Below are 57,671 nucleotides of genomic sequence, written 5' to 3' on the forward strand. Positions count from 1 at the left end.
CTAATACTTGTGATGCTAAATAACATGAAGTTCTTATTTTTTTTATTTCATCAAAATTTTTAATTATCATTTTTTATATATTTAAATATTTTATTTTAATTAAATTTATTTAAAATATTATTTTAATTTATAAAAATATTTTTTAAAATTATAAATTAATTATTATTTATTAATTAATTTATAAATATTAAATATTAACATAACATGGAATATATTAATGTTTAAAATATCTATTTATGATATGGTTAAATCAGGAGTGCATTTTGGGCATCAAACTCGATATTGGAATCCTAAAATGAAAAAATTTATATTTGGTATTAAAAATAAAATACATATTATTAACTTAGAAAAAACTTTATTAATGATTAATAAAGCTATGAATGAATTAATTAAAATTACATCATATAATGGAAAAATTTTATTTATTGGTACTAAATTTATTGCATATAAAGCAATTAAAGTATATGCTGAAAATTGTAATCAATTTTACGTTAATCATCGTTGGTTAGGAGGTATGTTAACTAATTGGAAAACTGTTAAAAATTCTATTTTAAAATTAAATAATTTAGAAATTCAATTACAAAATGGTATTTTAGATAAATTAACTAAAAAAGAATCATTATTATATAAAAATAAACTTATAAAATTAAAAAAATCTTTAGATGGAATTAAAAATATGGAAAATTTACCTGATGCTATTTTTGTTATAGATTCAAATTATGAAAAAATTGCAATTAAAGAAGCAAATCAATTAGGAATAAAAGTTTTTTCTATTGTAGATACTAATTCTGATCCTAGAGGTATTGATTATATTATTCCTGGTAATGATGATTCTATTTATGCTATTAAATTTTATTTAAATAATATTACTTTAGCTATTAATGAAGGTATTGCAATATATAGAAGTTTTCATTTAAATATGTAAAAAATTAAAAGGATTTATATGAATAAAATTGATATTAATCTTATTAAAAAAATTAGAAATATTACGGGAGCTAGTTTATTAGATTGTAAAAATATTTTAATTTTAACTAATGGAAATATTAAAAAAGCAATTATTGAAATGAGAAAATTAGGAATATTAAAAATTTTAAAAAAAAAAAAAAAAAAAATTATTAATGGTGTTATAATAGTTAAAAATTTAAATAATTTTGGTATTATTTTAGAAATAAATTGTCAAACTGATTTTGCTGCTAAAAGTTCTGAATTTTTAACTTTTTCAAATAATATTATTAATAATTTACTTAAAAATAATTTTAAATATATTAAAAATATTGAGAAAATAAATTTTTTATATAAAAAAAAAATTGTTGATTTATTTAATAAAATAAACGAAAATGTTAATATCAGACGTATTAATATATTAAAAAAAAATATTATAGAAATTTATAATCATAATAATCGTATTGGTGTTTTAATAAATGCTAAATTTATACAAAAAAAAATACTTAAAAAAATTGCTATGCATATTGCTTCTGAAAAACCTAAATTTATAAATATAGAGAATATTTTTTATAATTTTATTATAAATGAATATAAAATACAAAATATTATAATTAGAAAAAAAAAAGATTTTTTAAAAAAAATATTATTAGGAAAAATTAAAAAATATATTTATAATATAACTTTAATGAATCAAAATTTTATTTTTGATATTTCTAAAAAAATTAAAAATATAATAAATAAAAAAAATTCTATTATTTATAATTTTATATGTTATGAACTTGGTGAGATATTATAAATATTTTAAAATTTATTATAATAAAATAATAAGTATTTTAAATTAATATTAATAATATTAATAATATTAATAATATTAATAATATTATTAATATTATTTAAAATATATTTAAAAGGAATAAAAAAATGTTAGAAAATGTTGTGACTGAAAATAAAAAATTAATGTTAAATGTTTATAATTCATTTAAAAAAAAAATAAATAAAATATTTGTAGGTAGAACTTCAACTAAAATATTAGATGATATTTTAATTAATTGTTATGGTACTAATATTAGTTTAAATAAAGTTTCTCATATAATTTTAATTGATTTTAATACAATTAAAATTAATTTGTTTGATATTTCATTGATTAATATTGTGAAAAATTCAATTATAAAATCAAATTTAAATTTAACAGTTTATATTTTAAATAATGATATAATTATTAATTTACCTCAAATAAATGAAAAACGTCGAAAGGAATTAATTAAAAATGTTCGTTGTGAATCTGAAAATGGTCGAATTTTAATTAGAAAAATACGAAGAGAGTCAAATTTAAAGATAAAAACTATGCATAAAAATAAAATAATAAGTATAGATATTAAAAATAAAATGGAAGAAGATGTTCAAGATGAAACTGATATTTATATTAGAAAAATTAATATAAAATTAATTAAAAAAGAAAAAGAATTACTTTTAATATAATAAACATTTTGATATTTATATAATTAAATTTTAAATATAATAAACATTTTGATATTTATATAATTAAATTTTAAATATAATAAACATTTTGATATTTATATAATTAAATTTTAAATATAATAAGTTTTAATAAATTTATTAATAAATACTATATAATTATTTATATTTATTAAAATAATTTAAGTTTTAATAAATTTATTAATAAATACTATATAATTATTTATATTTATTAAAATAATTTAAGTTTTAATAAATTTATGATTAAAATGATAAAAAATAAATTTGTTCATTTACATATACATAGTGATTATTCTTTTATTGATGGATTGATTAAAATTAATGATTTATTAAAAAAAGCTAAAAAGCTAAATATTTTATGTTTAGCTTTAACAGATTTTAATTGTTTTTTTGGGATTTTAAAATTTTATAAATTTGCATACAAATTAAATATAAAACCTATTATTGGAATTGATTTTAATATTAAAAATATTAATGGAAAAATATCACAATTAACAATTTTAGCTTCTAATAATGAAGGTTATAAAAATTTAAAATTATTAATTACTAAAATTTATGAAAATGGTTATACAAATTTATTAGGACCTTATATTACTTATAATTTACTTAAAAAATATAGAAATGGTTTAATAATATTATCTGGAGGTTATTTTGGTGATATTGGAGAATTTATAATTAATGAAGATTATGATCAAATTAATTATACATTAGATTTTTATCAAAAATATTTTTTAAATAATTATTATTTAGAAATTATTAGAACTAATCGTAAAAATGAAGAAAATTATATAAATAAAATTATTCCAATTGCAGAAATTAGAAATTTACCATTAGTAGCTACAAATGATGTTTGTTTTTTAAATAAAGAAGATTATGATATACATAAAATTCGTTTAAATATGAATAATTTAAGTATTAAAAATTATAGTAATAAACAATTTTTACGTAGTGAAGATGAAATGTGTAAATTATTTAAAGATATTCCTGAAGCTTTAATAAATAGTGTTGAGATATCTAAACGTTGTAATGTTATTATTAATTTGGGTAAGTTTTTTTTACCTATTTTTACTTATAAAAAAATATCATCTTATAAATATTTAAATATTATAACTAAAAAAAATTTAGAAAAAAAAATTAAATATATGTTATATAATAATAAACTTAATATTTTAATAAGATGTAAATATTATAAACGTTTAAATAAAGAACTTAAAGTTATTAATAAAATTAAATTTTCAAATTATTTTTTAATAGTTATGGAATTTATAGAATGGGCTAAAAATAATAAAATAATGGTTGGTCCTGGAAGAGGATCAGGTAGTAGTTCATTGGTTGCTTTTGTATTAAATATTATAGATATAGATCCTGTTAAATATAATTTAATTTTTGAACGTTTTTTAAATTCAGAACGTATATTAATGCCTGATTTTGATATTGATTTTTGTATTGAAAAACGTGACAAAGTTATTAATCATATTAAAGATAAATATGGTCATAAATCAGTAGCGCAAATTATTACATTTGGTACTTTAGCAGCTAGAGCAGCTATTAGAGATGTAGGTAAAGTTTTAGGGTATTCTTATAATTTTATTGATCGTATTGCTAAATTAGTACCAATAGATTTAGGAATAACTTTAAACAAATCTTTTAATTTAGAACCATTATTTTTAAAAATATATCAAGAAAATGTCGAAGCTAAAGTATTAATTGATATTTCTTGTAAATTAGAAGGAATTATTAAAAATATTAGTAAACATGCTGGAGGTATAGTTATATCACCAGGTAAAATTACTAATTTTACTCCTTTATTTTTTGATTCAAAAGGTAAAAACCCATTATCTCAATTTGATAAAATTGATATTGAAAATATTGGTTTAGTGAAATTTGATCTCTTAGGTTTAAAAACATTAACTGTTATAAATTATTCATTAAATATGATAAATTCAAACTTTAGTATTAAAAAAAAAATAAATATTTTAAATTTACCTTTAAATGATAAAAAAAGTTATAATTTATTAAAAGAAGCAAATACTACTGCAGTTTTTCAACTTGAATCAAATGGTATGAAAGATTTAATTAGAAAAATTAAACCTAATTCTTTTAATGATATTGTAGACTTAATAGCGTTATTTAGACCTGGTCCATTAAAATCTGGAATGGTTCAAAATTATATTAATCGTAAACACGGTATCGAAAAAATTTCATATCCAGATATTAAATGGGAACATAAATGTTTAAAACCTATTTTAAAATCTACATATGGTATTATTTTATATCAAGAACAAGTTATTGAAATAGCAAAAATATTATCTAATTATACTTTAGGATCAGCTGATATTTTATTAAGAGCTATGAGTAAAAAAAAAATCAAAAATATGAATAAAGAAAAAAATAATTTTGTAATTGGTGCTATTAAAAAACATTTTAATAAAAAACTTTCAATTAAAATTTTTGAATTATTAAATAAATTTGCTAGTTATGGTTTTAATAAATCACATTCTGTAGCATATTCTATTATTTCTTATCAAACGTTATGGTTAAAAACATATTATCCTTTAGAATTTATGGCTTCAATAATGACTTCGGAAATGCAAAATACTGAAAAATTAGTTAATTTAGTTAATGAATGTAAACGTATGAAATTAAATATTTTACCGCCAAATATTAATAAAAGTTTATATAATTTTAATGTTAATAAAAATAAAAATATTATTTGGGGATTAGGTGCAATTAAAGGATTAGGTGAATCAACAGTAAAATATATTATTAAAATACGTAATAAAAATTTAAAAATTAAAGATTTATTTAATTTTTGTATTTTTATTGATAAAAAAATAATTAATAAAAGAATACTTGAAAAATTAATTTTTTCAGGTTCATTTGATTACACAAAACAAAATCGTTCTTTTTTAAATTATATATTACAGGATATAATTAAAATTACTGAATATTATAAAAAATTTATTAAAATTGGTCAAAAAAGTATGTTTAATATTTTAAAAGATATTCCTAAAGAGATTATAAATAAATATAAAAATTTTATATCTTTACCTCAATCATTAATATTAGAAAAAGAACATGATACACTTGGTTTATATTTAACTGGTCATCCTATAACTCAGTATATTGAAGAAATTAAATATTATACAGGAGGAATACTTTTAAAAGATTTAAATTTAACAAGGAAAAATAATATAAAAATTGTTTCTGGATTAGTAATATATTATAAAATTATATGTACTAAAAATAATAAATATATTTGTATATGTATTTTAGATGATAATACATATAGATTAGAAATTATTTTATTTAATAATGTATTAAAAAAATATAAAAATATTATTAAAAAAAACATTATTTTAATTGTTAGTGGTGAAGTTTTTTTTGATAATTTCAAAAATTTATATAAAATGTATGTATATGAATTATTTAATATTAATACAATTAGAGAACAATATGTTACTAAGTTAATAATATATATAGATATTGATAAAATTAATAGTAAATTATTAAATTATTTATATAAATTATTAGAAAAAAATAAAAATGGTAAAATTCCCTTATGGTTTTATTATAAGGAAAGCAATATAACTTTAAAATTATCTTGTAGTAAACAATGGAATATTAAAATAAATAATTTGTTATTAACTCAATTAAGAGAATATTTTGGATATTCTAATATTAAATTATCTTTTATTAATTAAAAATATATTTTATATTAAAATATATATTTAAAATTTTAATTTATTAAATATTTTAAAATGATCAAATATTAATAATTTTATATGTTTAAATAATAAAATTTTAATTTTATAAAATGTTTAATTATTATTATATTTTAAATATTTATTAAATATTTAATTTATAAATTTTTTATAATATCAAAAAAAAAAAATTTTATAAAAGGAAATTTATTTTAATGAAAAAACATATTAGAATTAAATTAAAATCATTTGATTTTAGAATAATGGAAAAATTAATACTTAAATTTATTAATATTGCTTATAGTACTAAAGCTAAAATTTATGGTCCAATACCTTTACCAATAATTAAAGAAAAATTTACTATTCTTATATCACCTCATGTTGACAAAGATGCTCGTGATCAATATGAAATTTGCACTTATAAAAGATTATTAGGTATTATAACTTCTAATTTTAAAACTATTGAAAAATTAATGAAAATAAAATTAATTTCTGGAATTTTTATTAAAATTAATATTATTTAAAATTTGAATGAATTTAAGGTTAAAATATGATTGGATTAGTAGGTAAAAAAATTGGTATGTCTAGAGTTTTTAAAAAAAATGGTTTTTCAATTCCAATTAGTATTGTTGAAATTAAAAATAATTATATTACTCAAATTAAAAATATTAAAAAAAATAATTATTTTACTATTCAAATTACTACAGGTTATAAAAAAAAATATAATAAATCTGAAAAAGGACATTTCAAAAAATCTGGTTTAATTCCTGGAGAAGGTTTGTGGGAATTTCGTGTTTTTAAAAAAAAAAAATTTAATTTAGGTGAAAAAATTGATTTAAATATTTTTTCAGAAAATCAATTTATTGATATTACTGGAATTTCTAAAGGTAAAGGTTTTTCTGGGACTGTTAAAAGATGGAATTTTAATACTCAAGATAGTACACATGGTAATTCTTTATCACATAGAGTACCAGGTTCAATTGGTCAAAATCAAACTCCTGGTAAAGTATTTAAAGGTAAAAAAATGGCTGGTCATTTAGGAAATCAACGTGTTACAGTGCAAAATTTAAAAATTATTAAAATTGATATTATTAAAAAATTATTATTAATTAAAGGATCTATACCTGGTTCAATTGGTAAAAATATTATAATAAAACCAGCTATTAAAAAGAATGGAGTATAGTTATGGAAATTTTATTAAATGATACTAATAATAGTATAAATATTTCTAAATCTATTTTTAACTGTAAATTTAATAAATTATTAGTTCATCAAGTAATTATATCATTTTTAGTTAATAATCGTAGTGGAAATAAATCTCAAAAAAATAAATCAGAGGTTTCTGGTTCAAATAAAAAACCATGGCGTCAAAAAGGTACTGGGCGTGCTCGTTCTGGTTCTTTAAAAAGTCCTATTTGGCGTTCTGGCGGTGTTACTTTTACTTCTAAATTTAAAAAATATCATCAAAAAATTAATAAAAAAATGTATAGAGGTGCTATAAAATGTATTTTTTCAGAATTAATAAGACAAAAAAGATTAATAGTTTTTAATAATTTTTCAATAAATTCTCCTAAAACTAATGTATTATTAAATAAAATAAAAAATATACCTAAAAAAAAAACTTTAATAATTACTAAAAAAATTGAAAAAAATTTATTTTTATCTTCACGTAATGTTTATAATATTAAAATAAATGATATTAAAAATATTAATATTTTAAATTTAATTAATTCTAATAATATAATAACTACTTTAGAAGTTTTAAAATATTTTGAGAATATTTTATGATTATAAAAAATGAAAAATTAATAAATATTATATATAAAATACATGTATCTGAAAAAGTAAATTTTATAATTAAAAATGGTAACTCAACTGTTTTAAGGGTTATTAAAAAATTTAATAAAAATGAAATTAAAAATGCTGTTCAAAAAATTTTTGGAATTAAAATAAAATCAATTAATACATTATTAGTAAAAGGTAAAAAATTTAGAATTAATAAAAATAATTATGGTTACCATAAAGACTGGAAAAAAGTATATATTACTTTTAAAAATTTAAAATAATATAAAATTATTTAAATATATAAAAAGTTGTTATTTAATAAATAAAATAAAAGGAATTAAAATGATTGTTGTTAATTATAAACCTACATCTCCTGGTATTAGACATGCTAATAAATTAATTAATAAAAGTTTATATAAAGGTAAACCATATAAGTTGTTACTTAAGAAATTAACTAAATCAGGTGGAAGAAATAATTTAGGTCGAATAACTACTAGACATATAGGTGGAGGTCACAAAAAACATTATAGATTGATTGATTATAAACGTAATATTGATTATATTATTGGAAAAGTTAAACGTTTAGAATATGATCCAAATAGATCAGCAAATATTGCATTAATTTTATATAAAAATGGAATAAGTAGATATATTTTAGCTGCAAAAGGAATAAAAATAGGTGATAAAATTGAATCAGGTGAAAAAATAAATATTAAATTAGGTAATTGTCTACCTATTAAAAATATTCCAGTTGGTTCTATTATACATAATGTAGAATTAAAACCTGGTAAAGGTGGTCAATTAATTAGATCTGCAGGTTCATATGCTCAAATTATTGCAATTGATGGTAAATATGTAACAATAAGATTACGTTCTGGTGAAATACGTAAAATTTTTTCTAAATGTCGTGCTACTTTAGGTGCAGTTGGTTTTTCAGAACATATGCTTTCTTTATTAGGAAAAGCTGGTAAATCACGTTGGAGAGGTATAAGACCTACAGTGCGCGGAACAGCTATGAATCCTATTGATCATCCTCATGGTGGTGGAGAAGGTCGTAATTTTGGAAAACATCCTGTTACTCCTTGGGGTATTTCTACTAAAGGTAAAAAAACTCGTATTAATAAACGCACTAATAAATTAATTATACGTTTTAGAAATAAAAATAAATAAGGTAATAATTATGCCAAGATCAATTAAAAAAGGTCCTTATATTGACAAACATTTATTTTTTAAAGTAAAAAAAATATTAAATACCAAAAAGATTAAATCATTTAAAACTTGGTCACGTAGATCTACAATATTTCCTAATATGATAGGATTAACTATTGCTGTTCATAATGGTAGAAAGCATGTTCCAATATTTATAACAGATGAAATGATTGGACATAAATTAGGTGAATTTGTTGTTACACGTATATTTAAAGGTCATACTGCAGATAAAAAAATTAAAAATACTAAAAATACTAAAAATACTAAAAATACTAAAAATATTAAAAATACTAAAAATGGAAAAAAAAATGAATAAAGAAATAATTACTAAACATTGTTATGCTAATTCTTCTGCTCAAAAATTGCGTTTAATTTCTAATTTAATTAAAGGTAAAAATGCAATTAAAGCTTTAGAAATTTTAAAATATAATTCTAAAAAAGCATCTAATCTAATTAAAAAAGTATTAAAATCTGCTATTTCTAATTTTAAAATTTATAATATTAATACAAATGTTAAATTATTATATATTAAAAAAATTTTTATAGATGAAGGATCTCGATCTAAACGTATTTTCCCTCGTGCTAAAGGTAAAACAGATTATATTTTAAAACGTACTAGTCATATTAATATAATATTGTCTGATAATTAATTTTGGAGATTTTATATGGGTCAAAAAGTAAATCCGCATGGTGTCAGATTAGGTATTATTAAGTTTTGGAATTCTATATGGTATGCAAATAAAAAAGAATACAATAAAAATTTAAATGATGATTTTAAAATTCGAAGTTTTCTTAAAAAAAAATTAATGAAATTATTTTTATCTAAAATTGTAATTTATAGAAATATTAAATTAATTAAAATTATAATTTATACCTCTAGATCTGATAGTATTATTAAAAATAAAAATGATAATATAGAAATATTGTGTAAAGAAATTAGTAAATTTGTTAATATACCTTCTATAATTAATATATTTGAAATAAAAAAACCAGAAATAGATGCTAAATTAATATCAAATAATATAAAATTTCAATTAGAACATCGTATTATATTCAGACGTATTATTAAAAAATCAGTACAAAATGCTATTAATAATGGTGCTATTGGTATTAAAATTGAATTAAATGGACGAATTGGGGGAGTTGAAATTGCTAGAACTGAATGGCATCGTGAAGGACGTGTGCCTTTGCATACTTTAAGAGCTGATATTGATTATAATACATCTATTGCAAATACAACATATGGAGTAATAGGTATTAAAGTTTGGGTTTTTAAAGGAGAAATATTAGATAATAAATGGTTTTTTAAAAAAAAAATATATGAAATTATTAATAGTAATAATGATGATAATGATGATAATAATGATTAGGAATATAAATGTTACAACCTAAAAGAACTAAATTTAAAAAAACTCAAAAAGGACGTAATAAAGGTTTATCAATAAATAATAATATTAATTTTGGAATGTTTGGTTTAAGATCTATCGAACATGGAAGAATAACTTCTAAACAAATTGAATCAGCACGTAGGTCAATAAATCGTACAATTAAAAAACAAGGTAAAATTTGGATTTGCATATTTCCAGATAAACCTATTACAAAAAAACCTTTAGAAGTAAGAATGGGAAAAGGAAAAGGCAATGTCGAATTTTGGGTTTCATTAATTAAACCAGGTAAAATTCTTTATGAATTAGATGGAGTATCAGAAGAATTAGCACGTAAAGCTTTTGTTCAAGCTTCAAGTAAATTACCCGTGAAAACTATTTTTTCAATAAAAAAGGTTATTTTATGAAATTTAAAAATATTAAAAATAAAACATTAAATGAATTAAATGGTATATTATATATGTTATTATATGAGAAATTTAGTTTGCGTATTAAATTAGGAAATAATCAACTTAAAAAAACACATTTATTAAAAGAAAATCGTAGAGATATTGCACGTATTAAAACTTTAATTATTAATAAAAGAGTATGTAAATGAAAAAAGATAATACATTAAAAGGTATAGTAACTAGTAATAAAATGATAAAATCTATTGTTGTTGTTATTAAACGTAAAATAAAACATACTATTTATAAAAAATTTATTAAAAAAACAACTAAATTTTATGTACATGATGAAAATAATAATTGTAATATTGGTGATTTAGTAGAATTTAAATCAACTACTCCATTATCGAAAAAAAAATTTTGGATATTAGTGAAAATTTTAAAAAAAAATTATTTGAAATAATTTATTTAATTAAAATGTTTTTAAATTACTGGAGTTTAAATGATTCAAGAACAAACTGTTTTAAATGTTGCTGATAATTCAGGAGCTCGTAAAGTAATGTGTATTAAAGTTTTAGGTGGTTCTCGTAGACGTTATGCAAATATTGGTGATATAATAAAAATTTCAATTAAAGAAGCTATTTCTAATAGTAAAGTTAAAAAAGGTGAGGTTTTAAAAGCAGTTATAGTTCGTACAAAAAAAGGAGTTCGACGTTCTGATGGTTCATTGATACGTTTTGATAATAATTCTTGTGTTATTTTAAATAATACAACATTACAACCAATAGGTACGCGTATTTTTGGTCCTGTAACTAGAGAATTACGTAACGAAAAATTTACTAAAATTATTTCTTTAGCACCTGAAGTAATTTAAAAAGAGGTTAAATGGTGAATAAAATTAAAAAAAATGATACTGTTGTTATAATTACCGGAAAAAATAAAGGTAAAAGTGGTAAAATTATAAAAATTATATCTAAAAAAAAAGTAATTATTAAAAATATGAATATATTTAAAAAACATCAAAAATCTGTTCCATCTTTAAATAAAACAGGCGGTATTATTAAAAAAGAATTTCCTATTCATATTTCTAATATTTCTATATTTAATAAATATACTAATAAATCTGATAAAGTTAAAATTACTTTTATTAAAAATAAAAAAGTACGTTTATATAAGTCAAATAATAAAATTATAAAATAATTAATAGGATAAAATGGAAAAATTACAAAATTATTATAAAAAAAAAATTATAAATTTTATGATCAAAAAATTTAATTATACTTCTTTAATGCAAGTTCCTAAAATTATTAAAATTGTTTTAAATATTGGTTTAGGAGAATCAGGTTTTAATAAAAAAAAATTAAATATTGCATTTAATAATTTAACTGTTATATCAGGTCAAAAACCTATAATTACTAAATCTAGAAAATCAATTGCGAGTTTTAAAATAAGACAAAATAATCCAATTGGTTGTATGGTAACTTTAAGAGGTAATAAAATGTGGAATTTTTTAGAAAGATTAATTTTTATTGCTATACCTAGAATTAGAGATTTTAGAGGTTTATCTTTAAATTCTTTTGATGGTTTTGGTAATTATAATATTGGTATAAAAGAACATATTATTTTTCCTGAAATTGATTTTGATCAAATTGATAATATTAATGGTTTAAATATAACAATTGTTTCTAATTCTAAAATTGATAATCAAATTTATAAAATGTTATTGTATTTTAATTTTCCTTTTAAGAAATATAGGTAAATTATGTCAAAAAAATCTCTTAAAATTAGAGAAATTAAAAAAATAAAATTAATAAATAAGTTTTATAATAAAAGAATTAAAATTAAAAAAAAAATTAAAGAAACATTATATTCATTTAAAAAAAAATTAAATTATATTTTTAAATTACAATCTTTACCACGTAATTCAAGTTTATCGAGATATAGTAATCGTTGTGTTAAAACTGGTAGAGTACGTGGATATATTGGTAAATTTGGTTTAAGTAGAATAAAATTAAGAGAATCTGCTATGAGTGGTGATATTCCTGGTTTGAAAAAATCAAGTTGGTAAAAATTTTTTAAATTTGGAGAATATATGAGTATGCACGATCCAATTTCAGATATGTTAACATATATTAGAAATGGACAAAATATTAGAAAAAAAAAAATTATAATGCCGTTCTCTAATATAAAAAACGAAATTTCTAGAGTATTGAAAGACGAAGGTTATATAAAAGATTATAAAAAAGTTATTAGCAATAAAATATATTTAGAAATAATTTTAAAATATTATAATAATAAACCAGTTATAGAAAATATAAAAAGAATTAGTAAATCTAGTTTGCGTGTATATAAAAAAAATAAAGAATTACCTAAAGTTATGAATTGTTTGGGAATTGCAATTATATCTACATCAAAAGGTATAATGTCTGATAGTTTAGCTAGAAAAAATGGTATAGGTGGTGAAATTATATGTTATGTTTATTAATGGAGTAAATATGTCTCGTATCGCTAAAAAATCAATTTTAATACCTAAAAATGTTAAAATAAATATAATTAATAAAATTATTAAGATTAGTGGAAAAAATGGTAAATTAAAACATATTGTTAATAAGAATGTAATTATTAATAAAGAAAAAAATATAATTTTTTTTTCTACTGTCAAAAATAATAAATATTCATGGTCACAAGCAGGTACTGCTAGATCTATAATTAATTCAATGATAATTGGTGTAACTATTGGGTTTTTTAAAAAATTAAAATTATTTGGTGTAGGATATAAAGTTAATATTAAAAATAATAATTTAGTTTTATCTTTAGGTTTTTCACATTTAATAAATTATATTATACCTAATGGTGTTTTTGTGAATTGTTCGAGTAAAAATGAAATTTTATTAAATAGTCCAAATAAACAATTAATTGGTCAAGTTGCTGCAGACATAAGATTATTTCATGTTCCAGATCCTTATAAAGGTAAAGGAATACGTTATGATAATGAAATTATTAAATTAAAAGAAACTAAAAAAAAATAGGATTCAAAAATGTGTAAAAATAAAAAACGTTTAAAACGTGCTAAAAGTATTCGTACTAAAATTAAAAAAAATGTTATTAAATTAGTTGTTTTTCGTACTTCTCATAATATATATGCTCAAATAGTTTGTAATAATAAAACTTTACTATCTGCGTCTACTTTAGAAAAAAATATTAATAAAATTACAAATAATTCTAGCAATAAATATTCTGCTTCTATAATTGGAAATATTATAGCTAAACGTTGTATTGATAAAGGTATTAAAAAAGTTGTTTTTGATAGATCTGGGTATAAATATCATGGAAGAATTAAAGCATTAGCTGAATCTGCTCGTGAATCTGGTTTAATTTTTTAAGGAATTAAATATTGTTTATTGAAGAAAAAAATATTGAATTTAAAGAAAAATTAATTAATATTAATAGAGTTTCTAAAACTGTAAAAGGTGGAAGAGTTTTTAGTTTTACTGCTTTAACAGTTATAGGAAATAAAAAAGGAAAAATAGGTTTTGGTTATGGTAAATCAAAAGAAGTACCTTTAGCAATTAAAAAATCTACTGAAAAAGCTAGACGTAATATAATTAATATTGTTTTAAAAAAAAATACTTTACATCACACTATTACAGGTAAATATACAGGAACATTTGTATTTATGAAACCAGCATCTGAAGGAACTGGTATTATTGCAGGTGGTGCTATGCGTGCTGTTTTAGAGGTTGTTGGTGTTCAAAATGTTTTAGCTAAAGTATATGGTTCAACTAATCCAATTAATGTTGTTAAGGCTACTATTAAAGCTTTAATAAATATGAAAACAATAAGATATATTTCTTTGAAGCGTGATAAATTATCTTTAGATTTTTTGAGGTAGTTATAATATGTATAAAATTATTACAATTAAACAAATACGAAGTTCTATAGGTATAAAACCAACTCATAAAGCTACATTGGTTTCATTAGGATTGGGACGTATTAATAAAGTTGTTAAAATTAGAAATACTAAATCTATAAATGGAATGATTAAACTTATTTATTATATGATTAATATTCAGGATTAAAATATGTATTTAAATAAGTTAAATTCATTTAATAATTTTAAAAATAATAAAAAACGCGTAGGTAGAGGAATAGGTTCAGGATTGGGCAAAACTTGTGGTAGAGGGCATAAAGGACAAAAAAGTAGATCTGGAAATACTGTTAAAAGAGGTTTTGAAGGTGGTCAAATGCCTTTGTATAGACGTTTACCTAAATATGGTTTTTTTTCTAAAAAAAAAAGATATATAAAAGAAATACGTTTATATGAATTAAATATAATTAAAGAAAATTATATAAATTTAAATATTTTAAAAAAATATAAATTAGTGAATAATAAAATTAAATTTATTAAAATTATTTTTTCTGGTTCAATTAATAAGTATTTTAAAATTTTTAATTTATTTGTAACAAAAAATGTAAAAATTGATTTTTTTAAAAATATAAAAGGATAAAAATATGGAAAATATATTTAAAGTTTATAAAAATGGAATTTGTCTTTTAAAATCTAAATTTATTTTTCTTATTTGTATTTTAATTATTTTTAGAATTGGTTCATTTATTCCAGTACCAGGAATTAATATTATAAATGATTTTTTTTTAAAAAATAATAATAATAATATATTTGAAATGTTAAATATATTTTCTGGTGGTAGTTTAAGTCATATTTCAATATTTTCTTTAGGTTTAATTCCTTATGTATCAGCATCAATTATCATTCAAATTATTAATTTTATTTATCCTAATTTAATTAAAATTGATAAATATTCATTAAATTATGAAAATAAAATTAATCAGGTTATTCGATATGTTGCTTTTTTTTTTTCAATAATTCAATCTATAATTATATTTATAAACTTTAATAAAATTTATGGGTTTAATAATTTAATTTTTGATAAAAATGTTTTTTTTTATTTAATTATATTAATAAGTTTAATTACTGGTTCTATGATATTAATGTGGTTAGGTGAAGAAATTTCTGAAAAAGGTATTTGTAATGGTATTTCAATAATTATTTGTTTTGGAATATTAGTAGGTTTACCTTCTTCTATAAATTTTGTTTTATTGAATAAATATTTTTATAATTTTGTTTTTTTTAAAATTTTTTTATTTTTAATATTATTATTTTTAATAATTTATTTTATTATTTTTATAGAATGTTCTCAAAGACGTATATTTATAAATTATAAAAATAATTTAAGTAAATGTAAATTTTATATAAATCAAAATATTTATTTACCTATTAAAATAAATATATCTGGTATAACACCTGCAATTTTTTCTTCAAGTATTGTGCTTTTTATAACAAATTTATTATTGTTTTTAATAGAAAAATTTAATAAATTTTTTATAATTAAAAAAATTATTTTTAATTTACAACCTGGTAAAATTCTTTATTTGATTTTATATATTAATTTTATTATGTTTTTTAGTTTTGTAAGTATTCCTGTATTTTTTGATTCTAATAAAACTGCAAATAATTTAAAAAAATCAGGTGGTTTTATATATGGTATACGTCCAGGTATAAAAACTTCTAATTACATCAGTAATATAGTTTTACGTTTAAATAATTTAGGAACATTATATATAATTTTTATATGTTTAATACCTGAAATATTTAATAAAATAATTAAAATTCCATTTTATTTAAGTAGCACTTCAATATTGATTGTAACTTTAGTTATTATGGATTTTATTTCCCAGATACAAATATTATTAATGTCATCTCAATATAATTCTGTTTTTAAAAAAAATAAATTATAAATATTTAATTGTAATAATTTATAAAATGTGAGAATATAATGAAAGTTCGTGCTTCTATTAAAAAAATTTGTAGAAATTGTAAGATAATAAGAAGAAATAGAATAATTCGTGTAGTTTGTAGTTTTTCATTAAAACATAAACAAAGACAGGGTTAATTTTAAATATTTAAGGAGATAAATTGATAAGAATATCAGGAGTTAATATTCCAGAAAATAAACATATATTAATTGCATTGACATCAATTTTTGGTATAGGTAAATCTAGATCTAAAAAAATATGTCTTAAATTTAATATTAATGAAAAAATTAATATTAAACAATTAAATATCAAAACAATTGATTCTATACGTGAATATATTTCAAATTTTTTAGTTGAAGGTGATTTACATAGAGATATTAAATTAAATATTAAAAGACTTATAGATATTAATTGTTATAGAGGTTTGAGACATAGTAATAAATTACCAGTAAGAGGTCAAAGAACTAAAACTAATGCTAGAACTTCAAAAGGTCCACGTAAGATAATTAGAAAATAAGGTTTTTATGATTAATAAAAATATTAATAAAAAAACAAATATTAAAATAAATAAAAAAAAAAATAAAAAAAATGATGTTAAAACAAATTTAAAAACAAATTTAAAAACAAATTTAAAAACAAATTTAAAAACAAATTTAAAAACAAATTTAAAAACAAATTTAAAAACAAATTTAAAAACAAATTTAAAAACAGATTTAAAAACAAATTTAAAAACAGATTTAAAAACAAATACAAAAACGGATGTTAAAATAGATTCAAAAACTAATAATAATGATGTTATTATTAAAAATAAAAAACAAATTTCAGAAGGTATAGCTCATATATATTCGTCTTTTAATAATACAATTATTACTATTACAGATCTTAAAGGAAATACTTTAGTATCTTCATCTTCTGGTGCTTCTGGATTTAAAGGTTCTAGAAAATCAACTCCGTTTTCAGCGCAAGTTGCTACTGAAAGATGTTCAATTTTGTTAAAAAAATATGGTGTTAAAAATTTACAAATTAAAATAAAAGGTCCTGGTTCTGGTAGAGAATCTACTATAAGATCTTTAAATTCTTTGGGTTTTAATATAATTAGTATTATAGATGTTACCCCAATTCCTCATAATGGTTGTCGTGCTCCTAAAAGACGTCGTGTTTAAATTTTAAGGTATAATATGGCAAAATTTTTAGGCCCTAAATTGAAATTAAGTCGTAGAGAACAATCGGATTTATATTTAAAATCTGGTGTTCGTGATATTAATTTAAAATGTAATATGGAAAAATTACCAGGCCAAATCAATGTACATAAAATACGTTTATCTGATTATGCTTTGCAGTTACGTGAAAAACAAAAAGTGAGACGTATTTATGGTATTTTAGAAAAACAATTTAAAAATTATTATATAAAAGCAAATCGTTTAAAAGGTAGTACTAGTGTTAATTTATTGCGTTTAATAGAACTTAGATTAGATAATATTGTTTATCGTATGGGTTTTAGTTCTACTCGTGCTGAAGCTAAACAATTAATTAGTCATAAATCGATTTTAGTTAATGATAAAGTAGTTAATATTCCTTCTTATCAATTATTATTAAATGATGTAGTTAGAATAAATAAACAATCTATTAATCAAGAACGTATTAAATTAGCTTTTAATATTTTTAAACAAAGAGAAAAATCTGAATGGTTAATTGTTGATCATTCTAAATTTCAAGGATCTTTGTTAAGATTACCTAACCGTTTAGATATATATCCTGATATTAATGAACAATTAATAATTGAGTTATATTCTAAATAATTTTTATTAATTTTTTTTTGGAGGATATTAAAATGTCAAAGTTTTATATAGACTTTTTAAAACCTACTATTAAAAAAGTAGAAAAAATTTCCGATGTTAGTTCAAAGATAACTCTTGAACCCTTAGAAAGGGGATTTGGTCATACGTTTGGTAATGCAATTAGACGTGTTTTGCTTTCATCAATTCCAGGATGTGCGGTTACAGAAATTGAAATAGAAGGAGTATTACATGAATATAGTGTTATAAAAGGTGTTAAAGAAAGTGTATTAGAAATATTATTAAAATTAAAATCTTTAGTTATAAATATTGAAAATAAAAATTCAGTTGTTGTTAATATTAAAAAACATGGTGTTTGTAAATTAACTGGAAAAGATATAATGAATAATAATAAATATGTTAAAATTTTAAATTCTAATTATGTTATTTGTAATTTAACTAGTGTAAAATCAAATATTGCAATAAATATAAAAATTGAAAGAGGTAGAGGGTATTTCCCTGTAATTCAAAGAAAGGGTAGTCAAAAAAAAATAGGTTTAATTTTTTTAGATGTTTGTTTCAATCCTATTAAATATGTTTCTTATAGTGTTAAAACTATTGTTTTTGGAGATAGGGATGATGTTGATAGTTTAACTATTGTAATAGAAACAAATGGAATAATTGATTCAAAATTAGCATTTATTACTTCTTCTACTATTTTAGCAGAACAATTTTCTATTTTTATGGACTTAAGTAGTATTATAAAGCCAGAAATAAAATTGGAAAAACCTAAAATTAATCCTATATTATTACGTAATGTTGAAGAATTAGAATTAACTGTTCGTTCTTTAAATTGTTTAAAATCTGAAGCTATACATTATATTGGCGATTTAGTGCAATGTACTGAAGTTGAGCTTTTAAAAACACCTAATTTAGGTAAAAAATCATTGACTGAAATTAAAGAAATATTGAATTCACATGGTTTATCTTTAGGTATGAGAATAGAAAATTGGCCACCTTTTAAAAAACATAAAAAAAAAAATTATTAAAAATTAATTTAATTGGATTTAAATATGAGACACAGAAAAATTGGTAGATTATTTAATAGAAATAGTAGTCATAGAAAATTAATGTTACGTAATATAATTTGTTCTTTAATAAATTATGAAATTATTAAAACAACTTTAGCTAAAGCAAAAGAATTAAGACGTTTTGTAGAACCTATTATTACTATTTCTAAAATAGATATTATTAAAAATAGAAGATTAATATTTTCAAAAATAAGAGATAATAAAATTGTAAGTAAATTATTTAAAAAAATTGGACCTATTTATTTTAATAGACCAGGTGGTTATACACGTATATTTAAATGTGGTTATCGTAATGGAGATAATTCTCCTATGGCATATATAGAATTAGTTAATAGAAATAAAAAAAATATTAAATAATTTTAAATTGTTTTAATAATATTAAATTTTAAATATATTTATTATTATAAATTAAAATTTATGTCCTCTAGGGGATTTGAACCCCTATTGCCGCCGTGAAAGGGCGGTGTCCTACCCTTAGACGAAGAGGACTTTTATTATAATATATTATATATATTAGAATAGTCAAGTAATAATTTTATTATTTTTGATATTTAATAAATTAAAGGAAATTAAAAAAATGAAAAATAATATTCACCCAAAGTATAAAAAAGTTAATTTTAAATGTTCTTGTGGAAATATAATTAAAGTTTTTTCAACAATATATAAAAATACTAATTTAGATATTTGTAATAATTGTCATCCTTTTTATACTGGCTCACAACGTGATGGTTCTTCAGGAGGTAGAATTAATATATTTAATAAACGTTTTAAAAATATTAATAAATAAATTATTTTAATTATAAATTTATAATAAATTTATTTTTAAATTTAAATTATTATTTATTTAATTCATGTAAGGTTTAATTACCTTACATGAATATTATCTTGTATAATATTATAAAATAAATTTATTTAAATCTTCTTTTATAGTTTTTATTTTTATTTTTTTTTTAACATACTTACTGTCTATAATAATTTTTGTGTTTGTTATTTTATTTGCATTATATGAAATTTCTTCCAATAAATTTTCTAGTATAGTATGTAATCTTCTTGCACCTGTATTTTCATAAGTTTTATTTAATATAAACGCAGATTTTGCTATATTATATATACCACATTTTGTAAATTCAATATTTAATCCTTCTGTTAATATTAATTTTTTATACTGTTCTATTAATGAAAATTTAGGTTCTATTAATATTTTTTTAAAATCTTTTATATTTAATGGTTTTAATTTAATTTGTATTGGGAAACGTCCTTGTAATTCTGGTATTAAATCTGAAGGTTTATATGAATGAAAAGCTCCTGATGCAATAAATAAAATATTGTCTGTATTAATATTACCATATTTAGTCAAAACAGTACAACCTTCTACTAAAGATAATAAATCTCTTTGAACCCCCTCTCTTGAAATTTCGAAATTATTATTATAATTTTGACTTCTGCAAATTTTATCTATTTCATCAATAAAAACTATTCCGTTTTGCTCTATGTCATTAATAATTTTTTTTTTATAATTTTTTTTGAATAATTTTAATGTTTCTTCTTTTGTAATAATTTTAATAGCATTTTTAATTTTAATTTCTTTATTTTTTATATTATAAAAATTTTTAAACATTTTTTGTATTTCATTTGTTGTTTTTTTTATATTTGTATAATTTATAATTTCAAAATCTATTTTTTTAAATTTAAAATTAATTTTTATTTTTTTATTATTTAATTCACCATTATGTAATTTTTGTATTAAAATTTTATAAATGAATTTTATATTTTTAATTTTTTTTTTTTTAATAATTTTTTTTATTAAAATATTAATAATTTTTTTTTCAGATATTTTTTTTATTTTTATATTATTGTTTTTTTTTTTAATAATATTGAAAGTAGAATCTGCAAGATCATGAATAATTGAATCAATTTCTTTACCTACATAACCAACTTCTGTGAATTTTGTTGCTTCTACTTTAATAAAAGGTGAATTTGATATTTTAGCTAATCTTCTAGCAATTTCTGTTTTTCCGACTCCAGTTGGTCCAATCATAAGTATGTTTTTTGGTCTTATTTCTTTTTTACTTTTTTTTTTTAAATTAAATATTCTCCAACGATTACGTAATGCAATTGCAATAGCGCGTTTAGCTTTTTTTTGTCCAATTATATATAAATTTAATTTAGATACAATTTCCTGCGGTGTCATTTTTAACATAGTTTTTTCCTTATTTTAATTCTTTAATTATTATATTTTTATTTGTGTATATACAAATGTCACTAGCGATTTTAAGTGATTTTTCTACAATTATACGCGCACTTAATTTTGTATTTTCAAGTAATACACGCGCTGCTGCTAAAGCATATATACCTCCAGAACCAATACCTATTAAATTATGTTCAGGTTTAATAATATCTCCTAAACCAGTTATAATTAATGAATTTGTTTTATTTGCAACAGCTAAAAATGTTTCTAATCTTCTTAAAATTTTATCATCTCTCCAATCTTTAGCAAGATCTATTGCTGCTTTAATTAATTTTCCATTATTAATTTCTAGTTTTTTTTCAAAAATTTCAAATAATTTAAATGAATCTGATATGCTTCCTGCAAAACCAGCTATTATTTTATTATTATACATATATTTTACTTTCTCACAATTTGTTTTAATAATTATATTACCTAATGTTGCTTGTCCATCGCCACCCATTGCTGTTTTGCCGTCTCTACTTACACTTAAAATAGTTGTCATATTTATCCTTAAAATTTATATAAATATTTTATTTTAATATTGCAATATTTGCAATTTTATCAAAAATTTCTTTAATTTTATTTAATATAGTTAAACGATTAATGCATATTTTATTTTCATTAATCATTATCATTATTTTATTAAAAAAAATATTAATATATTTATTAATATTTATAAATTTTTTAAAAATAATTTTATATTTTTTTTTAAAAATTAATTTATTTATTTTTTTTTTTAAAAAAATTATTTTTTTAAATAATTTTATTTCATATTTTTCTTTTAATAAGGATATTTTTATTTTTTTATAAAAAATATTATTTGATTTATATATAATATTTAAAATTCTTTTATTAGAGTTTATTAAATTATATGATTTTTTAAAATTTAGTAAAAATTTGATTGCTTTTAAATGATTATAAAAGTTTAAAATATTTGTAAATTTAAATTTTTTAATAGATTTAATAATTTCTTTTGGATATCCTTTCTTAATATATAAAAAACAAAATCTTTTAAATATAAAATTAATAATATCATTTACAACATTATTATTATTTATTTTATTTCCATATAATATAATATTTTTTTTAATAATATTTTTTAAATTTAATTTTATCTTTTTTTTAATTATTGTATTTAAGATGTATAATGCATTACGACGTATTTCAAATGGGTCTTTTTTACTTTTAGTAATGTTTCCTATACCAAAAATACCAACTAAAAAATCTATTTTATTAGAAATTAATAATAATGATGATAATAATAATTTTTTTTTAATTTTATTATTTAAAAAATTTTTTTTTTTTTTTTTATTTAAAGAAATGGAAATAATCTCTGATTCTTTATAATAATGCGAATAATACATTCCTATTATTCCATGAAGTTTGGGGAATTCAATTACTATATTTTTAATTAAATCACATTTTGAAATTAAATTTAAACGTATTGAATAATTAATATTTTTTTTATTTATATGTGATAGTAAAATAGATATAATTATAATTCTAAAAATTTTTTCATATAATGTTCCTATTTTTTCTTGAAATATTATTTGTTTTAATTTTTTTAAATTGTTTTCTAGAGATTTTTTACAATCTTTTTTAAAAAAATTTTCTATATCTTTAAGGCGATAATTTAATAGTCTTTCATTATCTTTAATAATAATATTTGAATTTATTGTTTTAATATTTAAAATTAAAATAAATTTAGGTAGTATAATTTTTTTATAATTATAAATTGGAAATATTTTTTGATATTTTTTCATAATATAAATAATAGGTTCTAAAGGATATTTTAAAAATTGTTTTTTAAAATTTCCAATTAAAATTACTGGCCATTCTACTAATGATGTTAATTCATTTAAAAGTTTTTTATCTAAATCAATAATACCTATTTTTTTTTTAATTTTAAAAATTGACTTTTTAATAATTAAAGATTTTCTTATATTATAATTTGCAATAACTTTACATTTTAAAAATAAAATATCTGGATAATCATTTGCATTTTTAATAAGTATTTTTTTAATACCCATAAAATGATGACCATAAATTTTTCTTGTTGATTTTATTCCTAAAATAGAAACAGGGATTAATTTATTATTTAGTAAAATAACAATATTTCTAATTGGACGTATAAAAAGTATTTTTTTATTATTCCATTTCATTTTTTTAAAATTATTTAGTTTATTTAATGAATTATTAATTATTTTTATTATTTTTTTTTTAAATAATTTTATTATTGATTTTTTTTTAATAATTGAATTATTATATAAAAATTTTTTTTTGTTAAATTTTAGTATATTTAAGTTATTTATTTTAATTGCTAAACGTCGTGATGTTGCAAACCAATTAATTTTATAATAATTTATTTTATATTTATTTAATTCAATAATAAAATTATAAAATAATGATTTTGCAATTAAAACAAGAGATTTATGTGGTAAATCTTCGGTTCCGATTTCTATTAAAAAATTAAATTTTATCATTTTTAAAATTTTTATTTTGTAAATATTATAAATTATTTTAAATAAAATTTACTATATAAATTAGCAATTTTTTTGCTTAATGCTCTAATATTAAGAATATATCTTTGTCTTTCTGTTGATGATATCGCTTTTCTTGAATCTAAAATATTAAATATATGAATAGTTTTTAAAATATATTCATAAGCTGGTATTATAAGTGGTTTTTTTAATTTTAGTATTTTTTTTGCTTCTATTTTATATTCTTTAAAGCAATTAAAAAGAAAATTAATATTAGCGTATTTAAAATTATATCTAGAATATTCTAATTCATTATTATAAAACATATCACCATAAGTTGTTTTTTTAAATTTATTATTGTCCCAAATAATATCGTAGATGTTATATTTTTTTTGCATATACATTGCTATTCTTTCTAAACCATAAGTAATTTCAACAGTTATGGGAAAACATTCTATACCTCCCATTTGTTGAAAATATGTTATTTGTGATATTTCTAATCCATTTAACCATATTTCCCAACCTAATCCTGAAGCTCCTAATGTAGGGTTTTCCCAATTATCTTCAATAAAACGTATATCATATGTTTTAATATTTAAACCTAATATATTTAGTGAATTTAAATATAATTCTTGTACATTATTTGGTGGTGGTTTTATAATTACTTGTAATTGAAAATATCTTTGTAAACGATAAGCGTTTTTACTATAACGTCCATCAGAAGGTCTACGTGATGGTTGTATATAAACTGCTGATATAGGTTTTGAACCTAAAGAATTAAAAAAAGTCATTGGATGTGTTGTTGCTGCCCCAACTTCTAATTCTAAAGGTTGAATTACAATACATCCTTTTTTATACCAATAATTTTTTAATGTTAATATTAAATTTTGAAATGTGGGATTTTTCATTTTAAAATTTATTTATTAAAATAACGATTTATGTTTATTATTTTATATATTTATTAATTTTAATAAAGATAAATAATAATTTAATTTTAATAATTTATTAATAATTTTTTATATAAACACTTTGAAAAAATATAAACATATATCAGTTTTATTAAATGAATCAATAGAAAATTTAAAAATAAAAAGTGATGGTATTTATATTGACTCAACATTTGGTTGCGGAGGTCATTCTAAAATAATTTTATCTAAATTAGGTAAAAAAGGTAAATTATTTTCATTAGATAGAGATCCAGAATCAATAAATATTGCTAATAATATAAAGGATTCTCGTTTTAAAATTTTAAATTTGAATTTTTCAAATTTATATAAAATTAATTTAAACGGTAAAATTAATGGTATTTTATTTGATTTAGGACTGTCTTCTATTCAATTAGATAATCCTAATCGTGGTTTTTCGTTTATTAATGATGGAATTTTAGATATGCGTATGAATCAAAAAATAGGAAACAGTGCAATTGATTGGCTTAATAATTCTAATATTAAAGAAATGTGTCATGTGTTTAAAAAATTTGGAGAAGAACGTTTTTCAAAACGTATATCTAAAGCTATTTATAAATATAATAAAATTAAACCAATAACTAGAACTAAGGAGTTATCTAATTTGGTAAAATTAAATTGTAGTAAATTTTATGACACTAAACATCCTGCTACTCGTATTTTTCAAGCAATACGTATTTATATTAATAATGAAATTGAAGAAATTAAAAATGGATTAAAACATTCTTTAAAATTACTTTCTAGTAAAGGTAGATTATGTATTATTAGTTTTCATTCTTTAGAAGATAGAGTTGTTAAAAATTTTATAAAATTTAATTCATCTAAATTTAAATCATTAGGAAAAATTAAACCTTCATTAATTGAAATAAAAAAAAATATTCGTGCTAGAAGCGCAATTTTAAGAATTGCTGAAAAAATTTAAATATATTAAAATTATTTATTTAATAATTATATTTTATTATTAATTTTTATAATTTTTTAAAATATGATATATAAACTAATTAAAAAAATATTTAATAATAAAAATTATGAATTCAAAAATATTTATAAAATTGTTAAAAAAATAAATGATTTAGAACCTTATATTAAAAAATTATCAAATATTAAAATTAAAAAATATACCAAAAAGTTTAAAAATAGATTAAAAAAAGGCGAAACTTTATATAATATATTACCAGAGGCTTTTTCAGTTGTACGTGAGACAAGCAAAAGAGTATTTGGTATGCGTCATTTTAATGTTCAATTATTAGGTGGTATTGTACTTAATAACAGATGTATTGCTGAAATGAAAACTGGTGAAGGTAAAACTTTAACTTCAACATTGTCAATTTATTTAAATGCTTTAGAAGGTATAGGTGTTCATGTAATAACTGTAAATGATTATTTAGCAAAAAGAGATGCTGAAAATAATAAATATATATTTGAGTTTTTAGGGTTAAAAGTTGGAATAAATTTACCTGAAATGTCTATTATTGAGAAAAAAAAATCATATTTAGCTGATATTACATATGGTACTAATAATGAATTTGGTTTTGATTATTTACGTGATAATATGATATTTAATAAAGAATTAAAAGTGCAAAGATTATTAAATTATGCATTAATAGATGAAGTAGATTCAATATTAATTGATGAATCAAGAACTCCTTTGATAATATCTTCTAGTTCTAAGAATATTTCAAATATATATTTTAAAATAAATAAAATTATATCTATTTTAGTTAAACAAAAAACAAAAAATTTAAATGAAAATAAAAATTTTTATATTGATTTTAAAAACAAACAAATTTATTTATCAGAAAAAGGTTTAATATTAATTGAAAAAATATTTATTAAAAATAATTTAATTAAAAAAAAAAAATTACTTTACTCTTCAGAGAATATTTATTTAATACATCATATTAATAATGCATTACGTGCACATATTTTATTTAAACGAGATGTAGACTATATTTTAAAAAATAAAAAAATTGTAATTGTTGATGAACATACTGGGAGAATTATGAATAATAGAAGATGGTCAGATGGTTTGCATCAAGCTATTGAAGCTAAAGAAAATGTTCCAATTAATAATGAAAATCAAATTTTATCTACTATTACTTTGCAAAAATATTTTCTTTTATATAAAAAAATATCTGGAATGACTGGCACAGCATATTCTGAATTTAATGAATTTAAAGAAATATATAATTTAAAAACTATTATTATACCTTCAAATTGTAAAAATATTAGAAAAGATTTTTCTGATAGAATTTATATATCAGAAAAAGAAAAATTTAAAGCTATTATAAAAGAAATTAAGAAATATAATTTAAAAGGTCAACCTTTATTAATAGGAACAATATCTATTGAGAAATCTGAAATTTTATCTAAAAAATTAAGTAAACTTAATATTAGTCATAAAGTTTTAAATGCTAAATTTCATTTAATAGAATCTAAAATTATTTCTAAAGCTGGTGAAATAGGTTCTATTACTATTGCAACAAATATGGCTGGTAGAGGTACAGATATTATTTTAGGTGGTAAGTTTAATATTAAAAATAATATTTTAAATAATCAAGAAAATCGAAAATTGTGGAAAAAAAAACATGATATTATATCTAATATAGGTGGTTTACATATTATTGGTTCTGAACGACACGAATCTAGGCGTATTGATAATCAATTGATAGGTCGATCCGGTAGACAAGGAGATCCTGGTTCAACTAGGTTTTATTTATCATTAGAAGATACAATTATACAAATGTTTACTTTATATAATATTTCAAAAATAATATATAAATTTGGTTTTAAATCAAATGAAGTAATTGAAAATAATTTTATTACAAAATTAATTAAAAATGCTCAAAAAAAAATTGAAATTAGAAATTTTGAAATTCGTAAACAATTAATAAAATATGATAATATTATCAATAATATTAGAGATATTTTTTATATTCAAAGGAATAATATATTAAATAGTTTTAAAGTTAAAAAAATAATTTGTAATATTAGAAAATATGTAATTAAATCTATAATTAATCAAAATGTTAATAAATTTTTTTTAATTACAAAAATAAATTATATTAATTTAGAAAATTTTTTTAAAAATGAATTTTGTTTAAATTTTTATATTTTTAAATTATTTAATAATAACAAAATTGCTATCAAAGTATTGTTTAAATATATTTTAATAATTTTTAAAATTAGTTATTTTAAAAAAGAAAAATTTATTGGTTTTAAAAATATTAGAAATATTGAAAAATATATAATGTTAAAAACATTAGATTTATTATGGAAAGAATATTTATATTTTATAGATAGATTAAGAAAAAGTATATATTTTTGTATTTATATTCAAAAAAATCCTGAACAAGAATATAAACGTGAATCTTTTAATATTTTTTGTAATATGATGGAAATATTTAAATACGAAATAATTTATATAATTACTACAATTTTTTTTAAGATATAAATATATAAAAATTATTTGAAATTAATTTTAATTTGTTTTAAAAATTTATTAGTATTAGTAATTTATAAATAATTTTTATTATTTAAATTAATATTGTAAATTATATATTTTATTTTAAATAATTAAAATTTTTGTTTTTCATAAAAATTTTTTAAATATAAAATTATATTTTTTTGTCCAGCTCTTATAATTTTTCTAGGATCATAATAATTTTTATTAGGGTTATTTATACCTTTTGGATTACCTAATTGTGTTTGTAGAAAATTTTTATTTTTTTTATAATATTTTAATATTCCAAACCAATTCGCCCATTGTATATCTGTATCAATATTTATTTTTACAACACCGTATTTAATAGATTCCTTTATATCTTTATTAAGTGAACCTGAACCTCCATGAAATACAAAATTTATGTTATTTTTAGGTAAATTAAATTTATTAGAAATATATTTCTGAGTATCTCTTAAAATGGTAGGTTTTAATTTTACGTTACCTGTTTTATATACTCCATGTACATTCCCAAAAGCTGCGGCTATTGTTAAATTTTTACTTATTATTTTAAGTTTTTCATAAACATAAGAAACAATCTCAGGTTTTGTGTAGAAATTTGAACTTGTTAAATTATTATTATTTATTCCATCTTCTTCTCCTCCAGTGCATCCTAATTCAATTTCTAATGTTAAATTTATTTTTTTCATTCGTTTTAAATATTTACTGCATATTTTAATATTATTTTCAATAGTCTCTTTTGATAAATCAATCATATGTGATGAGAATAATGGTTTTTTATTTATATGGAAAAATTTTTCATTTTCATATAAAAGACCATCAAGCCATGGTAGTATTTCTTTATAACAATGGTCAGTATGTAACATTACATTAGCTCCATAATATTTTGCCATTTTATGAACATATTTTGCAGCTGAAACTGCTCCTAAAATCGCTGCCTCAGTTGTTTTTCTTTTTTTAAGCAATCCTTCTCCAGCAATAAAAGCTGCGCCTCTATATGAAAATTGAATAATAATAGGTAATTTTAATTTTGCTGAAGCTTCTAAAATAGAATTAATATAATCTATTCCTACGCAATTTATCGCTGGTATTGCAAATTGGTTTTTTTTAGCAAATTCGAATATTTTTTGAACATTATCACCTAATATTACTCCATTTTTAAATTTTTTTTTTTCCATAATATACCCTCTAAAATTTATTATTTTAAAATTAATTTAAAATATTTAAATTATTAATATTTATTTTTATTTTAAATATATATATAGTTATTAATTTTTGTAAAATAATTAAATATTTAATATAAATTTTTTATATTTAATAAAATTAAGTTTATTATAAAATATTTATTTAAAATTAAATATTGTAATGTTATTTTTTTAAATATTTAATAAATAATATTTATATTTTAATATTTTAAATCATATTATTTGAATAATTTTTAATTATTTTTTTTTTTGTTTTTTTTATTATATTATTTATTGTAAAACCGAATTTTTTAAATAATTTTTCAGCTGGACCTGATTCACCAAAAGTTTTCATACCTATAATAGTTCCGTTTAATCCTACATATTTAAACCAAAAATCTGATGAACTTGCTTCTATTGCAATACGATTTTTAATTATTTTTGGTAATATTTTTTCTTTATATTTTTTTTTTTGAATATCAAAAATATTTGTTGAAGGCATTGAAATTACTCTAGTATATATTTTTATTGTTTTTAATTTTTTTGATGCTTTTATTGTTATATTTAATTCTGATCCAGTAGTAATAAATATTATATCAGGAAAATTATTATAATCTTTTATTATATATCCTCCTTTGTTAATATTATTTATTTGATATAAGTTACGTTGTTGTTGTATTACATTTTGACGTGTTAAAATTATTGAAGTTGGGCCATTATTTCTAGTTATAGCATTTTTCCAAGCAACTGCAGTTTCAACTTGATCGCAAGGTCTCCAAATATTCATATTAGGAATTATACGTAGATTTGATAAAGTTTCTATAGGTTGATGCGTTGGTCCATCTTCTCCTAATCCTATAGAGTCATGGGTATATATAAATATTGAATGTATTTTCATTAATGATGCCATTCTTATAGCGTTATGTGCATATTCAAAAAATATCAAAAATGTAGCAGAATATGGTAATAAAGCTCCATGTAATGATATTCCATTAGTTATTGCACTCATACCAAACTCACGTACTCCATAATGAATATAATTACCGTGATTATTTTTATTAAAAGATTTAGATCCAGACCAATTACTTAAATTACTAGGTGTTAAATCAGCTGACCCTCCTATTAATTCAGGTAATATTTTCCCTAAAATTTCTAAAGTTTCTTGTGATGCTTTTCTAGTAGCAATATTTTTATTTAAAATTTGTGTTTTTTTAATAAATTTATTTATTTTTTTATCGAAAATTTTAGGTAATTTATTTTCTATTCTTCTTTTAAATTCATTATATAATTTGGGATATTTTTTGCTATATTTTTTAATAAGTATATTCCATTTATTTTCTTTTTTATTTCCTTTTTTTTTAGCATTCCATTTTAAATAAATATTTTTTGGAATTGTAAATTCCGGGTATTTCCATTTTAATAATAAACGAGTTGCTTTAATTTCATTTGTACCTAATGGTGTTCCATGTATATCATTTGTACCAGATTTATTAGGTGAACCATATCCTATAATAGTTTTACAAATAATTAATGTTGGTTTATCTATTGATTTGTGAGCTTTTTTTATTGCTTTTTTAATTTCATTATTATTATGACCATTTATATTTTCAATAACATTCCAATTATATGATTTAAAACGTTTTGCTACATTTTCGTTGAACCATTCTTTAACATTTCCATCAATTGATATATTATTATCATCATAAAAAGCTATTATTTTATTTAATTTTAATGTACCAGCTAAAGAGCATACTTCATGTGAAATACCTTCCATAAGACATCCGTCTCCTATAAATACATAAGTTTTGTGATCAATTATATTATATTTTGGTTTATTAAATTGTTTAGATAATATACGTTCAGCTATAGCTAAGCCTATTGAATTTGCTAAACCTTGACCTAAAGGACCTGTAGTTGTTTCAATACCGTTTAAATTTTTATTATATTCTGGATGACCTGGAGTTTTAGAGTTTAATTGTCTAAAATTTTTAATATCATTTATTGTTATATTATATCCTGTAAGATGTAATATACTATATAATAAAATTGAACCATGACCATTAGATAAAACAAATCTATCACGATTAAACCATAATGGATTATCTGGGTTATGATTAATGAAATTACGCCATAAAACTTCTGCAATATCTGCCATTCCCATAGGCATTCCTGGATGTCCTGAGTTTGCTTTTTGGATTGCATCAATACTTAAAATTCTAATTGCATTAGATAATTCTTTATGATTTGCCATTTTTTTTCCAAAATATTTAATATTTTAAATTATTTATTAATATTATACAATATTTAATTAATTTTTATTTTTATTAAAATATTTATTAATATAATACATGTTAATTATTATTATAAATTAAATAATAATATAATAAAATAATATTTGTTTTATAAAAATATAAAATATATAATTTAATATATGTTTATAAAATTATTTAATAAGGCGCATTAGCACCTTATTAAAAATATTTATTGGATTTATATTTAAATTTATTTATAATTAAAACGGTAGATCATCTTCAAAATTTATTTTTTTTTCATCTATGTTTTCAATAATATTGTTTTTATTATTTTTTAAATTTTTTTTGTTTTTAATTTCATTATTTTGTTTATATCCTAACATTAACATTACACCTCCAATTTTTACCACAATCTCAGTTACATATTTTTCAATATTATTTTTATCTACCCATTTTCTTGTTTGTAATGCTCCCTCTATATATACTTGTGAGCCTTTTTTAAGATATTCACCTGCAATTTCTGCTAATTTACCAAATATTACAATTTTATGCCATTCAATTTTTTCTTTTTGTTCGTTTGTAATTTTATCTTTCCAAATTTCAGATGTAGCAATATCAAAATTTGCTACTGCGTTTCCGTTAGACATATATCTAACTTTAGGGTCTTTTCCTAAATATCCGATTAAAATTACTTTATTTATTCCTTTTGTTGACATTAATTATGTCCTATAAAATTAAATAATTTTAAATTTATTTAAGTGTAATAATATTAAATTTATTATATTTATTGCAGATATTAATTATTTTAAAATTAATAATTAATAATATTTTTAATATCTTAAAATTTTAAATATTAAATATTTTATTAAATTTTTATTGTCAATATATATTTAGGTTTATAGATTTTTTAAATTATTATAATTTATGAATTTTTAATTATATAATTTTTTTAGTTTTATTGATTTGTGAATTTTTAATAGAATATTATAAAAATTTTTATAAAATTTGATTTTTAATATTTTTCGTTTTAATATAAACATTATATTAATATTATTAAATTGTTGTTATTTTAAATTTTTTCTATATGTTTTATTTTTTTATTTATATTAATATTTATAAAATTTAAATTATTATATAAATTATATTTAACTTTGTATAATAAATAAGTTTAATATTTTTTATATAGAAATTTTTATATTTTATTGTTTTGTTGATTTTTTAATATTCGGATAATTTTTAAATAATAATAATATATTAATAATTAAATTTAATTTATGAAGCTTTTAAAATTTTTATTTTTATTATTTTTAATTATACTATAAAAATAATATTTTAGTAATCTATATTAGATATATTAATATATTAGATAGTTAAATTAAATAGTTAATTTTAAATTATTTATTATATTTATTGATTATAAATTTTTTGTATATAGATATTTTATAATATTTTAATACTTTATATTATTTTATTTATTATGGTATTATTTTTATTTAATGTTAATTATAAATTTATTTTGAATTTTTTAAAATATAAAATTTTTAATTATTTTATTATAATTTGTTTTTATTTATATTATTTAATTAATTATAAATATTTAATAATACATAAATATAACTATGTTTTGATATTTAATTTTAAATATTTTTTTAAGAATAAATATTTAATATATTTAAATTATATATTTAAGTAGATTTATTATATTTAATTATATTTTTATATTTTATTTTATTAATAATATAAACTTTTTAAAATTAAAAATATTTATACGTTATGTCAATAGAAATTTTTTTTATTTTTTAATTTTTTTAAATTTATTAATTAATAATGAAAAATTAAATTTAAATTTAAATTTAAATTTTATGTTTTATGGTTTTATTATTATTTAATTTAAAAAGATGGTTTTATGTATTTAGTATATTATATTAAAAATTTATTATTAAGAATACTCTATAATTAATATTATTACAAGTAGAAAATTTTAATAAATTTTTTATTTTTGTGTAGTTTTAAATATTCTGAAAATATCTTTTTAATTTTAATTTTAATTTTAATTTTAATTTTAATTTTAATTTTAATTTTTATAGATATTTATGTGTTTTTATATTTTATATTACTAATTTGATTAATATCAATAGTATAATTATAATATTTGATTTAATTAAAATAAGTTTTTTATATTATATTTAATAAATTTTTAGCATTAGATTTTGTTAATTTAGTAAATAATTAATAATTTAATATTTTAAATTTAATTATAAGTTTAATTACTTTTTTTTGAAATTTAAATTATTATGATCATCATTAATATCATTAATATTATTAATATATTGTTTTTGTTTATAATATTTTACATTTTGAAAAATATAATTATGTAATTTTATTATTATAATTAATTTAAAATTATGTTTTTTATTTTTAAGAGTTTAATAATTATAATAATTTATAAATATAATATAACAAAAAATTTTTTTTTAATAAATTATTATTATATTTTTAAAATTTGATATATTTAATGTGTAATATAAATATTTTTATAGTTTAAATATTTAAAATTAGTTTTTTTTTTAAAATTTATTTTATATTAATTTATTTGATTGATAATTTTATAATTTTATAATTTTATAATTTTATAATTTTATTAATTATAATTAATATTAATATTTTTTTCTGTAAATATTAATGTTTTTGATTTAAATGTGAATTTTTTATTTAAAATAATTATAGTTATTTTATATTATTTTAATTAATTTTTAATTTTAATTGCTTTTTATAAATAATAATTTTTTATTTTTTTAAATATTTAAAATTTATATTATGTTTTAATAATAAATTATATTTTATAATTACAATATTTTGTTAATATTTATAATTTATTAAAGTATTATATTATATATATTTATTTTTAGTTATTAGATTGGTAAAATAGTGTTTTATTTTTATAATTAATTTGTGGTTTTTATTTTAAAATAAATAGATTTATATTTTTTAATTTTATTATTTTTAATTTTGTTAAATAAATTATTAAATTATTAAATTATCAAATTATTAAATTATTGAATTATTTATTTATTATGTATTATTTAATTTGAACTAATATATTTATTTATATATATTTAAGTTTTAAGTTTTAAATTTTTTATTTATTAATAATTATATAAAATTACATTTATTTTTAAATAATTTATATTTTTAATTTTTAATAATTCTGTATATTAATGTTTAGTGTGTATTAAAGTAATTTTTATTAATATTGTTGTTGTTAAAATTATTAATTATTTGATTTTTAGAATTATTAATAATTTAAAAATTAATTTTTAACGTAATTTCTTAAAAATATATTTTTAAAATTTTATTTTTAAATATCACTTAATTTTTTAAAAATAATATTATTAAAATTTAGTTAATTATATAAATTAAATATTAAATAAAAATAATGTTTTTAAATATTATAAATTTATTTTTAAATTTAAAATATTTATTAATATATAATTTAATGATGTTACCTATTTATATGGATTATTCTGCTACGTCGCCTGTAGATAAACGTGTTGTTTTTAAAATGATGAAATATTTAATGTTAAATGGTAATTTTGGAAATCCTTCTTCAAGGTCTCATTATTTTGGATGGAGAGCTGAAGAAAGTGTTAATTATTATAGAAAAAAAATTGCAAAATTAATTAATGTTAATTTTAAAGAAATTATTTTTACTTCTGGAGCTACTGAATCAATAAATTTAGCAATAAAAGGTGTTGCTAGTTTTTATAAAAAAAGAGGTAAACATATTATAACTTGTAAAACTGAACATAAATCAGTTTTAGATAGTTGTAGGTATTTAGAAAAAAAAGGTTTTAATATAAGTTATATAAAACCAGAAATTAATGGAATTATAAATATTAAAACAATTTTAGATAATATAAATTGTGAAACTATTTTAATTTCTATTATGCATGTTAACAACGAAATTGGTATAATACAAAATATTAAGAAAATCAGTAAATTATGTTTTAAAAAAAAAATTTTTTTTCATGTTGATGCTACTCAAAGTATTGGAAAAACATTTATTAATTTTCAAAAAATAAAAACAAATTTAGTATCTTTTTCTGCGCACAAAATATATGGTCCTAAAGGAATTGGTGTGTTATATATTAATAATACATCAAAAATTAGAATAGAACCTCAAATTCATGGCGGCGGTCATGAAAAAGGTATTAGATCTGGTACTTTAGCTGTTCATCAAATTGTTGGTATTGGTGAATCTTGTAATATTTTATTAAAAGAAATGAATAATGATATTTATTTTTTTCATTTATTAAAATGTAGATTCTGGAATGGAATTAAAAATATTGAAGAAGTATATTTAAATGGAGAATTTAATTATAGCGTTCCTAATATTATTAATATAAGTTTTAATTATATTGAAGGTGAATCTTTAATAATGTCTTTAAAAAATCTTGCTGTATCTTCAGGGTCAGCTTGTACTTCATCTAGTTTAGAACCGTCATATGTACTTATTTCATTAGGAATAAACGAACAATTAGCTCATAGTTCTATAAGATTTTCGTTTGGTCGTTTTTCTAAGATTGAAGAAATTGATTATAGTATTTATTTAATTATTAAATCTATCAAAAAATTACGAGATATTTCACCTTTATGGGAAATATTTAAACAAGGAATAGATATTAATTCTATTATTTGGAAAGATAATTAAATATCGGATAAAATAATGTCTTATAATAAGGAATTATTAGATCATTATGAAAATCCTCGTAATGTGGGTTCTTTAAATTCAAAAAATAAAAATGTTGGCAGTGGTATGGTTGGATCTCCTTCGTGTGGTGATGTTATGAAATTACAAATAAAAGTTAATAAAAACGGTATTATTGAAGATGTTAAATTTAAAACATATGGATGTGGTTCTGCTATAGCTTCAAGTTCATTGTTAACTGAATTAATAAAAGGAAAATCAATTAATAAAGTTAAAAAAATTAAAAATATTTTAATTGCTAAAAAATTATTATTACCTCCAGTAAAATTACATTGTTCTATTTTAGCTGAAAATGCAATTAAAGAAGCAATTAAAAATTATTATACTAAAAATAGTTTTTAAATTAATTTGTATTTTTTAAAAATTATATTATAATAAAATTTATGAAAATAAATATAAGTGATAATGCTATTAATTATTTTTTTTTTTTAATTAAAATTAAAAAAAAATTTGGAATAAAATTAGGTGTTAAAAACTCTGGATGTTCAGGGTTAAAATATGATATTAAATATATTAATAATTTAAATTATAATAATTATTTTATTTTTAATAAAAAAGGATTAATAATTTTTATTAAAAAAAAAAATTTTATATATTTAAATAACATTAAAATTGATGTTGCTAAAAATAAATTTATAAAAAAATTTATTTTTAACAATCCTAATATGAAAAATAAATGTAATTGTGGAAAAAGTTTTAGTATATAAATAATTTGTATATATATATTATATATAATATATATAATACATATAATACATAATACATAATATATAATATATAATATATAATATATAATATATAATATATAATATATAATATATAATATATAATATATAATATATATATTATATATATTATATATAATATATAATATATATTTATTTATATTATTAAATTTTGATTTTGTTATTTAATATTTAATATTTAATAATTAATGATATTTAACTATAATTTACAGTTGTTATTTAATTTTTAATTTTTAATGTTTATTATTTTATATTTTTATATTCTTTCAAATTTTTTTTATTTTTATTATTATTTATTTAAATATTTATAATTCTTTGTTTTAGGTATTATTTTAAATTTAAATTATTTTATAAATTTAATTTTATTTAAATAAAAAAAAAATATTGTAATTTATTAAATTTGATAGTTTATTAAATTTTATAAATAATATGGATTTTTATATCCTAGATTTTTTAAAAGTTCTATTTCTAATATTTCCATTTGTTTTTTTTCATAAGTTTTAATGTGATTAAAATTTAATAAATGTAAAATACTATGTATAATTATATTTATTAAAAATTCTTTATTTATGTTTTTGGTTTTTTTATTTAATTTAATTAATTTATTGTAAATTATTAAATCTCCTATGTTTTTTTTTTTATTATATATATTTAAAAAATTAAATGATAATGTATTTGTATATTTATTAATACCTCTATAAATTAAATTTAATTTTTTTATTTTTTTTTTATTTTTAAAATATACTGTTATTAATGTTGTTGTTTTAAATTTTTTAGTTATGTTTTTGATTAAATAAATAATTTTTTTTTTTTTTTTGTTATTATTTTTAAAAGTTAAAATCAATGATTTCGTTTTTAATTTTAGTTGTTTAAAATATAATTTTTTAAATAAATTAATATTATTATTATACAGAGGTGGTGAGATTTGAACTCACGACATTCGGTTTTGGAGACCGTTACTCTACCAACTGAGTTACACCTCTTTTAATAATAATAAATTTTTATTTATAATATTTAAAATGATATTTTTAAAATATTTTAATGTATATATTCTTATTTAATTTATTTTATTTTATTTTATTTTATATTATATTATTAATTTATTAAAATTTATAGTTTTAATTTATTTATTTGATGATATAGTAATGATATAATGTTTTTTGGTAAATTTAAAGAATTTTTAAAATTGGTATAAATTAATTTTTAAAAATAATAAATATTAATGTATAAGATTTTAAAAAATATGATTTAAATTTTTAGTTTCATTTATATTTATTTATTTTATTTCTAATGATATTAATTTAATTAAATTATAGAATAAGTTTTTAAAATTTATTTTGTAAATAATTTAAAAATTTAATTTAGGTATATTTTTGTGTATTTTTTTATAAAAATTATAAGCAAATAATTCAAATTTGTTTAAAATTATTGAATTTCTTATATTTAACATTAATTTTTTATAATATCTAATATTATGTATAGTATTTAATCTTACACCAAGTATTTCATTACAAACATTGATATTATTTAAATAAGATAGTGTGTAATTAGTGCATGTATAACAATCGCAATATTTATCTAAAGGTTTAATAATATTTTTATATTTTGAATTTTTAATATTAATAAATCCATTGCTTGTGAATAAATGACCATTTCTAGCATGACGTGTTGGAATTACACAATCAAATATATCAATACCTCTACGTACACTTTCTATTATATCTTCAGGTTTACCAATACCCATAAGATATCGTATTGAATTTTCTGGTATTTTCGGACAAATATAATTTAAAATATTATACATTGTATGTTTTGGTTCACCTACAGCTAAACCACCTATAGCATAATTATTAAATCCCATATTTATTAGTCCTTTTAAGGAAAAATATCTCAAATCTTTATAATTTCCACCTTGAATAATTCCAAATAAATTATTTTTATTTTTTATTTTTATAAATTGTTTTAGACTTCGTTTTGCCCAACGTAAAGACATAGAAACAGAATGTTTAATATAATTCCATGATGTTAAATATGATACACATTCATCTAAAACCATAGCAATATCAGAATTTAAAAAATATTGAATATTTATAGATTTTTCAGGGCTTAAAAAAATTTTGTTTCCGTTATTTGGGTTTTTAAAATAAATTCCTTCTTCTTTTATTTTATTTAATGTTTTTAAACTAAATATTTGAAAACCTCCTGAATCAGTTAATATAGGATTATTCCAATTCATATATTTATGTAAATCACCATGTAATTTTATAATTTTATTTCCTGGATGCAACCAAATATGAAATGTATTACTTAATAAAATTTGAGTACCTAATTTTTTAATTTCTTCTGTTGTTAAAGTTTTTATTACACCATAAGTTCCAACTGGCATAAATGCTGGTGTTTTTATTTTATAATTATTTATATACATAATTCCTGAACGTGCATAACCTCTTGTTTTTATAAGTTTATATTTCATTACAAATTCCTCGTTTTAAAATATTTATATTATTAATTTTTAAAATTTTATTTATTTTTAGATGCTTGAATTGATGTTATAGCAATTGCATAAATTATATCTTTTATATGTGCACCTCTAGATAAATCATTTACCGGTTTACGAATACCTTGTAATATAGGTCCAATTGAAATTATATTTGCTGATCTTTGTACAGCTTTATATGTTGTATTTCCTGTATTTAAATCTGGGAATATTAAAATATTTGCTTTTCCCTTTGTTTTTGAAAATGGAGTTTTTATTTTTGATACATATGGTGTTGTTGCTGCATCATATTGAATTGGTCCATCAATTATTAAATCAGGTCTTTTTTTTTTGATTAAATTTGTTGCTTCTTTAACTTTTTCTACTTCTTTTCCTTTACCTGAATTACCAGTAGAATATGAAATCATTGCTATTTTTGGTTCAATATTAAATAATTTAGCTGATTTTGCTGTTTCTATTGCAATTTCTGATAATTGTTTAGCAGTAGGATTTATATTTATTGCGCAATCACTATATATTAAAACTTTATCAGGTAATAGCATAAAAAATATTGATGAAATTAATGAATTTTCAGGTGAAGTTTTTATTATTTGTAATGCTGGTCGGATTGTGTTCGCGGTTGTGTTTATTGAACCAGATAATAAACCATCAACTTCGTTTGATTTTAGCATCATCGTTGCTAACATTACATTATCTTTTAATGCTTCATAAGCTTTAATTTTGTTTATACCTTTATGTTTTCTTAATTGTACTAATTTATTAATATAATTATTTCTGATTTTTTTAGGATTTATAATTTCAATTTTTTTATTTAATTTAATATTATTTAATAATGCAATTTTTTTAATTTTATTTGGATTACCTAATAAAATACATTTTGCAATATTTTGTTCAACACAAATAGATGCTGCTTTTAAAATTCTAGGTTCATAACCTTCTGGTAAAATAATGCTTTTATTAGCTTTTTTTGAAAGTTGCGTTATTTTATATAAAAATTGTTTGGGTGTAAAATTTTTAAATTTTAAAGGATATTTAAAATCTTTAATCCAATTATAATTAATATAATTTGAAATATTTTTTTGTGTTTTTTTGGTATATTTATAATCATTTTTTAAAATTTTAAAATTTATTTTTTTTAATTTTTTAAATATTTTAAAATTTGTTTTATTAGTTATAAAAATCGGTAAATTTAAAAAAAAAGAAAAATTTATTGTGTTTTTAATATTTGTAAAATATTTATTAAAATTTGTCAAAATTATTGAATTTATATTAATACCATTAAAAATATATACACAAATTTTAAAAATTTTTTCTATATTATTAAATGGAATTAATATTAAAATATTTGAATTAAAATAATTAAAATTATATTTAATATTATTGTTATAAAAAATAATGTTTTTAATACGGTTTTTAAATATTTTACTTTTATTAATAATATTTAATTTAGTATAATATGCAATATTAATAATATTTAATGAGATTAAATTTAAATTTAATGGTATATAATTTATAATTGGATTTAAAAAATTTTTTTTTAATTTAATATTTTTTTTAATATTAAAATGAATAATAATAAAACTATATATTTTTAAATTAATATAATATTTTAAATAATTATATATTAAATTAATATATTGTTTAATATTTATTATGGTATTAAATTTATTAAAATATAATGGAATTATATTTTTTGCGTTTAAAGCTTTTGATATTTCGTAATTTAAAAATATAAAATTTTGATTATTATTAATTGGATATATACCTTCTATAAAAAAAATATCATAATTATTAATATTTTTATAATAATATGAAATAAGTTCTTTTATTAATATTTCTTTTTTTTCAAAAAAAAATAAATGTTCTGAATATTTAATGTTTAAAAATTTATCTTTTGATAATAAGAAATTTTTGTGATTTTTTTTATTTATTTTAATAATTGGTTTCATAAAACAGAATTTTATTTTTTTTTTTTTAATAGAATTAATTATACTTAAAATAGTATTATTTATTATATTTTTAATATTATTAATATTATTAATAGGTAAAAACATTATTACGTGTGACATGTTAAAATCCTTTTAAATTTTTATTAATTAAATTTATAATTTTTATTATATAAATTAAAATATTATTAGTTTATTAATTTATTTGTGTCTTTTGCTATTATTAATTCTTCATTGCTAGGTATAACTAGAGATATACGACTTTTAGATTTTGTTATAATACCATATTTTGTATAATTTATTTTTTTATTAAGTACATTATCTATTTTAAAATCTAAAAAATTTAGTGAATTAATAGTTAATTTTCTTATTAATACAGAATTTTCTCCTATACCACCAGTAAATACAATAGCATCTAAATGATCATGCATTAATACACTATAACTTCCAATATATTTTGTTAATTTATAGCAAAAAATTTTAATTGCTAATTTTAATTTAGGATTATTTTTATAGTTTTTTTCAATATATCTGCAATCATTGCTTATTTCACTTAATCCTAATAAACCAGATTCTTTATTTAAAATTTTATCAATTTCTTTTATTTTTATTCCTAAATTATTATGTAAATAAAATATAATAGATGGATCAATATCACCACATCTAGTTCCCATTATTAAACCTTCTAATGGCGTTAAACCCATAGAAGTATCAATACATTTTCCATTTTTAATTGCAGATATAGAACATCCATTACCTAAATGACATGTAATTATATTTAATTTTTTTTTTTTAATGTTTAAAAATTTGGAAGTTTCTGAAGTTAAAAATTTATGACTTATACCATGCGCTCCGTAACGTCGTATTTTGTATTTTTTATATAAATTATATGGTAAAGCATATAAAAAAGATTTTTTAGGTATACTTTGGTGAAATGCTGTATCAAATACAGCTACATTTTTTTTAAAAAGATTTGGTAAAAATTTAAAACTATTATAAATACCAATTAAATGTTCTATATTATGAATTGGAGCAAATGATATGTATTTTTTAATTGAATTAATAATTTTATCATTAATTATTACAGAATTATGAAATAATTCCCCTCCATGCACTATACGATGACCTATTGAACATAATTTATTGGAAATTTTTTTATTTTTTAATATAATTGAAGTAAAAATAAATTTTAATATATTATAATTTAAAAAAATTTTTTTTTTATTTATTATATTATTAATTTTCCATTTTATAATATGTTTTTTTTTTTTAATATATTCACTTACACCAGTAATTATTTTATCATTATTAAGTGAGTTAATAATTGTAAATTTGATAGAAGAACTACCACAATTTAGAATTAAAATTAATTTTTTATACATATATAAATATAATTTAAGATATTATAATATAAAATATTATATTTTAAAATATTATATTTTAAAGTATTATTTTTTTAAATAGTTATCAAATCTAGCTAATTTAGCATTGAAATTTAAAAATATAGATCCAATAGGTCCATTTCTTTGTTTTCCTATAATAATTTGCGCCATATCTTTAAATTTACTTTTTTTATTATATACTTCATCTCTATAAACAAATAATATTAAATCTGCGTCTTGTTCTATTGATCCAGATTCTCTTAAATCTGAGTTTACGGGGCGTTTATCTGTTCTTTGTTCAAGTGATCTATTTAATTGAGATAAAGCTAATATAGGTACATTGAGTTCTTTTGCTAAGGCTTTTAATGAACGTGAAATTTCTGATATTTCTAAAGTACGATTATTAGATAAATTTGGAACACGTATTAATTGTAAATAATCAATCATTATTAAACTTATTCCATTATTTTCTCGAAAAATTCTTCTTGATCTTGTTCTTATTTCACTAGGTGTTAAACAAGAAGAATCATCAATATATATATTTTGATTTTCTAATAAAACTCCAATAATTTTAGATATACGAACCCATTCATTGTCATTTAATTGTCCTGTTCTTATTTTAGTTTGATTAATACGTGATAATGATGATATCATTCGAATCATAATTTGTTCACCTGACATTTCTAAACTAAAAATTAATACTGGTTTTTTTTGAATTATTGCTGCATTTTCACATAAATTCATAGCAAAAGTAGTTTTACCCATAGATGGTCTTGATGCAATAATAATTAAATCCGATTTTTGTAAACCTCCTGTTTTTTTATTTAAATCAAAATATCCTGTATCTATACCAATAATACCATTATTAGGATTTTTGTAAAATAATTCAATGCGTGATATAGTATTATCTAAAATTTCATCAATTTTTTGTGGTCCTACGTTTTTTTTTGATCTAATTTCTGCGATTTTAAATATTTTTGTTTCAGCTAAATCAATTAATTCTTCATAATTTCTCCCTTTAGGATAATAACCAGCATTTGCTATTTCATTTGCTGCAGTTATCATTTCTCTTATAATAGCTCTTTCATGAACAATATCTGCGTATGCTATGATATTAGAAATATTAGGTGTATTTTGTGATAATTCTACTAAATATGCAAATCCTCCAATTAAATTTAATTTATCTTTTTTTTTTAAAGATTCTGATAAAGTAATTAAATCTAAAGGTTGTCCTTTACTTAATAAAAAATTCATTTCATCAAAAATAATTTTATGTTGATTACTATAAAAATCATTTGAATCAATACGTTCTATTATATTGTCCCAGTTATTATTATTTAAAATTAAACTACCTAATATAGATTGTTCAGCTTCTAAAGAATGTGGTAATAATTTAATATTTTCGATTTTGTTATCTTTTTTTTTTATATTATTTAACATTTTATTATTCCTTTATTTTAATGAAATTATTATATTTTAATTTAAATTTTATAGAGTATTAATGTATTAATTTGTATATTTATTTTATATTTAATATATTATTTATATAATAAATAATTTTATATTTATTAATTTATTTATAATAAATTTATTAAATATTTATAATTTATTTGGATTATTTTGTTTTTAAAAGGATTATTAAATGCTAACACTTAATTTTTTGGTTAAAAATATTATAGATTTTTGTGCTATTAGTTTTTTATTAAGAATTTGGATTGAATGGACTTTTTTAAATTTTGAACATCCATTTGTAAGGTTTATTAAAAAAGTTACTCAAGTACCAATTAATTTATTTAAAAAAATTATACCCCCTATAAACTCTATATATAGTATATCTTTATTAATATTATTTTTATTAATGTTTATTAAATTTTTATTAATATCATATATTCAAAATACTTCTCCTATAATAAATTTTTATATTACTATATTATTATCTTTAATATCTTTAATTAAAATATCAAATTATCTAATTTTTTGGGTAATTAGTATGTTTGTATTAATGAATTGTTTTCAACAGCGATCTAGTTTATTTAAAAAATTTATAACACAATTATCTTATAAAATTATTGAAAAAATAAATTTTATATTACCTAATATTAAAAATGTCAATTATTCTTCTTTATTTTTAATTTTGATATTATATTTAATTAATTATATAGGTATTGATTTTTTTGGAAATATTTGGTTTATGTTGTAATTATTTAAAATAAATTTATAATAATTTATAATAATTTATAATATAAAAATAATTTATTTTAAACAATTAAATTATAAAGAATTTAAAATTATTTTGTTTATTATATTTATTTAATATTAATTTAATATGTATTGAATTGTATTTTGTATTTTGTATTTTGTATTTTGTATTTTTTAATTTATTATTTTAATTAAATTTAAAATGTCTAAAGGTATTTGAGAATAACAATTTAAAATAAAGCCGTAAATTGGGTGATAAAAATTTAAAAAATATGAATGTAAAGCTTGTCTATTAAATTTGATTGAATTTTTTTTTTTTTTAATTTTATTGTATTTTTTATCACCTATTAACGGGTGGTTTATATATGACATATGAATTCTAATTTGATGAGTTTTCCCGGTTTTTATTAAAATTTTAAGTTTTGTATAATTATTAAATTTTTTATCAATTTTATAATAAGTTATGGCTTTTTTTCCTTTTTTATTAATATCCATTTTAATACGATTTCTAATATTTCTTGAAATTTTTGCGTTAATATAACCATTGTTAATAATATTTCCATTTACTATTCCTTTATATTCTTTTTTAATTTTATGATATTTTAAAGAATTAATTATTAATTTTCTTGTTAATAATGTTTTTGTTATTATTATTAATCCTGAAGTATCTTTATCTAAACGATGTATTATTCCTAAGCGTTTAATTAATATTAAAAAATTATTATAATATATTAGAGCATTAATTAATGTATTTTTTAAATTTTTATAACCTGGATGAACTACAAAATTTTTTGGTTTATTTATAATTATTAAATATTTATCTTCGTATAATATATTTAGTTTAATTTTTTGATATTTTATTGTTTTTTTTTTTTTTTTAAATATAATTTTTATTAAAGTTTTTTTAAATATTTTTTTATTAGGTTTATTTAGTAATTTATAATTTGTTTTTACTTTATTATTTATAATTAAATTTTTAATATAAGATCTTGAATATTTTAGTAAATTGTTAGATAATATTTTATCTAATCTCTTTTTAATGATATAATTGTTTGATTGTAATATAATATATTTTATTATCATTGAAATAATTTATAAATAAATATAATAATGTTTGTAAAGTAAATATTTTATATTTTTTAAATTTAATTAATTTTAATAAATATAATATACATTAATTTGGATAAAATTATGAATTTTAAAAAAAAAAAAGAAGTTATTTTAAAAGTTAAAAATTTAATTAATAAAACTTTATCTATAGTTATATCAGATCTTAATAATATAAATTCTAATACAATTAATGATTTAAGAAGAAAAGGACGAGTAATAGATGTTGAAGTGTTATTAATACGCAATACTTTATTAAGAATTGCTTTTAAAAATACAAAATTTAATTTTCTTAAAAATAGTATTTCGGGTAATAATATAATATGTTTTTCTAAAAAAACACCTGCATTTTCTGCTAGATTATGTAAGGAATTTGAAAATAAAAACGAAAATTTTAAAATTAAATTAGCTGCTTTTGAAGGAGAAATAATAACAAAGGAAAATATTAATAAATTAGCAATGTTACCAACATTAGAAGAAATTTTATCTAAATTAATTTATATTTTAAAAGAAATTTCTTTAGGTAAATTTGTTCGGGTTTTAAATAATTTTAAAAATAAAAAATTTAAATAAGATCAATAATTGTTATGTAATTTAATTTTTAAATATTAGGAATAATATGAATAATAAAGAAAAGTTATTAGAAACTATAGAATCAATGTCAATTAAAGATATTTCTGAATTTGTTTCTATGATCGAAAAAAAATTTAATATTACTTCAAATTTTGTACCAAATAATTCTGATAATACTAAAAAAGTAATTGAAGAAAAAACAGAATTTAATGTTATTTTAAAATCATTTGGTTCTAATAAAATTTCTGTTATTAAAGTAGTGCGTAGTGTTATGGGGTTGGGTTTAAAAGAAGCTAAAGATTTAGTTGAATCATCTCCTATTGTTTTAAAAGAAAATTTAAATAAAATTGATGCTGAAAATCTAAAAAAAAAAATAGAAATTTCCGGTGCAATTATTGAAATTAAATAAAATTAATTTATTTTATTGCCATAAAAGGCTGTTGATTTATCTTCAGTCTTTTATGAATTTTAAATTTTTAAAAACTTTAAAAAGTTTTTTTTGGAGTAAAATATGAATTTTTCAAATAGTATAAAAAAAAGAATAAGAAAAAGTTTTGGTAAACATTTGCAAATTTTAAATTCACCTTATCTTGTTTCTTTTCAATTTGAAACATTTAAAAAGTTTATAAATAAAGATAAATTAGGTAAAATAGGAATAGAAAATATATTACGTAGGTTTTTTCCTATATATAATAATAATTTGAGTGTTTTATTGCAATATATAGATTATAAAATAACTAAGCCTTTGTTTAGTTTTCAAGAATGTAAAGATAGAGGTATAACATATTGTGGTATGTTAAAAGTAAAGTTAAAATTAATTATGTATATTTATAAATTTAAAAAATTTGTTAAATTTGTAAAAGTAAAAATATTAGATTTATGTGAAATTCCTTTAATGTCTAAAAATGCTACTTTTGTAGTTAATGGTGTTGAAAGAGTTATAGTATCTCAATTACATCGTAGTCCAGGAGTTTTTTTTGATAGTGATAAAGGTAAAACTCATTTATCTAAAAAAATATTATATAATGCTAAAGTAATACCTTATTCAGGGGCTTGGTTAGATTTTGAATTTGATTTAAAAGATATTTTATATGTTCGTATTGATAAACAAAAAAAAATACCTGTTACAACAATTTTAAGAGCATTAAATTATACTACAGAAAATATTTTAGATATATTTTATAAAAAAATTGTTTTTGATATTAGTGATAATGAAATTAAAATGAATTTAATATTAAATAGATTAAATGGAGAAATAGCTACATTTGATATAATTTCAAATAATAAAATATATGTTAAAAAAGGTAGAAAAATTACAATTAAAAATATTAATGAGTTAAAAAAAGATAAAATTAAAAGTATTTTAGTGCCGTTTAATTTTGTATATTCAAAAATATTATCTAAAGATTATTATAATAAAAACGGGAAATTAATTTGTATATCTAATATGGTTTTATCTAAAAATATTATAATAGAATTAAAAAAAAATGGATATAAAGAAGTTGAAGTTATATATACAAATAATACTAATAGTGGTGCTTATATATCTAATACTTTAAATTCAGATCCTGCTTATGATCGTTTAAGTTCGTTAGTTGAAATTTATCATGTTTTAAAACCTGAAGAAAATGTAACATTAGATATTGCTGAAAAATTCTTTGAATCTCTTTTTTTTTCTGGATGTAAATATAATTTATCTAAAGTAGGTAGAGCAAAATTAAATTATTCATTATCTCGTACAGATAATTCAGAATCAATTTATTTAGATAAAAAAGATATAATTTTAATTATTAAAAAAATATTAAATATTCGCGATGGTAAAGTTAAAATAGATGATATTGATCATTTAGGAAATAGAAGAATTTGTTCGGTTGGTGAAATGATTAATAACCATTTTTATTTAAGTTTAATGAATTCTAAAAATTCAATTAAAGAAAAATTATCTTCACTTAAAAAATTTATTTTTCCTAAAAATTTTATTAATTCTAAAATAATTACTGCTTATTTTAAAAATTTCTTTATTTCTAATCCTCTTTCTCAATTTATGAACCAAAATAATCTTCTTTCTGAAATTACACATAAAAGAAGAATTTCAGCTCTTGGTCCAGGTGGTTTAATTCTTGAACGTGCTGGTTTTGAAGTGAGAGATGTTCATTCAACACATTATGGTAGAATTTGTCCTATTGAAACACCCGAAGGACCAAATATTGGGCTTATTAATTCTTTATCTATATATTCACAAATTAATAAATATGGTCTTTTAGAAACACCTTATAGATTAGTTAAAAATGGTATATTAAACAATAAAATTTGTTATTTATCATCTATTGAAGAAGAAAAATTTATTATTGCTCAAGCAAATTTAAATATTAATAAAAAAGGAGAATTTGTTGAAAAATTAATAAGTTGTCGTCATAATAATGAATCTGGTTTATTTAATAAAAAAAAAATAAATTATATTGATATTTCAAATCAACAAATTCTTTCTATTGGAGCTTCATTGATACCATTTTTAGAACATAATGATGCTAATCGTTCCTTAATGGGCGCTAATATGCAACGTCAAGCTTTACCTCTTTTAATTTCTGAAAAACCTATAGTTGGTACTGGTATGGAACGTATAATTGCTGCTGATTCAGGTATGTTAGTTTTAGCTAAAAGAAGTGGCGTAGTAAAATATTTAGATTCTTCTAAAATTGTTATAAGAGTTAATAATAATGATTCTGTTTATAATAAAAAAAATTTAGATGTTTATAATTTAATTAAATATATTAGATCTAATCAAAATACTTGTATAAATCAAAAACCATGTGTATCTTTAGGTGAAAAAGTATTAAAAGGCGATGTTTTAGCTGATGGTTCATCTACAGATTTAGGAGAATTAGCTTTAGGAAAAAATATACGTGTTGCTTTTATGTCATGGAATGGTTATAATTTTGAAGATTCAATATTAATTTCTGAAAGAATAGTTCAACAAAATAAGTTTTCATCTATTCATATTCAAGAATTATCATGTGATATTAAAGATACAAAAGTAGGTCGTGAAAAAATAATTCCTTATATTCCAGGATTACCTAAATATATGTTTAATAAACTTGATAAATCAGGTATTATAAAAATTGGTGCTGAAGTTTTTGAAGGTGATATTTTAGTTAGCAAAATAACACCAAAAAATGCTAAAAAATTAAAATCAGAAGAAAAATTGTTAATTGCTATATTTGGCGATAAATCTCCTGAAATTAAAGATTCTTCATTACGTGTACCTCATGGTATATCTGGAAAAGTAATAGATATAAAAATATTTAAAAAAGAAGATGAAGAAAATATTGAAAAAATAAAAATTAAAAAAAAATTTTTTAATATTAGAAATAATATAATTAATAAATTTAAATTATTATTTTATAATTGTATTTATGAATTATTTAAATATAATAATATAAATTTAATAATAATAGAAAAAATTAAATTTAAAAAAATATTTAAATTTATTTTAAAAAATAAAATAGAAGAAAAAAAAATAATAAATTTAATTACAGTATATAATAAATTTAAAATTAAAAAAAAAAAAAAAATTATTAAAAAAAATAATAAAATTAAAATAAATACTTTAGCTCCGGGAATATTAAAAACTATTAAAATATATATAATTACTAAACATAATATTCAACCTGGTGATAAAATGTCTGGTAGACATGGTAATAAAGGTGTTATATCAAAAATTAATTTAATAGAAGATATGCCTTACGATAAAAATGGGGTACCTATAGATATAGTACTTAATCCTTTAGGTGTACCCTCAAGAATGAATATAGGACAAATTTTAGAAGTACATTTAGGTATGGCTGCTAAAGAAATAGGAAAAAAAATTGATAAAATGATTAAAATGAAAGAAAAAATTTATAAATTGCGTAAATTTATTCAAAAAATTTATAATTCTGGTGAAATTAATATTCAAAAAATAGATTTAAATAAATTTAGTGATAAAGAAATATTAGTTTTAGCTCAAAATCTTAAAAATGGTATTCCAGTTTCATCACCAGTTTTTGACGGTGCTAATGAAAAAGAAATTAAGGATTTTTTAAATTTAGGTGGTGTTCCAGAATCAGGACAAATTACTTTGTTTGATGGCCAAACCGGTGAGAAATTTGAAAGACCAATTACTGTTGGTTATATGTATATTTTAAAATTAAATCATTTAGTTGTTGATAAAATTCATGCTAGATCTACTGGTTCTTATAGTTTAGTTACTCAACAACCTTTAAGAGGTAAAGCAAAATTTGGTGGTCAAAGAGTAGGTGAAATGGAAGTTTGGGCTTTAGAAGCATATGGAGCAGCATATATATTACAAGAAATGTTAACTGTTAAATCTGATGATATTAATGGTAGAACTAAAATTTATAAAGAAATTATAGATAATAAATATTGCGCTGAACCTAATGTTCCTGAATCATTTAATGTGCTTGTTAGAGAAATTAAGTCTTTAGGAATTGATTTTGAATTATATGAAAATAAATAATTTTAAATTTTAGTTAAAAATATTTAATTTTATTAAAAATTATTTTAAAATAAATTTATTTAATTTGGGGCACACTTTTGTGTGCCTTTAAATTATTGAGGTAATTTATGTCTAATTATTTAAATTTAATACCGGATCAAGATAATATTATAGAATTTGATGCAATTAAAATTTCTTTAGCATCACCTGAAAAGATACTTTCTTGGTCTTTCGGAGAAGTCAAAAAATCTGAAACAATTAATTATCGTACTTTAAAACCAGAACGTGATGGTTTATTTTGTTCTAGTATTTTTGGACCAATTGAAAATTATGAATGTTTATGTGGAAAATATAAAAAATTAAAATATTGTGGCATTAAATGCGAAAAATGTGGTGTTGAAATTATTGAGAAAAAAGTAAGACGTGAAAGAATGGGTCATATAAAATTATCAACACCTATTGCTCACATTTGGTTTTTTAGATCATTACCATCTAGAATTAGTTTATTATTAAATTTATCTTTAAAAATTATTGAAAGAATTTTATATTTTGAATCATATATAGTTATTAAAAATGGTTCTTCAAATTTAAAAAAAAATCAACTTATTAATGAAAGAGAGTATGTTTTATATAAAAAAAAATTTGGTAATAAATTTATTGCTAAAATTGGAGCTGAAGCTATTTTGCATTTATTAAAAAAAATAAATTTAAAATCAGAATATGTTGAATTACGATATAAATTATATGAAGTTCATTCTTTAAATAAAAGAAAAAAATTAATAAATAGAATAAAATTATTAGAATCATTTATTAATACACATAATAGACCAGAATGGTTAATATTAACAGTTTTACCTGTATTACCACCTGATTTAAGACCATTAGTTCCATTAGATGAAAATAAATTTGCTACTTCAGATCTTAATGATTTATATCGTCGTATTATTAATAGAAATAATAGATTAAAAAAATTATTAAAATTATCTGCTCCTAATATTATTATTAAAAATGAAAAACGTATGTTACAAGAATCAGTAGATGCATTATTTGATAATGGACGTAGAGGTAGAGTTATTTTAGGAACTAATAAACGTCCTTTAAAATCTTTATCAGATATAATTAAAGGTAAACAAGGTAGATTTAGACAAAATCTTTTAGGTAAAAGAGTAGATTATTCTGGAAGATCAGTAATTACTGTTGGGCCTTTTTTAAAATTAAATCAATGTGGTTTACCTAGAAAAATGGCGTTAGAATTATTTAAACCATATATTTTTGGTAAATTACAATTTATGAATTTAGCAAATACAATAAAATCTGCTAAAAAAATGCTTGATAATGAAGATCCTATGGTATTAAATATTTTGGAAAAAATTGCTAAAGTTCATCCAGTATTATTAAATAGAGCACCTACATTACATCGTTTAGGAATTCAAGCGTTTGACCCAATTCTAACAGATGAAAAAGTTATACAATTGCATCCATTAGTTTGTTCTGCATATAATGCAGATTTTGATGGTGATCAAATGGCTGTGCACATACCGTTAACAAATGAAGCTCAATTAGAAGCACGTGTTCTTATGATGTCAACAAATAATATTTTATCTTCTGCTAATAGTGAACCAGTTATTGTCCCTTCACAAGATATTGTTTTGGGTTTATATTATATGACACGTAAAGATATAAATTCTAAAGGAAGTGGTATGATATTAAATAGTATAAAAGAAGCTAAAATGGTATATTCTATGGGATTTGCATCTTTACACGCAAGTGTTAAAGTTAAAGTTAATGAAAGTTTTAAAGTTAAAAAAAAATGGAATAATAGAAAAAGAATTGTTAATACTACTATAGGAAGAGCGATTCTTTGGAAAATTTTTCCAAAAGGTTTATCATATAATATTATTAATAATAATTTAGATAAAAAAAAAATTTTAAATATTTTAAGTATTTGTTTTCGTGATTTAGGTCGAAAAAAAACTGTTTTTTTTGCTGATAAATTGATGTCTTTTGGGTTTAAATATGCAACAAAATCAGGTATTTCTGTATCTATTGATGATATGATAATTCCTAATGATAAAAAGGAAATTATTAAAAAAGCAGAGAAAGATGTTAAAGAAATTCAAAATCAATTTCAATTTGGTTTTATAACAAATAGTGAACGTTATAATAAAGTAATTGATATATGGGCTATAGCAAACGATAATATTACAAAGTCTATGATTAAAAATTTATCATATGTAAAAACTATTAAAAATAATAATAATAATACAATTGATCAAATATCTTTTAATAATATTTTTATGATGGCGGATTCTGGATCTAGAGGATCAATTACTCAAATTAGACAACTTTCTGGAATGAGAGGTTTAATGGTAAAACCTAATGGATCTATTATTGAAACTCCAATAACTGCAAATTTTAGAGAAGGATTGAATGTAATACAATATTTTATTTCAACACATGGTGCCAGAAAAGGATTGGCAGATACAGCTTTAAAAACAGCTAATTCTGGTTATTTAACTAGGAGATTGGTTGATGTAGCGCAAGATTTGGTTGTTACTGAAACAGATTGTGGAACAGAAGATGGAATTTGGTTAACTTCTATAATTGAAGGTGATATTGTTAATATATCACTAAGTGATCGTGTTTTAGGAAGAATAACTTCAGAAAATATTAATATTAAAAATACAAATAAAGTTTTAATTTTTAAAAATACTTATTTAGATGAATATTTATGTGAAATTTTAAAAAAAAATTATATTAGTAAAGTAAAAGTTAGATCTGTTGTAACTTGTGAAACTAATTTTGGAGTTTGTTCAAAATGTTATGGTAGGGATTTATCTAAAGGAAGTATTGTTAATAAAGGCGAAGCTATTGGTATTATTGCTGCTCAATCTATTGGTGAACCAGGTACTCAATTGACAATGAGGACTTTTCATGTAGGAGGTACTGCATTTCGTGTTGCAACTGAATCTTTTATTCAAATTAAAAATAGTGGTAAAATTAAATGTAAAAATTTAAAATGCATTAAAAATATTAATGGTAAAACTATTGTTACTTCACGTAATTCTATATTTAAAGTAATTGATGAATTCAAATGTATTAAAGAAATACATAAAATTCCTTATGGATCAATTATTACTAAAGTTCATAATGATACAGTTATATCAAAAGAAATAATTGCTAATTGGGATCCTCATATAATGCCAATTATAAGTGAAGTTTATGGTTATGTTAAATTTTCAAGTATTGTAAATGGTAAAACAGTAGTGTATAAAAATGATGAATTAACTGGTTTATCTGTAATGGTTGTTTTAGAATATAATGAATTTGTTTTTAAAAATAAAGATTTTAGGCCATTTTTAACAGTAGTTGATGCATATCATAAACCAGTATATTTTCCAGGTACTGATATAATCGCGCATTATTTATTACCCCCAAAAGCTGTAGTTTTAGTAAAAGAAGGTGAGGAAATTAAAATTGGTAGTATATTAGCGCGTATTTCTCAAGAAATTGGCAAAACTAAAGATATTACCGGAGGTTTACCTCGTGTTATAGATTTATTTGAAGCAAGAAAACCTAAAGAACCAGCGGTTTTAGCTGAGGTTAATGGAGTTGTTACTTTTGGTAAAGATTCAAGAGGCAAAAAGCGTTTATATATAAAATCAAGAGGTATAAAAATTTGTGAAATTATGATTCCTAAATGGAGACAATTAAATATTTTTGAAGGCGAATATGTTTTTAAAGGAGATGTGATTTCTTATGGTTCTAAAATTCCTCATGATATTTTACGTTTAAGAGGTTTAAGTGAAGTTACTAATTATATTGTTAATGAAATACAAGATGTTTACCGTTTACAAGGTGTTAATATAAATGATAAACATATAGAAGTTATTATTCGTCAAATGTTAAGAAAAGTTATTATAAAACATCCTGGTGATAGTCATTTTTTACCTGGGGAAAAAGTTGAGTTGTCTCGTGTTAAAATTATAAATGAACAATTAAAAATGCAAAAAAAAAACCCTATATTATTTTTATATAATTTAATAGGAATTACTAAGTCATCTTTAACTACTAATTCATTTATTTCTTCCGCATCATTTCAAGAAACAACTCGTGTTTTAACAGAAGCATCAATTTGCGAAAAAATAGATGAACTTAGAGGTTTAAAAGAAAATGTAGTAGTTGGTAGACTTATTCCTGCTGGTAGTGGTTATTTATATCATAAAAATAAAATTTCAAAATGTATTAATAAAATTAAAAAAAATCAATCTGATAATAATGATGATGATAATAGTAATGATAATTATGATTATGATTATGATGATTATTATAATGATGATAAATTTAAAGATATTTTATAAAATTTTCACGAGCTCTTAAATGAGTTCGTGGAAATTAAATTAATAAAATAATTTTATTTTACATTTTATTTATTTTAATAGATAAAATAGATTTATAACGTGATGCTTTATTTTTATGAATTATTTTTTTTGAAACTTGTCTGTCTAAAATTTTTTGAGTTTTAATAAAATTTTTTTCTGCTTTTTTTTTATTTTTAGAATATATTGCTGAAAGGTTTTTTTTGATATAAGTTTTTAACATAGATTTATAACTTGAGTTATATTTATGTTTTTTTTTAGATTGTATATCTCTTTTTTTTGATGATTTTATATTTGTCATAATTTTTAAATAAAATAGTATTTTAAAAATATATTATTAAATATTTGTATTAATTAAAATTTATATTTGTTTTTAATATAAAATTATATTATATTATTTAATATTTAACTTTATTTAAAGATATTTTAAATATTATTAGAATAATTATTTATAATTTTTATATTTAGGATATTAAATGCCAAAAATATTTTTTTTACCTCATAAAAAAATATGTCCAAATGGTTTAATTATAGAATCAAAAAAAAATGAAAATTTATTAGATATAGCTCATAGAAATAACATAAAGATAGAAAATGCGTGTAAAAAATCTTGTATATGTACTACCTGTCATTGTATTATTCATAAAGGTTCAAATTCTTTAAGTAATATTAAAGAAAATGAGGATAATATTTTAAATAAAGCTTGGGGATTAGAAATTAAAAGTAGATTAAGTTGTCAAATTAAAATTAATAATAGAGATTTAGTAATAGAAATACCTATGTATAATATAAATTATATTAATGAGTATTAATATTTATTTTAAGTATTATTGATAAAATATTAAAAGTAATTTAAATTTTTGTTATTATTTAATTTTTAAATATTTTTTAAATATAAACAATATTAATATTATGAAATATTTTTATAAATTTTTATTAAGTGTTTTATGTATAGTAAAATAATTAAAAACATGAATGAAAATCAAATTGAAGCAATTACTTCAAATAATAAAAATTTATTAATATTGGCTGGCGCTGGTAGTGGTAAAACTAGAGTTTTAGTTAATCGTATTTTTTGGTTAATCAAAAATCAAAATATTTCGCCCAAATCAATTTTGGCTGTTACATTTACTAATAAATCTTCTAAAGAAATATATAATAGAATTAATAAATTAATAAAATTTAATATAAATGATATTTGGGTTGGTACTTTTCATGGTTTAGCTTATAAAATGTTATATTTAAATTCTAATAATAAAAATTTTCAAATAATTGATAAAAATGATCAAATTTATTTAATTAAAAGTATTACTAAAAAATTAAATTTAGATATTAAAAAATATCCTCCTATTAAATCTATGTATTATATTAATAAAATTAAAAATTTAGGTTT

The 57,671-nt window shown here is 18.5% G+C and carries 60 protein-coding genes and 2 tRNA genes (2 of these 62 cut by a window edge); 45 read left to right on the top strand and 17 right to left on the bottom strand.

Features of this window, described 5'->3' with window-relative positions; genetic code table 11:
• Positions 1-70: the 5' end (the start) of a type I methionyl aminopeptidase gene (map, locus tag MEJ61_RS00575; protein ID WP_459563355.1), read on the bottom strand. It extends 713 nt beyond the left edge of the window; the window shows 70 of its 783 coding nt (coding positions 1-70); the start codon lies at positions 68-70; its stop codon lies off the left edge, out of view.
• 147 nt (positions 71-217) lie between these two features.
• Between map and rpsB the strand changes: the two genes are divergently transcribed.
• The 32 genes from rpsB to rplQ all read left to right on the top strand — a co-directional run bounded on the left by rpsB (position 218) and on the right by rplQ (position 19,969).
• Positions 218-925 (top strand): 30S ribosomal protein S2, encoded by a 708-nt coding sequence (gene rpsB, locus MEJ61_RS00580; RefSeq protein ID WP_459563438.1) that lies wholly within the window; start codon positions 218-220, stop codon positions 923-925.
• An 18-nt stretch (positions 926-943) separates the two neighbouring features.
• Positions 944-1,741: a translation elongation factor Ts gene (gene tsf / locus MEJ61_RS00585; RefSeq protein ID WP_459563381.1), complete on the top strand. Its 798-nt coding sequence runs from the start codon at positions 944-946 to the stop codon at positions 1,739-1,741.
• 125 nt (positions 1,742-1,866) lie between these two features.
• Positions 1,867-2,424, top strand: a complete 558-nt coding sequence (locus MEJ61_RS00590; protein WP_459563358.1) for a ribosome-recycling factor — start codon at positions 1,867-1,869, stop codon at positions 2,422-2,424.
• A 266-nt stretch (positions 2,425-2,690) separates the two neighbouring features.
• Positions 2,691-6,146, top strand: coding sequence for a DNA polymerase III subunit alpha (gene dnaE, locus MEJ61_RS00595; protein ID WP_459563439.1), 3,456 nt, complete (start codon positions 2,691-2,693; stop codon positions 6,144-6,146).
• A gap of 215 nt (positions 6,147-6,361) precedes the next feature.
• Entirely contained in the window at positions 6,362-6,670 is a 309-nt protein-coding gene (rpsJ, locus tag MEJ61_RS00600) for a 30S ribosomal protein S10 (protein WP_459563165.1), read from the top strand.
• A 26-nt stretch (positions 6,671-6,696) separates the two neighbouring features.
• A complete protein-coding gene (rplC, locus tag MEJ61_RS00605; protein ID WP_459563166.1) occupies positions 6,697-7,329 on the top strand; it encodes a 50S ribosomal protein L3 in 633 nt (210 codons plus the stop codon).
• 2 nt (positions 7,330-7,331) lie between these two features.
• Positions 7,332-7,934: a 50S ribosomal protein L4 gene (gene rplD / locus MEJ61_RS00610; protein WP_459563167.1), complete on the top strand. Its 603-nt coding sequence runs from the start codon at positions 7,332-7,334 to the stop codon at positions 7,932-7,934.
• Positions 7,931-8,212, top strand: coding sequence for a 50S ribosomal protein L23 (gene rplW, locus MEJ61_RS00615; RefSeq protein WP_459563168.1), 282 nt, complete (start codon positions 7,931-7,933; stop codon positions 8,210-8,212). Before rplD ends, rplW begins: the two co-directional genes overlap by 4 nt.
• Positions 8,213-8,273: 61 nt before the next feature.
• The gene (gene rplB / locus MEJ61_RS00620) at positions 8,274-9,101 is read left to right on the top strand and encodes a 50S ribosomal protein L2 (RefSeq protein ID WP_459563382.1); all 828 of its coding nucleotides are present in this window, start codon (positions 8,274-8,276) and stop codon (positions 9,099-9,101) included.
• Between the two features lie 10 nt (positions 9,102-9,111).
• Positions 9,112-9,456 carry a 30S ribosomal protein S19 gene (rpsS, locus tag MEJ61_RS00625; protein WP_459563383.1) on the top strand — a complete coding sequence of 115 codons (345 nt, stop codon included), beginning with the start codon at positions 9,112-9,114 and terminating at the stop codon, positions 9,454-9,456.
• The gene (gene rplV / locus MEJ61_RS00630; RefSeq protein ID WP_459563170.1) at positions 9,449-9,790 is read left to right on the top strand and encodes a 50S ribosomal protein L22; all 342 of its coding nucleotides are present in this window, start codon (positions 9,449-9,451) and stop codon (positions 9,788-9,790) included. Before rpsS ends, rplV begins: the two co-directional genes overlap by 8 nt.
• Positions 9,791-9,805: 15 nt before the next feature.
• On the top strand, positions 9,806-10,510 hold the full coding sequence (gene rpsC, locus MEJ61_RS00635; RefSeq protein WP_459563171.1) for a 30S ribosomal protein S3: 705 nt from the start codon (positions 9,806-9,808) through the stop codon (positions 10,508-10,510).
• Between the two features lie 8 nt (positions 10,511-10,518).
• A complete protein-coding gene (gene rplP / locus MEJ61_RS00640; protein ID WP_459563172.1) occupies positions 10,519-10,932 on the top strand; it encodes a 50S ribosomal protein L16 in 414 nt (137 codons plus the stop codon).
• Positions 10,929-11,123: a 50S ribosomal protein L29 gene (gene rpmC / locus MEJ61_RS00645; protein WP_459563173.1), complete on the top strand. Its 195-nt coding sequence runs from the start codon at positions 10,929-10,931 to the stop codon at positions 11,121-11,123. The genes rplP and rpmC overlap by 4 nt, the downstream gene beginning before the upstream one ends.
• Positions 11,120-11,374: a 30S ribosomal protein S17 gene (gene rpsQ, locus MEJ61_RS00650; RefSeq protein WP_459563174.1), complete on the top strand. Its 255-nt coding sequence runs from the start codon at positions 11,120-11,122 to the stop codon at positions 11,372-11,374. The genes rpmC and rpsQ overlap by 4 nt, the downstream gene beginning before the upstream one ends.
• Before the next feature lie 39 nt (positions 11,375-11,413).
• A complete protein-coding gene (gene rplN, locus MEJ61_RS00655) occupies positions 11,414-11,785 on the top strand; it encodes a 50S ribosomal protein L14 (RefSeq protein WP_459563175.1) in 372 nt (123 codons plus the stop codon).
• 11 nt (positions 11,786-11,796) lie between these two features.
• Positions 11,797-12,111, top strand: a complete 315-nt coding sequence (rplX, locus tag MEJ61_RS00660; RefSeq protein WP_459563176.1) for a 50S ribosomal protein L24 — start codon at positions 11,797-11,799, stop codon at positions 12,109-12,111.
• A gap of 13 nt (positions 12,112-12,124) precedes the next feature.
• On the top strand, positions 12,125-12,670 hold the full coding sequence (rplE, locus tag MEJ61_RS00665; RefSeq protein WP_459563177.1) for a 50S ribosomal protein L5: 546 nt from the start codon (positions 12,125-12,127) through the stop codon (positions 12,668-12,670).
• A gap of 3 nt (positions 12,671-12,673) precedes the next feature.
• Positions 12,674-12,979: a 30S ribosomal protein S14 gene (rpsN, locus tag MEJ61_RS00670; protein ID WP_459563178.1), complete on the top strand. Its 306-nt coding sequence runs from the start codon at positions 12,674-12,676 to the stop codon at positions 12,977-12,979.
• A 24-nt stretch (positions 12,980-13,003) separates the two neighbouring features.
• Positions 13,004-13,396 carry a 30S ribosomal protein S8 gene (gene rpsH / locus MEJ61_RS00675; RefSeq protein WP_459563179.1) on the top strand — a complete coding sequence of 131 codons (393 nt, stop codon included), beginning with the start codon at positions 13,004-13,006 and terminating at the stop codon, positions 13,394-13,396.
• A 10-nt stretch (positions 13,397-13,406) separates the two neighbouring features.
• Complete coding sequence (gene rplF, locus MEJ61_RS00680; protein ID WP_459563362.1) at positions 13,407-13,940, top strand: 50S ribosomal protein L6; 534 nt, start codon at positions 13,407-13,409, stop codon at positions 13,938-13,940.
• 9 nt (positions 13,941-13,949) lie between these two features.
• Positions 13,950-14,294 carry a 50S ribosomal protein L18 gene (gene rplR / locus MEJ61_RS00685; protein ID WP_459563384.1) on the top strand — a complete coding sequence of 115 codons (345 nt, stop codon included), beginning with the start codon at positions 13,950-13,952 and terminating at the stop codon, positions 14,292-14,294.
• Between the two features lie 8 nt (positions 14,295-14,302).
• Positions 14,303-14,803: a 30S ribosomal protein S5 gene (rpsE, locus tag MEJ61_RS00690; protein WP_459563440.1), complete on the top strand. Its 501-nt coding sequence runs from the start codon at positions 14,303-14,305 to the stop codon at positions 14,801-14,803.
• 7 nt (positions 14,804-14,810) lie between these two features.
• Entirely contained in the window at positions 14,811-14,990 is a 180-nt protein-coding gene (gene rpmD, locus MEJ61_RS00695) for a 50S ribosomal protein L30 (RefSeq protein ID WP_459563181.1), read from the top strand.
• Between the two features lie 3 nt (positions 14,991-14,993).
• A complete protein-coding gene (gene rplO, locus MEJ61_RS00700) occupies positions 14,994-15,419 on the top strand; it encodes a 50S ribosomal protein L15 (protein ID WP_459563182.1) in 426 nt (141 codons plus the stop codon).
• Positions 15,420-15,423: 4 nt separating this feature from the next.
• Positions 15,424-16,728, top strand: coding sequence for a preprotein translocase subunit SecY (secY, locus tag MEJ61_RS00705; protein WP_459563183.1), 1,305 nt, complete (start codon positions 15,424-15,426; stop codon positions 16,726-16,728).
• Positions 16,729-16,766: 38 nt separating this feature from the next.
• Positions 16,767-16,883 carry a 50S ribosomal protein L36 gene (rpmJ, locus tag MEJ61_RS00710; RefSeq protein ID WP_459563184.1) on the top strand — a complete coding sequence of 39 codons (117 nt, stop codon included), beginning with the start codon at positions 16,767-16,769 and terminating at the stop codon, positions 16,881-16,883.
• A gap of 23 nt (positions 16,884-16,906) precedes the next feature.
• Positions 16,907-17,263 carry a 30S ribosomal protein S13 gene (gene rpsM / locus MEJ61_RS00715; RefSeq protein WP_459563185.1) on the top strand — a complete coding sequence of 119 codons (357 nt, stop codon included), beginning with the start codon at positions 16,907-16,909 and terminating at the stop codon, positions 17,261-17,263.
• Between the two features lie 280 nt (positions 17,264-17,543).
• Positions 17,544-17,909, top strand: a complete 366-nt coding sequence (gene rpsK / locus MEJ61_RS00720) for a 30S ribosomal protein S11 (protein WP_459563364.1) — start codon at positions 17,544-17,546, stop codon at positions 17,907-17,909.
• 15 nt (positions 17,910-17,924) lie between these two features.
• The gene (gene rpsD / locus MEJ61_RS00725; RefSeq protein ID WP_459563186.1) at positions 17,925-18,545 is read left to right on the top strand and encodes a 30S ribosomal protein S4; all 621 of its coding nucleotides are present in this window, start codon (positions 17,925-17,927) and stop codon (positions 18,543-18,545) included.
• A gap of 32 nt (positions 18,546-18,577) precedes the next feature.
• A complete protein-coding gene (locus tag MEJ61_RS00730; protein WP_459563187.1) occupies positions 18,578-19,570 on the top strand; it encodes a DNA-directed RNA polymerase subunit alpha in 993 nt (330 codons plus the stop codon).
• Positions 19,571-19,594: 24 nt separating this feature from the next.
• The gene (gene rplQ, locus MEJ61_RS00735) at positions 19,595-19,969 is read left to right on the top strand and encodes a 50S ribosomal protein L17 (protein WP_459563188.1); all 375 of its coding nucleotides are present in this window, start codon (positions 19,595-19,597) and stop codon (positions 19,967-19,969) included.
• Positions 19,970-20,030: 61 nt separating this feature from the next.
• Here the strand turns inward: rplQ and MEJ61_RS00740 are convergent.
• Positions 20,031-20,101 (bottom strand) — tRNA-Glu (locus MEJ61_RS00740).
• Positions 20,102-20,189: 88 nt separating this feature from the next.
• Between MEJ61_RS00740 and rpmE the strand changes: the two genes are divergently transcribed.
• The gene (gene rpmE / locus MEJ61_RS00745) at positions 20,190-20,399 is read left to right on the top strand and encodes a 50S ribosomal protein L31 (RefSeq protein ID WP_459563189.1); all 210 of its coding nucleotides are present in this window, start codon (positions 20,190-20,192) and stop codon (positions 20,397-20,399) included.
• A 108-nt stretch (positions 20,400-20,507) separates the two neighbouring features.
• On the opposite strand, the gene hslU is transcribed toward rpmE, so the two are convergent.
• Genes hslU through glyQ form a run of 4 tightly spaced genes read right to left on the bottom strand, consistent with a single transcriptional unit; the run spans position 20,508 to position 25,230 of the window.
• Complete coding sequence (gene hslU / locus MEJ61_RS00750; RefSeq protein WP_459563190.1) at positions 20,508-21,812, bottom strand: ATP-dependent protease ATPase subunit HslU; 1,305 nt, start codon at positions 21,810-21,812, stop codon at positions 20,508-20,510.
• A 10-nt stretch (positions 21,813-21,822) separates the two neighbouring features.
• Positions 21,823-22,344, bottom strand: coding sequence for an ATP-dependent protease subunit HslV (gene hslV / locus MEJ61_RS00755; RefSeq protein WP_459563191.1), 522 nt, complete (start codon positions 22,342-22,344; stop codon positions 21,823-21,825).
• A 28-nt stretch (positions 22,345-22,372) separates the two neighbouring features.
• Positions 22,373-24,325 carry a glycine--tRNA ligase subunit beta gene (gene glyS / locus MEJ61_RS00760; RefSeq protein WP_459563385.1) on the bottom strand — a complete coding sequence of 651 codons (1,953 nt, stop codon included), beginning with the start codon at positions 24,323-24,325 and terminating at the stop codon, positions 22,373-22,375.
• A 32-nt stretch (positions 24,326-24,357) separates the two neighbouring features.
• Positions 24,358-25,230 (bottom strand): glycine--tRNA ligase subunit alpha, encoded by an 873-nt coding sequence (glyQ, locus tag MEJ61_RS00765; RefSeq protein WP_459563386.1) that lies wholly within the window; start codon positions 25,228-25,230, stop codon positions 24,358-24,360.
• Between the two features lie 121 nt (positions 25,231-25,351).
• Between glyQ and rsmH the strand changes: the two genes are divergently transcribed.
• Both rsmH and secA read left to right on the top strand, forming a co-directional pair.
• Positions 25,352-26,209 (top strand): 16S rRNA (cytosine(1402)-N(4))-methyltransferase RsmH, encoded by an 858-nt coding sequence (gene rsmH, locus MEJ61_RS00770; protein ID WP_459563195.1) that lies wholly within the window; start codon positions 25,352-25,354, stop codon positions 26,207-26,209.
• A gap of 63 nt (positions 26,210-26,272) precedes the next feature.
• A complete protein-coding gene (gene secA / locus MEJ61_RS00775; RefSeq protein WP_459563196.1) occupies positions 26,273-28,741 on the top strand; it encodes a preprotein translocase subunit SecA in 2,469 nt (822 codons plus the stop codon).
• A 122-nt stretch (positions 28,742-28,863) separates the two neighbouring features.
• Here secA and fbaA read toward each other — a convergent pair whose 3' ends face one another.
• The 3 genes from fbaA to ssb all read right to left on the bottom strand — a co-directional run bounded on the left by fbaA (position 28,864) and on the right by ssb (position 32,902).
• On the bottom strand, positions 28,864-29,928 hold the full coding sequence (fbaA, locus tag MEJ61_RS00780; RefSeq protein WP_459563197.1) for a class II fructose-bisphosphate aldolase: 1,065 nt from the start codon (positions 29,926-29,928) through the stop codon (positions 28,864-28,866).
• Between the two features lie 235 nt (positions 29,929-30,163).
• Positions 30,164-32,185 carry a transketolase gene (tkt, locus tag MEJ61_RS00785; protein ID WP_459563198.1) on the bottom strand — a complete coding sequence of 674 codons (2,022 nt, stop codon included), beginning with the start codon at positions 32,183-32,185 and terminating at the stop codon, positions 30,164-30,166.
• 261 nt (positions 32,186-32,446) lie between these two features.
• Entirely contained in the window at positions 32,447-32,902 is a 456-nt protein-coding gene (gene ssb, locus MEJ61_RS00790; RefSeq protein WP_459563199.1) for a single-stranded DNA-binding protein, read from the bottom strand.
• A gap of 2,780 nt (positions 32,903-35,682) precedes the next feature.
• Here ssb and MEJ61_RS00795 point away from each other — a divergent pair.
• Genes MEJ61_RS00795 through MEJ61_RS00805 form a run of 3 tightly spaced genes read left to right on the top strand, consistent with a single transcriptional unit; the run spans position 35,683 to position 37,661 of the window.
• Positions 35,683-36,897 (top strand): IscS subfamily cysteine desulfurase, encoded by a 1,215-nt coding sequence (locus MEJ61_RS00795; RefSeq protein ID WP_459563366.1) that lies wholly within the window; start codon positions 35,683-35,685, stop codon positions 36,895-36,897.
• A 15-nt stretch (positions 36,898-36,912) separates the two neighbouring features.
• Positions 36,913-37,296 carry a Fe-S cluster assembly scaffold IscU gene (gene iscU / locus MEJ61_RS00800; RefSeq protein WP_459563387.1) on the top strand — a complete coding sequence of 128 codons (384 nt, stop codon included), beginning with the start codon at positions 36,913-36,915 and terminating at the stop codon, positions 37,294-37,296.
• Positions 37,297-37,337: 41 nt separating this feature from the next.
• Entirely contained in the window at positions 37,338-37,661 is a 324-nt protein-coding gene (locus MEJ61_RS00805; RefSeq protein ID WP_459563201.1) for a HesB/IscA family protein, read from the top strand.
• Positions 37,662-38,118: 457 nt separating this feature from the next.
• Here MEJ61_RS00805 and ybeY read toward each other — a convergent pair whose 3' ends face one another.
• From ybeY to dnaB, 6 genes are all read right to left on the bottom strand, one after another.
• A complete protein-coding gene (gene ybeY / locus MEJ61_RS00810; protein WP_459563388.1) occupies positions 38,119-38,544 on the bottom strand; it encodes an rRNA maturation RNase YbeY in 426 nt (141 codons plus the stop codon).
• 66 nt (positions 38,545-38,610) lie between these two features.
• A tRNA-Trp gene (locus MEJ61_RS00815) sits at positions 38,611-38,683 on the bottom strand.
• 365 nt (positions 38,684-39,048) lie between these two features.
• Positions 39,049-40,173, bottom strand: coding sequence for a tRNA guanosine(34) transglycosylase Tgt (gene tgt / locus MEJ61_RS00820; protein WP_459563203.1), 1,125 nt, complete (start codon positions 40,171-40,173; stop codon positions 39,049-39,051).
• A gap of 47 nt (positions 40,174-40,220) precedes the next feature.
• Complete coding sequence (gene pta, locus MEJ61_RS00825) at positions 40,221-42,266, bottom strand: phosphate acetyltransferase (RefSeq protein WP_459563389.1); 2,046 nt, start codon at positions 42,264-42,266, stop codon at positions 40,221-40,223.
• 65 nt (positions 42,267-42,331) lie between these two features.
• A complete protein-coding gene (locus MEJ61_RS00830; RefSeq protein ID WP_459563205.1) occupies positions 42,332-43,525 on the bottom strand; it encodes an acetate kinase in 1,194 nt (397 codons plus the stop codon).
• Positions 43,526-43,591: 66 nt separating this feature from the next.
• On the bottom strand, positions 43,592-44,965 hold the full coding sequence (gene dnaB / locus MEJ61_RS00835) for a replicative DNA helicase (RefSeq protein ID WP_459563206.1): 1,374 nt from the start codon (positions 44,963-44,965) through the stop codon (positions 43,592-43,594).
• A 202-nt stretch (positions 44,966-45,167) separates the two neighbouring features.
• On the opposite strand from dnaB, the gene MEJ61_RS00840 reads away from it, so the two are divergent.
• On the top strand, positions 45,168-45,725 hold the full coding sequence (locus tag MEJ61_RS00840; protein WP_459563207.1) for a YggT family protein: 558 nt from the start codon (positions 45,168-45,170) through the stop codon (positions 45,723-45,725).
• Between the two features lie 173 nt (positions 45,726-45,898).
• On the opposite strand, the gene MEJ61_RS00845 is transcribed toward MEJ61_RS00840, so the two are convergent.
• Positions 45,899-46,807, bottom strand: coding sequence for an RluA family pseudouridine synthase (locus MEJ61_RS00845; protein WP_459563208.1), 909 nt, complete (start codon positions 46,805-46,807; stop codon positions 45,899-45,901).
• Between the two features lie 108 nt (positions 46,808-46,915).
• Between MEJ61_RS00845 and rplJ the strand changes: the two genes are divergently transcribed.
• The 4 genes from rplJ to rpoC all read left to right on the top strand — a co-directional run bounded on the left by rplJ (position 46,916) and on the right by rpoC (position 56,260).
• A complete protein-coding gene (gene rplJ, locus MEJ61_RS00850) occupies positions 46,916-47,404 on the top strand; it encodes a 50S ribosomal protein L10 (RefSeq protein WP_459563210.1) in 489 nt (162 codons plus the stop codon).
• Between the two features lie 46 nt (positions 47,405-47,450).
• The gene (gene rplL, locus MEJ61_RS00855; RefSeq protein ID WP_459563211.1) at positions 47,451-47,813 is read left to right on the top strand and encodes a 50S ribosomal protein L7/L12; all 363 of its coding nucleotides are present in this window, start codon (positions 47,451-47,453) and stop codon (positions 47,811-47,813) included.
• Positions 47,814-47,915: 102 nt separating this feature from the next.
• Positions 47,916-51,920 (top strand): DNA-directed RNA polymerase subunit beta, encoded by a 4,005-nt coding sequence (gene rpoB / locus MEJ61_RS00860; RefSeq protein WP_459563390.1) that lies wholly within the window; start codon positions 47,916-47,918, stop codon positions 51,918-51,920.
• Positions 51,921-52,027: 107 nt separating this feature from the next.
• Positions 52,028-56,260, top strand: coding sequence for a DNA-directed RNA polymerase subunit beta' (rpoC, locus tag MEJ61_RS00865; RefSeq protein WP_459563391.1), 4,233 nt, complete (start codon positions 52,028-52,030; stop codon positions 56,258-56,260).
• Positions 56,261-56,318: 58 nt separating this feature from the next.
• Here the strand turns inward: rpoC and rpsT are convergent, their stop codons facing one another.
• The gene (gene rpsT / locus MEJ61_RS00870; protein WP_459563213.1) at positions 56,319-56,579 is read right to left on the bottom strand and encodes a 30S ribosomal protein S20; all 261 of its coding nucleotides are present in this window, start codon (positions 56,577-56,579) and stop codon (positions 56,319-56,321) included.
• Between the two features lie 175 nt (positions 56,580-56,754).
• Between rpsT and fdx the strand changes: the two genes are divergently transcribed.
• Both fdx and MEJ61_RS00880 read left to right on the top strand, forming a co-directional pair.
• Positions 56,755-57,090, top strand: coding sequence for an ISC system 2Fe-2S type ferredoxin (fdx, locus tag MEJ61_RS00875; protein ID WP_459563214.1), 336 nt, complete (start codon positions 56,755-56,757; stop codon positions 57,088-57,090).
• Between the two features lie 135 nt (positions 57,091-57,225).
• A protein-coding gene (locus MEJ61_RS00880; RefSeq protein WP_459563215.1) for a UvrD-helicase domain-containing protein crosses the window boundary here: on the top strand, positions 57,226-57,671 show its start. The gene runs 1,486 nt beyond the window's last position; only the first 446 of its 1,932 coding nucleotides appear in the window; it begins with the start codon at positions 57,226-57,228; the stop codon falls past the right edge of the window.

Origin of the sequence: Candidatus Psyllophila symbiotica (assembly GCF_029910555.1) — a bacterium.
Taxonomy (GTDB): domain Bacteria; phylum Pseudomonadota; class Gammaproteobacteria; order Enterobacterales; family Enterobacteriaceae_A.

Coding starts and splice junctions, on each gene's coding strand:
- hslU (WP_459563190.1), bottom strand. CDS start 21,812: ATGTTAAAAATGACACCGCAGGAAATTGTATCTAAATTAAATTTATAT.
- rplC (WP_459563166.1), top strand. CDS start 6,697: ATGATTGGATTAGTAGGTAAAAAAATTGGTATGTCTAGAGTTTTTAAA.
- rplX (WP_459563176.1), top strand. CDS start 11,797: ATGGTGAATAAAATTAAAAAAAATGATACTGTTGTTATAATTACCGGA.
- MEJ61_RS00805 (WP_459563201.1), top strand. CDS start 37,338: ATGAAAATAAATATAAGTGATAATGCTATTAATTATTTTTTTTTTTTA.
- rpsN (WP_459563178.1), top strand. CDS start 12,674: ATGTCAAAAAAATCTCTTAAAATTAGAGAAATTAAAAAAATAAAATTA.
- MEJ61_RS00590 (WP_459563358.1), top strand. CDS start 1,867: ATGTTAGAAAATGTTGTGACTGAAAATAAAAAATTAATGTTAAATGTT.
- tgt (WP_459563203.1), bottom strand. CDS start 40,173: ATGAAATATAAACTTATAAAAACAAGAGGTTATGCACGTTCAGGAATT.
- rpsS (WP_459563383.1), top strand. CDS start 9,112: ATGCCAAGATCAATTAAAAAAGGTCCTTATATTGACAAACATTTATTT.
- MEJ61_RS00830 (WP_459563205.1), bottom strand. CDS start 43,525: ATGTATAAAAAATTAATTTTAATTCTAAATTGTGGTAGTTCTTCTATC.
- rplE (WP_459563177.1), top strand. CDS start 12,125: ATGGAAAAATTACAAAATTATTATAAAAAAAAAATTATAAATTTTATG.
- rpoC (WP_459563391.1), top strand. CDS start 52,028: ATGTCTAATTATTTAAATTTAATACCGGATCAAGATAATATTATAGAA.
- MEJ61_RS00840 (WP_459563207.1), top strand. CDS start 45,168: ATGCTAACACTTAATTTTTTGGTTAAAAATATTATAGATTTTTGTGCT.
- secA (WP_459563196.1), top strand. CDS start 26,273: ATGATATATAAACTAATTAAAAAAATATTTAATAATAAAAATTATGAA.
- rplW (WP_459563168.1), top strand. CDS start 7,931: ATGATTATAAAAAATGAAAAATTAATAAATATTATATATAAAATACAT.
- rplB (WP_459563382.1), top strand. CDS start 8,274: ATGATTGTTGTTAATTATAAACCTACATCTCCTGGTATTAGACATGCT.
- rpsB (WP_459563438.1), top strand. CDS start 218: ATGTTTAAAATATCTATTTATGATATGGTTAAATCAGGAGTGCATTTT.
- rplQ (WP_459563188.1), top strand. CDS start 19,595: ATGAGACACAGAAAAATTGGTAGATTATTTAATAGAAATAGTAGTCAT.
- pta (WP_459563389.1), bottom strand. CDS start 42,266: ATGTCACACGTAATAATGTTTTTACCTATTAATAATATTAATAATATT.
- rpmC (WP_459563173.1), top strand. CDS start 10,929: ATGAAATTTAAAAATATTAAAAATAAAACATTAAATGAATTAAATGGT.
- rpmJ (WP_459563184.1), top strand. CDS start 16,767: ATGAAAGTTCGTGCTTCTATTAAAAAAATTTGTAGAAATTGTAAGATA.
- tkt (WP_459563198.1), bottom strand. CDS start 32,185: ATGGCAAATCATAAAGAATTATCTAATGCAATTAGAATTTTAAGTATT.
- MEJ61_RS00730 (WP_459563187.1), top strand. CDS start 18,578: ATGTCAAAGTTTTATATAGACTTTTTAAAACCTACTATTAAAAAAGTA.
- iscU (WP_459563387.1), top strand. CDS start 36,913: ATGTCTTATAATAAGGAATTATTAGATCATTATGAAAATCCTCGTAAT.
- rplP (WP_459563172.1), top strand. CDS start 10,519: ATGTTACAACCTAAAAGAACTAAATTTAAAAAAACTCAAAAAGGACGT.
- dnaE (WP_459563439.1), top strand. CDS start 2,691: ATGATAAAAAATAAATTTGTTCATTTACATATACATAGTGATTATTCT.
- rpsD (WP_459563186.1), top strand. CDS start 17,925: ATGGCAAAATTTTTAGGCCCTAAATTGAAATTAAGTCGTAGAGAACAA.
- tsf (WP_459563381.1), top strand. CDS start 944: ATGAATAAAATTGATATTAATCTTATTAAAAAAATTAGAAATATTACG.
- hslV (WP_459563191.1), bottom strand. CDS start 22,344: ATGACAACTATTTTAAGTGTAAGTAGAGACGGCAAAACAGCAATGGGT.
- glyQ (WP_459563386.1), bottom strand. CDS start 25,230: ATGAAAAATCCCACATTTCAAAATTTAATATTAACATTAAAAAATTAT.
- rplR (WP_459563384.1), top strand. CDS start 13,950: ATGTGTAAAAATAAAAAACGTTTAAAACGTGCTAAAAGTATTCGTACT.
- rpsQ (WP_459563174.1), top strand. CDS start 11,120: ATGAAAAAAGATAATACATTAAAAGGTATAGTAACTAGTAATAAAATG.
- rpsC (WP_459563171.1), top strand. CDS start 9,806: ATGGGTCAAAAAGTAAATCCGCATGGTGTCAGATTAGGTATTATTAAG.
- ssb (WP_459563199.1), bottom strand. CDS start 32,902: ATGTCAACAAAAGGAATAAATAAAGTAATTTTAATCGGATATTTAGGA.
- rplO (WP_459563182.1), top strand. CDS start 14,994: ATGTATTTAAATAAGTTAAATTCATTTAATAATTTTAAAAATAATAAA.
- rpmE (WP_459563189.1), top strand. CDS start 20,190: ATGAAAAATAATATTCACCCAAAGTATAAAAAAGTTAATTTTAAATGT.
- rplD (WP_459563167.1), top strand. CDS start 7,332: ATGGAAATTTTATTAAATGATACTAATAATAGTATAAATATTTCTAAA.
- rplJ (WP_459563210.1), top strand. CDS start 46,916: ATGAATTTTAAAAAAAAAAAAGAAGTTATTTTAAAAGTTAAAAATTTA.
- rpoB (WP_459563390.1), top strand. CDS start 47,916: ATGAATTTTTCAAATAGTATAAAAAAAAGAATAAGAAAAAGTTTTGGT.
- rpsJ (WP_459563165.1), top strand. CDS start 6,362: ATGAAAAAACATATTAGAATTAAATTAAAATCATTTGATTTTAGAATA.
- dnaB (WP_459563206.1), bottom strand. CDS start 44,965: ATGTTAAATAATATAAAAAAAAAAGATAACAAAATCGAAAATATTAAA.
- MEJ61_RS00795 (WP_459563366.1), top strand. CDS start 35,683: ATGATGTTACCTATTTATATGGATTATTCTGCTACGTCGCCTGTAGAT.
- MEJ61_RS00845 (WP_459563208.1), bottom strand. CDS start 46,807: ATGATAATAAAATATATTATATTACAATCAAACAATTATATCATTAAA.
- fbaA (WP_459563197.1), bottom strand. CDS start 29,928: ATGGAAAAAAAAAAATTTAAAAATGGAGTAATATTAGGTGATAATGTT.
- rpmD (WP_459563181.1), top strand. CDS start 14,811: ATGTATAAAATTATTACAATTAAACAAATACGAAGTTCTATAGGTATA.
- rplV (WP_459563170.1), top strand. CDS start 9,449: ATGAATAAAGAAATAATTACTAAACATTGTTATGCTAATTCTTCTGCT.
- rpsT (WP_459563213.1), bottom strand. CDS start 56,579: ATGACAAATATAAAATCATCAAAAAAAAGAGATATACAATCTAAAAAA.
- rplL (WP_459563211.1), top strand. CDS start 47,451: ATGAATAATAAAGAAAAGTTATTAGAAACTATAGAATCAATGTCAATT.
- rplN (WP_459563175.1), top strand. CDS start 11,414: ATGATTCAAGAACAAACTGTTTTAAATGTTGCTGATAATTCAGGAGCT.
- secY (WP_459563183.1), top strand. CDS start 15,424: ATGGAAAATATATTTAAAGTTTATAAAAATGGAATTTGTCTTTTAAAA.
- rplF (WP_459563362.1), top strand. CDS start 13,407: ATGTCTCGTATCGCTAAAAAATCAATTTTAATACCTAAAAATGTTAAA.
- rpsH (WP_459563179.1), top strand. CDS start 13,004: ATGAGTATGCACGATCCAATTTCAGATATGTTAACATATATTAGAAAT.
- fdx (WP_459563214.1), top strand. CDS start 56,755: ATGCCAAAAATATTTTTTTTACCTCATAAAAAAATATGTCCAAATGGT.
- glyS (WP_459563385.1), bottom strand. CDS start 24,325: ATGATAAAATTTAATTTTTTAATAGAAATCGGAACCGAAGATTTACCA.